This window comes from Pseudomonas sp. Root329, from assembly GCF_001424925.1.
GTDB classification, from domain to species: Bacteria; Pseudomonadota; Gammaproteobacteria; order Pseudomonadales; family Pseudomonadaceae; genus Aquipseudomonas; species Aquipseudomonas arabinosi.
Genome location: NZ_LMCV01000013.1, coordinates 56080 through 111683 on the forward strand (window position 1 = coordinate 56080; position 55604 = coordinate 111683).

The following is a 55604-nucleotide window of genomic DNA, read 5'->3' on the forward strand; positions in this document are numbered from 1 at the left end:
TCATGCGGTTGATCAGTTCGGTCAGGTCGCTTTCCAGCGCTTGGGCGCCTTCAGGAGGCAGCGCTGCGAAGGCCTTGTGGACCGGGCCATACCAGGTGCGGAACGTATCGATGAAATGCGCGGCCGAGCGGTAACGGAAGTTGAAGGTCTTGCGCGTCACCTGGAGCAGAAAGTCACGTTCGTCGAACTGCGTGTGCAGCCAGGCTTCGGTGCCCCACTGCGAAGGCGGTTGAGCGCCCGGCGGTGGCGGCAGGTGGTGGCCGAGGGTCTTGAACATTTGGCCGACAAACCCTTCGGGCGTCCAGTTGGCCAGGCCGATCCGCCCTCCGGGGCGACAGACCCGCGCCAGTTCCGCGGCGGCCTTGGGTTGGTCCGGCGTAAACATCACACCGAAGGTCGAAAGCACGGCATCGAAGCTGGCATCCTCGAAGGGCAAGGCTTCAGCGTCGGCCACTTGAAACGTCACTTCCAGGCGTTCTGCCCTGGCCCGGTCTTCGCCGCGTTCCAGCAGCGCGGCCACGTAGTCGGTAGACGTGACGAGGCAACCACGGCGCGCGGCAGCGAGCGTCGCGTTACCGTTGCCGGCGGCCACGTCGAGCACGCGTTCATCGCAAAGCAGGTCGCAGGCTTCGGCGAGTTGCTCGCCGACAATCTGCAAAGTGGTGCCGATCACGGCATAGTCGCCACTGGCCCAAGAGGCCATCTGACGGTTTTTCAAGGCAGTAAGATCAATGGGTGTACTCATGAATTCCGCTCCGTTGCGGGTTGGAATGCAGGCCCGGCTTACTCGGCCGTGGTCGGATCGATGATGGCCGTGACCTGGGAAATGCGGTTGGCCGGAAAACCGCTCTGCCTGGCGTGTTCCTTGATCAACTCTTCGTTGGGCGCGATGTACACGCAGTAGAGCTTGTCACCGGTGACATAACTCTGCTGCCACTGCACCTCAGGCAAGTCGCGCAACGTCCTGCAGGACTTTTGCGAAGCGGCTTTCAAATCCCTTTCTGACAGTGTTCCAGCACCCGGAATCTCGCGTTCTATAACGAACTTAGGCATGGCAACCTCTCATTTTTGTTATTGATGACAGGGTCGGCAGACCCTGTGTGCCAACTATCGCGCCGGGCAACGCTGGCGTCCTGCCCGATCGTCGGCCAACCCTGTCCGATCGTCCGGAGATTTCACGGTTTGCGGCGACAGGCTCACAATCAAGCTCACCCCCCAAAGCAGCCGCCCACACGGAAAAACCCCATGGACGCCCTGTCCCAGACGCTGCGCGTCGTCCGCTTGGTCGGCGCGATTTTCATCAATGCCAGGTTCACTGCACCCTGGTGCTATCAATCGCCGAGCGCCGACACGGCAGCACCGTTTCTGGAGCCCGGCGCCGAACGCGTGGTGATCTTCCACTTGATCACCGAAGGCGAGTGTTATGTCGAACTGGGTGATGATCCCCCGCTCCTGCTGACGGCCGGCGATGTGGTGGTTTTCCCTCAGGGAGACGCCCACCGCATGAGCTCACAACCTGGGCTCGCGCCCGCCACCGGTGCGCGGCTGGACGTGGTGCTGGCACGCCGCCCACGGCAACTGAGCTATGGCGGTGGTGGCGCGGTAACACGGTTGGTGTGCGGCTATCTGGCGTGTGATACCCGTCTGGCCGGTATGTTGCTGGCCGGGTTGCCAGCGGTGGTCCGGGTCAATGTGCGCGGTTCGAATGCCGGTATCTGGCTGGAATCGTCGGTCCGTTATGCACTGGCTGAAGCGCGTTCACCCCGCCCCGGCGGCGAGGGTGTACTGGCGAAACTGGCCGAGGTGTTGTTCATCGAGGTGCTGCGTCTGTACATGCACGAACAGGGCGAAGGTCGCACCGGTTGGCTGGCGGGTGTGAGCGACCGGATTGTCGGCGCCGCCCTCAACGCGTTGCACAAAAAACCGTGTCACGCCTGGACGCTGGATGAACTGGCGCGCACGGCCGGCACTTCAAGATCGGTGTTGGCGGAGCGCTTTCAGCAACTGGTGGGGAGTTCGCCGATGCAGTACCTGACGCAATGGCGGATGTTGCTGGCGGCCAACCTGTTACGCAGCAGTAACAGTTCATTGATGCGGATTGCCGAAGAGGTGGGCTACCAGACTGACACGGCGTTCAGTCGGGCGTTTCGTCGAGAGTATGGAGCGCCACCGGCGGCGTGGCGGCGCAGTCAGGAGAAAAAACCAATGGCCCACGGCGCGCAGCCTGTGAGCCATTGATTTGAAGCCTTACGCAGCGGGTGCTTTAGCCTCTTCCAGCAACTGCTGAATCACTTTCTCCTGAGTCTCGTAACTGCCTTCACCAAAGTGGGTGTAACGCACCTGGCCCTTGGCGTCGATCAGGTAGTGAGCCGGCCAGTACTGGTTGTCGAAATTGCGCCAGATCGCGTAGTTGTTGTCGATGGCCACCGGGTAGATGATGCCGAGCTTTTTCACCTGATCCTTGACGTTGTCGATGATGCGTTCGAAACCGTATTCAGGGGTGTGAACGCCGATCACCACCAGACCATCCTTCTCGTATTTCTTCGCCCAGTCCTTCACGTAGGGCAAGGTGTGCTGGCAGTTGATGCAGTCGAAGGTCCAGAAGTCCACCAGCACCACTTTGCCTTTCAGCGAATCGTTGCTCAGCGCCGGCGAGTTGAGCCATTCAACCGCACCGGACAGCGACGGCATGGCGCCTTTGGCGTTGTCCATGGACGAGTCTGCCTTGACCTTGCTGACGAAGTAATCGACGACTTTCGGTACGGTTTCCAGCACGCGTTGCTCAACCGTCGTCACGCCTTCGGACGAGGTGCCGGCCAGCAGTGTTTTGTCAGCACCGGTGGAAATCACCGCCGCCGCCCCCAACACCGCAACACCCGCGCCACGACGCAGCCAACCGGTGACCGGGATCGACGCTTTCAAACGATTGACCAGGCCGCGACCGGCGAAGATCAAGGTGCCCAGGGACAATGCGCTGCCCAGGCCGTACGCCACCAGCAACAGGCTGGTTTGAGCGTTTGCACCTTGCAGCATGGCGCCGGTGAGGATGACCCCGAGGATCGGTCCGGCGCACGGAGCCCAGAGCAGACCGGTGGCAACGCCGATCATGACCGAGCCCAGCGGACCGGACATTTTGCGGGTGTCCGGATCGACGCGGTTGCCCAGCGCCACGAAGGGACGGGCTAGCCAGTCACCGACACGGGCGGAAATCAGCGACAGGGCGAACAGCACCATCACGATCAGCGCTACGTGGCGACCGGTATTGTTGGCTTGTACCACCCACTCGCTGCTGACCACGGCCAGGCTGGAGATCAGAGCGAAGGTCAGGACCATGCCGCCGAGGGTGAGCAGGATCGAGGAACGTGTACGTTTAACACCGGCGAACAGGAACGGCACGACCGGGAGGATGCAAGGGCTGAGGACGGTCAATATGCCGCCCAGGAAAGCGATGAGAAACATGGGATCACCTTGAAAATGTAGAGGGCGACATACCACTCCCCTGTGGGAGCGGGCTTGCTCGCGAAGAGGTCAGTACATTCAACATTCATGTCGACTGACACTCCGCTTTCGCGAGCAAGCCCGCTCCCACACTGGATCGGTGGTGTTCACAGAAACAGTGCCTGGCTTCAGGCCGTCTGGTTTTCCAGTTGCTGCCCCTGCGGCGTACGGCCCGAACCATCCTCTGCCAGAAAAGCGCTCCCGCCCTTCTCCCCCACCGGCGTCAGCTGGAAGCAAGTCGCGCTGCCGCAGCTTTTCTGTTCAACAGCAGCGTTGGCATGGACAGCGGCGCCAGCCGTGGAGAAGGCAATGGCAGTCAAAAAGCGGGTGACGTTGTTCATGATGTTCTTCCTGTTTCAATTGGGATGGGCAATGGGTCAGCGCCGGACTCAGTTGTCTGAGTTGCAGCCATCAGCCAATTTGCGATAGTCCAGAACCTGGGTTTTGTTATGGGAATCCAGGTAAGTCAGCTGGGCATCCACAACCCCACAGGAAGTCGAGGCGTCCTGTGTCAGCGACACCACTTTCTTGATGTCCAGGTGCGAGCCGTAGGTGTAGGTTTTAGCGGAGACATCGGCTTCGGCGCGGGCCGACAAGGTGCAGATGTTCAGGGCGGCAAACAGGCAAGCGGCGTAGACGGCTTTGGTGTTCATGGCGGTTTCCTCAAGGCTTCAATAGGGCAATCGTTGATTGGGCCGAGGCGGTTTGGTTTGCCTCGATGGAACCTATTAGAAGCTCGCGAGGTATCCCATATGTGTCGGGAACAGGCGCGTGTAAATCGGTACGTATCAAAACCGGGCCGGGATACAGAGCGATACAAAAGCCCTGAAAATGAGGGTTTTTGCGTCCACGTGTATCCGCCGACAGGCCAGATACACTGCAATACAAAGGACTGCGGGCGAGCGGGCCAAGGCTCGATAGACTGCGCGACATCCCCCATCTACAGAGGCCTGGCCAAATGGAACACGTCGATCACATTCTCATCGTGGACGATGACCGCGAGATCCGGGAACTGGTAGGCAACTACCTGAAGAAAAACGGTCTGCGCACCACCGTCGTGGCGGATGGACGGCAAATGCGCACGTTCCTGGAATCCACGCCGGTGGACCTGATCGTGCTCGACATCATGATGCCAGGCGACGATGGCCTGATGCTGTGCCGTGAGTTGCGCGCCGGCAAACACAAGGCCACACCGGTGCTGATGCTCACCGCGCGCAACGATGAAACCGACCGCATCATCGGCCTGGAAATGGGCGCCGACGATTACCTGGTCAAACCGTTCGCTGCCCGTGAACTGCTCGCCCGAATCAACGCCGTATTGCGCCGCACGCGGATGCTGCCGCCCAACCTGGTGGTCACCGAAAGCGGTCGCTTGCTGGCCTTCGGGCGCTGGCGCCTGGACACCTCGGCCCGGCACTTGCTCGATGAAGACGGCACGATGGTCGCGCTCAGTGGTGCGGAATATCGGTTGCTGCGGGTATTCCTCGATCACCCGCAGCGGGTGCTCAATCGCGATCAATTGCTCAACCTGACCCAAGGCCGCGATGCCGATTTGTTCGACCGCTCCATCGACTTGCTGGTCAGCCGCTTGCGCCAGCGCTTGCTGGACGATGCCCGCGAACCGGCCTACATCAAAACCGTGCGCAGCGAAGGCTATGTGTTTTCGCTGCCGGTGGAAGTCCTCGGGGCGCCCTCATGAATCTCTCGATGCGCTGGCCCCGCACCCTCGCCTCGCGGCTGTCGCTGATCTTCCTGATCGGCTTGATTCTCGCGCAGGCGCTGTCTTTCGGCGCGCAGTACTACGAGCGCTACGAAAGCACCAAGAACACCATGCTGGGCAATCTGGAAACCGACGTCTCGACCTCCATCGCCATCCTCGACCGCTTACCGGCCGAAGAACGCATGAGTTGGCTGCAACAACTGGATCGACGTAACTACCGCTATTTGTTGAACGAAGGCTCGCCGGGCCTGCCCATGAGCGATTCGCCCATAGCGATGACGTCGATCAAAGAGGCCATCGGCAAGGATTACCCGATGACGATGACCGACATCCCCGGGCCGGAAAAACATTTTCAGGTCCACCTGAAACTGGCGGACGGCAGCCCGGTGACCATCGACGTGCGCCCCTCGATGGTGCCGTTGTCGCCGTGGTTACCCATCGTGTTGCTCGGGCAACTGGCACTGATGCTCATCTGCACCTGGCTGGCCGTGAGAATCGCCATCCGCCCCCTCACCCGCCTCGCCCAAGCAGTAGAGACCCTGGACCCCAACACCCATGCGGTGCACCTGGACGAAAAAGGCCCGACCGAAGTCGCGCATGCCGCCATGGCCTTCAATTCGATGCAGGCGCGCATCGCCGCTTACCTCAAGGAGCGCATGCAACTGCTGGCGGCGATTTCCCACGACCTGCAAACCCCGATTACCCGCATGAAACTGCGTGCCGAATTCATGGACGACTCCACCGAGAAAGACAAACTCTGGAATGACCTTGGCGAGATAGAACACCTGGTGCGCGAAGGCGTGGCCTATGCCCGCAGCGTGCATGGCGCCACCGAGGAAAGTCGCCGCACCCATCTGGATTCGTTCCTCGACAGCCTGGTGTTCGACTATCAGGACATGGGCAAAGACGTTCAGCTGGGCGGTAAAAGTGACGCGGTGATCGACACCCGGCCGCACGCCTTGCGACGGGTGCTGGTGAACCTGACGGACAACGCGCTGAAGTTCGCTGGCGCCGCCGAATTGTGGGTGGAAGCGAAGGCTGACGGCAGTTTGTCGGTAAAGGTGATGGACCGTGGTCCGGGGATTGCCGAGGAAGAATTGGCTCAGGTGATGGAACCGTTTTATCGCGTGGAAAATTCGCGTAACCGCAGTACCGGCGGGACCGGGTTGGGGTTGGCAATTGCGCAGCAGTTGGCGTTGGCGATCGGGGGATCGTTGACGTTGAGTAATCGCGAGGGAGGTGGGTTGTGCGCGGAGCTCAGATTGCCGGCTCAGTAACATGATCGTTCCCACGCTCCGCGTGGGAATGCAGCCCGGGACGCTCCGCGTCCCTTTCGAGAGCTGGAACGCGGAGCGTCCCTTGAGGCATTCCCACTGGGAGCGTGGGAACGATCAGTTCAGGGTCAGGCCGGGTAGTTGGCGCGCAAGGCCTCCAGGCCACCCTGATAGATACCGGTAAACAGCGCCACCACTTCCTCGTCACTCACACCGACAGGTGCAAATCGCCCAGACCAGGTCACTCGCGCGCCCTGCCCCTGCGCTTCAACACTGATGGTCGCCAGATAGTCAGTAGCCGGAAACGGCGCCTGCAATATCGAATAACTGTAAGTCTTCCCAGCGTTATCAAACGCCTCCAACCGCTCAACCACCACCGCCCCGTCCGCCGTTTGCAGGCTGCGAACCCGGCCGCCTTCACTCAGCTCGCTTTTGGGAATAAACGGCAGCCAGTCCGGCAGCGAGTTAAAGCCGCCAATCAATTGCCAAACCTGGTCGGCGGTCGCCGGGATATCAATAAACGCTGATGCAGTTGCCATGAAATGTTCTCTCTCAATCAATAAGGTTCAAATCGCCATGCTGTCGACGACGCCACCGTCGACCCGCAAAGCCGCGCCGGTGGTGGCCGACGACAGTGACGAGGCGATGTAGGCCACCAGATTCGCGACTTCCTCGACATTTGCCACGCGCTGGATAATGGAGGTCGGCCGGGCCTTGCGCACGAAGGCATCGGCTTCTTCCCGAACGCTCCGCCCCGATTTGGCGGTGGCGTCTTTGAGCATCAGCTCCAGGCCATCGGTCAACGTTGGGCCAGGCAGGATCGCATTAACCGTCACCCCGGTGCCCGCCAGCCGCTTGGCCAAACCATGGGATACCGCCAGGTTGGCGCTTTTGGTCACGCCGTAGTTGAGCATGTCGGCCGGAATGGCGATCCCGGATTCCGAGGACAGGAAGATCACCCGACCCCAGCCCTGCTTGACCATGTCCGGCACGTAATGCCGTGACAGGCGCACGCCGGAGATCACGTTGACCTCATAAAACCGCGTCCACTCGCTGTCTGGCGTGTCGAAAAAGTCCACGTCGTTGAAGATCCCGAGGTTGTTCACCAGGATGTCCGCCCGCGGTTCGGCGGCAAACAACAACTCGGCGCCTTCGGCCGTGCCGAGGTCTGCGGTCAGGCCACGCAACTGCGCGTCCGGCACGCTCTGGCGAATGCTCGCCAGCGCCTGTTCGACCTTGGCCGTCTCACGGCCGATCACCACCACCGTGGCGCCGGATTCGGCCAGCGCCTTGCTGATGCCCAGGCCAATGCCGGCGGTGCTGCCGCTGACAATGGCGAGTTTTCCAGTCAGATCGATTTTCATGCTCAACCTCCAATAATTGGCAATGGCGCACGTTCGGACACCAGTTTCGCGTCGCGCATCGCCTGCCAGAAAGCGGCGGGAATGACGGCCGACATCGCCGCAACGTCTTCAGCAATCCGGTCCGGACGGCTGGAACCTGGAATCACCGCCGCCACGGCCGGGTTAGCCAGGGAGAACTGCAACGCAGCCGCTTTTATGTCGACGCCATGCGCGGCAGCGATGCGTTTGATCTGCTCGACTTTATTGATGATCGCCGGGCTGGCCTTCTGGTATTCGAAGTGCGCGCCACCGGCCAGAATGCCCGAGCTGTAAGGACCACCGACCACAATCTCGACGTTCTGCGCCAACGCGGCGTCCATCAGACGTTGCAAGGCACGGTCGTGGTCGAGCAGCGTGTAGCGACCCGCCAGCAGAAAACCGTCCGGCTGGGCTTCGGTCAGATCAAGGGTCAGTTCGCACGGTTCGACCTTGTTCACGCCCAGGCCCCAGCCCTTGATCACGCCTTCTTCGCGCAAGCGGGTCAGCACTTTGAAGGCGCCGGTGCGGGCCTGGTTGAAGTATTCCAGCCATTGATCGCCGTAGAAGTCCTGGGCGATGTCATGCACCCAGACGATGTCCAGACGATCGGTTTGCAGGCGCTTGAGGCTGTCTTCAATGGAGCGCATCGTGGCGTCGGCGCTGTAGTCGTTGACGATCTTGTTCGGGCGACCGTGTTCGAACACCCCGCTCTTCTCGCCCAAATCGCGGGCCGCAGTGTCTTCGACTTCATCGAGAATGACCCGGCCGACTTTGCTGCTCAGCACATAGTCATCGCGGTTGTACTGGGCCAGCGCGGCGCCCAGACGAATTTCCGACAGGCCCGAACCGTAAAACGGCGCGGTGTCGAAGTAACGCACGCCGGCATCCCAGGCAGCGTGGACGGTGGCCAGCGCCTCTTCTTCAGGAATGGCGCGGAACATGTTGCCCAATGGGGCGGTGCCGAAACCGAGGGCGCCAGGTAGTTTGTCTTTCAAGCTCATGGGTTTTTCCTCTTGAGTGTCAGGGGTCATCAGAGGTGACCGTTGAGCAGATCCTAGATTGCGATGATCGGACCGTCCAAGACATAATACGCAGCACTTGAGTCCCTATAGGTCTGACATGATCGACATCCGCCAATTGCGCTACTTCGTCGCCGTCGCCGAAGAAGAACACGTCGGTCGCGCCGCCGAACGCCTGCACATTTCCCAATCGCCCCTGAGCCGGCAGATCGCCCAACTCGAAGAGCGCCTGGGGCTGACCCTGTTCGAACGCAGCCAGCAACGCATTCGCCTGACCCGCGATGGCCAGACTTTCCTGGCCGAAACCCGTGCCCTGCTGACCCACGCCAATCGCCTGGAATCCCTGGGCAAGCGCCTCGGCCGTGGCGAAGAAGGCGGCTTGTGCATCGGCTACATCGAGAACGCCATGCACGCCGGCGTCCTGCCCAATGCCTTGCGGGTGCTGCGGGTCGACCGGCCGAACGTGCACGTCGCGCTGTACAACCTGAATTCCGCCGAACAACTCGAAGGCCTGCGTCAGCGTAGTCTGGATATCGCACTGGTCAGCGAACCGCCCGTCGCCGACGACCCGGACCTGTTGGGTTTCCAGGTGCTGGACGATCCGATGCTGCTGGCCCTGCCCGAACATCATCCTTTGGCGAACAACCCAACATTGACCCCGGCAGACCTCGCCGATCAGGAATGGATCGGCGTGCAACCCCGCCAGGACGCCGCCAGCCGAGACGACTTCGTCAGCGCCTGCATCCGCGCCGGTTTCACCCCAGACATTCGCATGGAAGCCACTGAACCGTTTACCGCGTTGGGATTGGTGGCATCGGGGCTGGGCATCGCAATGATCCAGAAAGGCCTGAGCCGCAACGCACCGCCGGGCGTGGTGCTGCGGGAAGTGCCGTGGATTTCCTTCACCACACCGCTGTGGGCCGCTTGGCACCGGATCAATTTGCGACCGCTGGTGGAGACGTTCAGGAAAGTGCTGACGGAACCGGGCCCCCATTGATCGTTCCCACGCTCCGCGTGGGAACGATCGGTTAACGATCGAACATCGTCGTTTATTTGCTCACTAGGGTTTGGTGCTTTACTGAAAAGATTCCGAAACCCAGCGAGAAGCCCGCATGAACCGCAACGACCTGCGCCGTGTCGACATGAACCTGCTGGTGATTTTCGAAACCCTGATGTTCGAAAAGAACCTGACCCGGGCCGGGGAGAAGCTGTTTCTCGGCCAGCCCGCCGTCAGTGCCTCATTGGCCAAGTTGCGCGACCTGTTCGATGACCCGCTGCTGGTGCGTAACGGTCGCGTGCTGGAGCCGACTCAGCGCGCGTTGGCGATCCTCAAGGAATTGCAGCCGGCGATGGACACCATCTCCGGCGCGGTCAGCCGGGCCAAGGATTTCGACCCGTCCACCAGCCGCGACGTGTTTCGCATCGGCCTGTCCGACGACGCCGAGTTCGGCCTGTTTCCGCCGCTGCTCAAGCAAATACGCGAAGAGGCGCAGAACGTTGTGGTGGTGGTGCGTCGGGTGAATTTCCTGCTGATGTCGTCGATGCTGGCCAGCGGGGAGATTTCCGTCGGGATCAGCTACACCACGGAGCTGCCGGCCAACGCCAAGCGCAAGAAGTTGCGTGACCTGAGCGTGAAGATCCTGCGCGGCGATGACCGGCCCGGCACCCTGACCCTGGATGAATACTGCGAACGCCCTCACGCGCTGGTGTCGTTTTCCGGGGATCTGACTGGGGCTATCGACAACGACCTCGCGCGTATCGGCCGCTCACGCCGGGTGGTGCTGGCGGTGCCGCAATTCGCCGGCCTGCGCGCCTTGCTGGCCGGCACCGATATGCTCGCCACGGTGCCGGACTACGCGGCGTGCGCGCTGATCGAAGGCAGCAGCCAGCTGCGGGCCGACGACCCGCCGTTTGACATCGTGCTGTCCGAACTGTCCATGGTCTGGAACGGGGTCAACGATAACGATCCGGCAGAACGTTGGTTGCGCTCGCGAATTTCCCAACACATGTCGGCGCCGCTGCCGGGGCATTAATCGATTGGAAAGATGCGGGATCGGTCTCACGCAGGTACACCGGCAGGTCAGTGACCGGTGGCATGACCGGAATCTCGAAATACATCTGGATCACCCAGCCGCGGTGATAACTGGCGTGATTGACCACATGCATCAGTATCGCGCCGGCGCTCATGATGCCGCTTTCCCCCGAGACAAAACTGAACTCGACGGGTTTATCCAGCGAGGCATCGGTCTGCCGTTCGCTCCAGTCGCAGTACCAGTGATCGATGTCCTTTTGCGCCAGGCGCAACTCGGCGAGGTCGGGATGCAGCAGATCGTGTGAAGTTTTAAAGCCGTGCCCTCGGCCTTCGAGGTGGGCCCGCCAGATGCAGTCCACCACGTAGATGTGGTTCAGGGTGCCGATCATGTTCTTGAACACCGACACGCGCTCTTTATTGACCTCACCCGGCGGCAGTGCGGCCAGGCTGTCAAAGAGGCGTTGATTGGCCCAGCGTTTGTAATCGGCAAGCATGCGGGCAGTGCGTACGTTAATCATCGCAGGTCTCCCATTGTGATGGGCGCACTGCCAAGCATAGCCCTCAGGGCGAGCGGCATTGCAAACGCTGATTACCGGTCACTTCGCGACCTGTGTAGCAGCTGCCGAGCAACGCGAGGCTGCGTTCGGCGGCGAAGCCGTCGTGAATCCTGTGCACGCGGTTTACCTGATTAACCGCAGAGTCTGAATTGGCGACGGCTTCGCCGCCGAACGCAGCCTCGCAGGCTCGGCAGCTGCTACACCGGTCGTGGTGTGGCTAATATCGTCGTCACCCGATCGGCCAGCGCCAGGCAACTGGTCAAGCCCGGTGATTCGATTCCGAACAGGTTCACCAGCCCAGGCACACCATGCTCGGCCGGACCACTGATGACAAAGTCGGCCGCCGGCTCGGTCGGCCCGGTGATTTTCGGGCGGATGCCACTGTAGGCGGGTTGCAGGCTGTTATCAGGCAATGCCGGCCAGTAGCGCCGGATCGCCTCGTAGAAGCCATCGGCTCGGCGTGGATCCACACGATAATCGACGTGATCGATCCATTCGACGTCCGGCCCGAAGCGCGCCTGACCGCCCAGATCGAGCGTCATGTGCACGCCCAGCCCCGCGCTTTCCGGGGCCGGATACACCAGATGCCGGAACGGTGCCCGGCCGTTGAAACTGAAATAGCTGCCCTTGCACAATCGTGCCTCGGGAACGTGTTGCGACGGCAGACCTTCAATCCGGCTCGCCACCTCAGGCGCGGACAGTCCGGCGCAATTGATCAACTCGCGGCAGCTCAAGGTCATCGGTTGGGCGCCGCCCATCTGCAGTTCGAAACCTTGCTCGGTGCAACGGGCCGACGCCAGCGGCGTATGAAAAACCAGCGACGTACCGCTGGCCTCGGCATCCGCCTGAAGCGCCAGCATCAAGGCATGGGAATCGACAATCCCGGTAGACGGCGACCAGAGCGCAGCGACGCAGGACACTGCCGGTTCAAGTTCCCGCGCCTGTTCGGCGTCCAGCCATTGCAGGTCATCGACGCCGTTGCTGCGACCCTGCGCCAACAACTTCTGCAAGGCCGCACACTGACCGTCATCCGTGGCCACGATCAGCTTACCCAGGCGCTGGTAATCGACGCCGCGCTCATCGCAAAAGGCGTAAAGGCGTTGCTTGCCCTCCACGCACACTTGCGCCTTGAGGCTGCCGCTCGGGTAGTAAATGCCGGCGTGGATCACTTCCGAATTGCGCGAACTGATGCCCACGCCAATGCCCTCGCCCGCCTCGACCAGGATCACTTCCCGCCCGCTGCGGGCCAGGGCTCTGGCGACCGCCAGCCCGACCACTCCGGCCCCGACCACCACGCATTCGATATCGACGCTCACCTGCCCTCCGCTCCTTTCACGCCAGCCCTCGTTCCCGATAATCGATCAGGCTGGAGAATATCGCCAGCAGCATGGCCATGACCACGAAGAAGATCAGGACCAGAAAGTACGACCCGATGACGAGGCAAGCGTGCAGCGATGCTGCCAAGGGAAGGCACAACCATATCCGTGTGTTCTCGATTCAAGGGCGTTGTTTTTCGTAGGAGCATGGCTTGCCCGCGATGGCGACCGGGTTGATGTGGGAAACAGACAGGAATGGGCAATACATTTGTTCTGGATTGTCACGAGTGATGCGAGTGCTGTAGGAGCAAGGCTTGCCCGCGATGAACGATGACGCGGCGTGTCAGGCCTGATGCCATCGCGAGCAAGCTTCGCTCCTACAGTGCCTGGCTGCTAGCCAGGCTTGTGGTTATCCAAAACCCGATTGACCGCTAACTCACCCAACATGATCACCCGTTGCAGCACCAGCACCGTTTGCCGTCGCGGGCCGTCCGTTACGTCGGCGAGATCGTTGACCATGGCGCTGGCTGATGCCAACGATTCACAGGCCTCGACGAGCAACGTTTCGTCATCCACCGCTGCATCGATGGTGAAAATGGTGCTGGGCTTGCGGGGCGGTATCTGCGTTTTCGACGCCCCGGGGTTGAGGTAGAAGCTGAGTGCGCGGTCGGCCGCCTCTTTCATTTTCTTGGGGTCAAGATCAATAAAGGCGTCGTAGGGTATCGGACCGGTATTCGGGGGGTTGGGCGTAACTTTGAACATAGATGAAGCTCCAACTTGCAATATTGAGGAGCCATCACCCTCGCTACCAAACGAAGGGTGGCGGCCATACGTGGGTTGGTAGACCGGTCGAAGTTGGGAAAACCCGGCGCTCACAATGGAGCCCCACGCATGACCACCATAAAAGCAGAGTCCCGAAAAGAGACTGCATCAGGTGTTGCCATGCGACTTCGTAGCGGGCTACCAAACCCGATCACTGTTTTTCAGTGACCGAGAAACGATATAGCCCGCCCCATTGCCGCACAAGCCGGCGGATTCTGGCGTACGCGTAGGCAACGACGCAAGGCGTTGTAGCCGCTTATGACGTAACACCGAGTGTCTTTAAACAGTCGTCGTTAAACATGTTTATGCACTGCGCCAGATCCGGCGCCATCGCGAGTAGGCTCACTCCCACAGGGGACCTGCGCCGGCCACAAATCCTGCGAACGGCACCAAACAAATGTGGGAGCGGGCTTGCTCGCGAAGGCGGTGTGTCAGGCGACAGTGTTTTTGACTGTGCCACCGCCTTCGCGAGCAAGCCCGCTCCCACAGGGGTCTGCGCCAACCACAAATCTTGCGGGGTTAGCCGTCGCGCCTTTATCTAGGGCTTGGCCATTGCGATGCGCCAGACCTTGTTCCCGACATCATCGGCCACCAACAAGGCTCCGCGCTGGTCAAGCGTGACGCCCACCGGGCGGCCTTGCGCTTCACCATCGGCATTGAGGAAATCAGTCAGGAAGTCCACCGGCAGCCCCGAGGGTTTGCCGTCGCTGAAGGGAATGAACACCACTTTGTAACCGGCCTGGGGGTTACGGTTCCAAGAGCCGTGCTCACCGACAAAAACGCCATTGGCGAAATTAGCGGGCATGCCTCGGGCATCAGAGAACGTCAGGCCTAACGGTGCAACGTGGGTACCGAGCGCGTAGTCCGGCGCGATGGCCTTGGCCACCTTGTCCGGACGCGGCGGCTCGACACGGGTGTCGACATGATCGCCGTAGTAGCTCCACGGCCAGCCGTAGAACGCACCGTCCTGCACCGACGTCAGGTAATCCGGCACAAGGTCGCTGCCGATTTCGTCGCGCTCGTTGACCACGGTCCACAACTGCGTCGAGCCCGGCTTCCAGGCCAAGCCGTTGGGGTTACGCAGGCCGCTGGCGAACAAGCGCTTGTCGCCGCTTGTGACGTCAACTTCCCAAATCGCCGCGCGCCCTTCTTCCGCATCGAGGCCGTTCTCGCCGACATTGCTGTTGGAACCTACCGTGACGTAAAGCTTGGTCCCCTCGGCGTTGGCGAGGACATTCTTGGTCCAGTGGTGATTAATGCCTGCGGGCAGATCGGTCACTTTCACCGGCGTCGCATTCACCTCGGTCTGACCCGCGTTGTACGGCACCTTGACCAGTGCATCGGCATTGGCAATAAACAAGTCATTGCCCACCAACGCCATGCCAAACGGCGAGGCGAGGCCCGTCATGAATACCTTCCGGACTTCCGCGTGGCCATCACCGTCGGCATCGCGCAACAAGGTAATGCGATTGGCGCTGGGTGCATCAGCGCCGATACGGCCCATCACAAAACCCATGACGGTGCGTTTTGCCCAGGCGATCGGGCCGGTGCCACCGTCAGTCGCGCCTTCCGGCATCGGCGGGTGGTTGCTCTCGGCAACCAGGACATCGCCATTGGGCAGCGTATACACCCAGCGCGGGTGATCGAGGTTTTCGGCCAGCGCGGTCACTTTGAAACCGGCGGGTGCCTTGGGCATGTCACTACCCGCCCAGCCGATCGCTTTGGACACTTTTAACGTAGGGATCAACGAGGTGGTGGGTTCAGGCAATTGCGGGGACGGACCGACGCTGGCCTGAGACGGCAATTTGGAAGACTCACCACACGCGGTGAGCAGCGCGGCAGTGGTCATCAAGAGCGCAAGTCGGTTGGACACATTCATTGTTCTAACCTCGCAACGGCCATCCATGGGCCAATTATTGGGCAGGCAAAATCCCGGCGAAGTATCGCGGCGCGGGTCCGTTTCAAACACCGCGTCTTTCGCAAATCAAATTTGCCTAAAACGCACGAATGCGCGCCTCCAAAGCCGGGCACTATCGCAAGCGCCTGTTTCAACCGGTCCTGAGCTCAAACGGGGTTCAACAACGCCTCTCGTAACAGCCTGGCTGCCGGCGAGTCCGGCACGCCTTTGCGCGACACCAGCTCATAAGGTTCGCTGCGCGAGGTGATGGGCAGCGGCAGCGTGGTGGTGAAACCGTAGCCGGAGCAGAACTTCGCCACGTCGGTCGACACCAACGCGACGAGGGTCGGGTTTTCCTGAAGTAACGACAGGGTGGCAAACGCCGACGTGGTTTCCAGCAGGTGCACCGGGAAACGCAGGTCAGCCTCGTGAAACTCGCGCTCCAGCAGCAAACGCATCGGCATGTTGGCCCGATAGACCACCCAGCGGTAATCCACGAGGTCCTTCAGCGACAGCTGCCGGGCATAGGCGAACGGATGCTGAGTGCTGGCGATCACCGCCAGGGTTTCTTCGACGAAGGTCGAGCTCTCATACAAGTAGGGCGTGGTGCTGATGGTCGTACGGCAGATCGCAAGGTCGAGGCGCCCGGCGTCAAGCTGGCTGAGCAGTGCGGCGCTGGTGTCTTCGACGATCTCGATGGACAGCTTCGGGTGATCGGCAATCACCCGGCTGATCGCGGTGGTCAGCAGCGGGACGGCGCCCATGATGGTGCCGACGGACACCCGTCCGCCCTCTCCGCTCATGATGCCGATGATCTCTTCGCGCAGATGGGCAAGGTCGGTCTGGATCAAGCGTGCGTACCGGATGACCGAGCGTCCGGCATCGTTCGGCTCAAGCCCGCGGTTAGTACGGGTGAACAGCGAGGTGCCGAAGGTGGTTTCAATTTCTTGCAGGGCTTTACTGGCGCCCGGCTGGGTCAGCGCGACCTGTTTGGCCGCGCCCAGCAAGGAGCCGTGTTCATCAAGGGCTATCAACAAGCGCAGTTGCTTGATGTGCAGGCGGGACATGATCGAATTGAGTGAGGGCGTCATCAGGGTTAACTAAAAGTTATAGAGGTATCGAAAGTTGTCAGTATCGAGGCTCGCCACGACGGCCCTATAGTCCACCCCACAACCAGGCAATGCAATGGGTTTGACCAGAGAGCGAAAGCCTTCCTGCCGCAGACCGATTGCAACAATAACAATCCTGTATAACTTGTGGTGAATCATGTCCCTCATCAATTACGTCACCAAGATCCAGTTCGGCTACGACAGCCTGCAGCATCTCGCAGCCGAAGCCGAGCGTGCGGGCATTACCCGGCCGCTGATTGTCACCGACATCGGCGTGCGCAATGCCGGCATCGTCGACAAGGTCATCACGGCCCTCGGCGCCAGCCTTCCCCCTTCGATTTTCGACGCCACCCCGTCCAACCCCAACGAACACGCCGTACGTGAAGCCGTCGCGCAATACCACCTCGACGAGTGCAACGGCATCATCGCGGTCGGCGGTGGTTCTTCCATCGACCTGGCCAAAGGCGTGGCTGTCTGCGCCACGCACGACGGTCCTCTGCACAGCTTTGCGGTGATCGAAGGCGGACTGGATCGCATCACCTCTGCCACCGCGCCGTTGATCGCCATTCCCACCACGGCGGGCACCGGCAGCGAAGTCGGCCGTGGCGCCATCCTGATCCTCGACGACGGTCGAAAGGTGGGCGTAATCTCACCTTATGTGGTGCCTCGCGTGGCCATCTGCGACCCGGAACTGACCCTGGGCCTGCCACCGATGCTGACCGCCGCCACCGGCATGGACGCGATCGCTCATTGCATCGAGACGTTCATGGCGCCGGCCTTCAACCCGGCGGCGGATGGCATCGCCCTCGACGGCCTGTGGCGTGCCTGGGAACACATCGAGCGCGCCACCGCCGAACCCGGTGATCGCGAAGCGCGGATGAACATGATGAGCGCGTCGATGCAGGGCGCACTCGCCTTTCAGAAGGGATTGGGCTGCGTGCACAGCCTGTCTCACGCCTTGGGCGGCATCAATCCGAAGCTGCACCACGGCACTTTGAACGCGATCTTTCTGCCAGCGGTCGTGGACTTCAACGCCAATGCTCCTACCGTTCGCGACGAACGCAAGCTCGAACGTCTGCGACATGCCATGGGCCTTGAGGCCGACGCCAATATCGGTACCGCCATCGAAGACATGACCCGACGCCTGGGCCTGCCGACCCGCCTGAGCGAAATAGGCGTCGACGAAAGCCTGTTCGCCGGCATCGTCGAAGGCGCGTTGCACGATCACAGCCACAAGACCAACCCCCGCGAAGCATCGTCCGCGGACTACCTGTCGATGCTCGCGCAGTCGTTGTAACTGTCGCAATCCAACAATAAAAAATGAGGAGGCAGCCGCGTCGTCGGTTGAACCGACGCCAGCGCAACAATCATGAAGCCCACCGTCCTTATCGACCGGCAAGACAGCCTTGCCACCGTCACCCTCAGCCACCCGGGGAAAATGAACGCCCTGACCTTGTCCATGTGGCAGGACCTGGGTGATGTCATGACCGAGTTGTCCGCCGACGCCAGCGTGCGCTGCGTCGTGTTGCGCGGTGCTGGCGAACAAGCCTTCGCCGCCGGCGCCGATGTCAGCGAGTTTCCGACCGTACGCGCCAACCTGGCACAAGCCCGTGAGTATGCCGAAGTCACCTCGGCGGCCATGCGCGCTGTCGCCGACTGCCCACACCCGGTGATCGCGATGATCCATGGCGTGTGTGTCGGCGGCGGCCTGGAAATCGCTGCGCTGTGCGACCTGCGTATCTGCGGCACCTCCAGTCGTTTCGGCGCACCGGTCGGCAAATTGGGGCTGGTCATGTCGTATGACGAAATGGCCGGTCTGGTGGCGCTGGCCGGACGCTCGACGACCCTGGAGATTCTCCTCGAGGGTCGCATTCTCGACGCCCATGACGCCTACGTAAAAAACCTTGTGACCCGCGTCGTACCTGATGCCGAGGTCGAGTCCGAAACCCTCGCTACCGCCAAGCGCATCGCCAATGGAGCGCCCCTCGTCGCCCGCTGGCATCGCCAGGCCGCACGCCAGCTTGAGGCCGGCGTTGCACCCACCGTCGAGCAGATTGACACGAGTTACTTCTGCTACGACACCGAAGATTTTCAGATCGGTCTGAACGCTTTCATCGAGAAAGCCAAGCCACAATTCAAGGGGAAATAACATGGGACCGCTGACAGGAATGCGCGTGGTAGAACTGGCTCACATCATGTCCGGCCCGGTGTGCGGAATGATGCTGGCCGACATGGGCGCTGACGTGGTGAAAGTCGAGAAAGTCCCGGGCGGTGATGATTCGCGCCGCTTCTCGCCGATCATGGCCAGCGGTGAATCGGCTTCGTTCATGGTGGTGAACCGCAACAAGCGCGGTATTGGCCTGAACCTGAAAACCGAGGGCGGGCGCGACGTGTTGCGCCGCCTGTTGATGGACGCCGATGTGGTCACGGAAAACTTCCGTGCCGGCACCATGGAGAAATTCGGCCTGGGCTATGAAACGCTGAAAACCCTCAATCCAGGGCTGATCTACTGCGCGATCTCCGGCTACGGCCGCAGTGGCCCGTTTGGCGAAAAAGGCGGCTTCGACCTGATCGCCCAGGGCATGAGCGGCATGATGAGCATGACCGGTGAAGCCGGGCGTGAACCGGTCAAGGCCGGCTCGCCAGTGGCCGACATCAACTCCGGCATTCTCGCCGCCCTCGGCATCTGCGCCGCCTACGCTGCCAAGCAGAAAACCGGCCTGGGGCAGATGGTCGATACCTCGTTGTTCGAAGCCGGTCTGCAACAGATGTACTGGCCGGCGGCGGCGTATTTCGCCGACGGCACCATCCTGCCAAAGATGGGTTCGGCCAACTCCACCAGCGCGCCGTATCAGGTGTTCCGCACCGCGGATGGCTGGATCAACATTGGTGCCGCCAACCAGGCCAACTACGAACGGCTGGTCGAGGCGCTCGCCGTGCCACAACTCGAAGCCGACCCACGCTTCGCCAGCAACGCGTTGCGCATGGAGCACCGCCTGGCCCTGGTGGAAATCCTCAACGAAGTCCTGGTCGCGCGCACCACCGATGAATGGATGGTGCTGTTCGACAGCCTCGGCCTGCCTGCCGGGCCGGTTCTCGATATCGCGGCGGCGCTGGCTCATCCGCAAACCGAAGCACGCGGCATGGTCGTCGAGACCCAACACCCGACCGAAGGCCGGGTACGTGGCATGGGCCTGCCGATTCATTTCTCCGACATGGACAACGCTGCGCCGCCGACCAGTCGGCATGCCCCGCTGCTCGGTGAACACACCCGCGAAGTGCTGAAAGAAAGCGGTTATGCGGAGGATGAAATCGACGAACTGATTCGAACCCAAGCCGTGGTGGCACTGGCATAACACAAAAAACTGTGGGAGCGGGCTTGCTCGCGAAGGCGGTGTATCAGCCAACGTAAATGTTGAATGTGAAGCCGCATTCGCGAGCAAGCCCGCTCCCACATGGAGCAGTGTCGATCCGCAGTTTTTTAGAACAACTACAAAAACAATAAGGTGAACATCATGAGCCGTATCTTGACCGAGGCCGTCAGCCGCCGATCATTTCTAGTGTCTGCCGGCGTCACCGTTGGCGGTGCATTCGCCGCCAACCTGCTGCCCTCCAGCGTCTTCGCCGCGACCAAACCCATTGTGTTGCGCTACACCAGCAGCCTGCCCGACACCCATCCGCTGAACATACAAATGAAGGCGGCTTCGCTGGCCATCAAGGCCGAAACCAACGGCGCCGTGGACCTGCAGGTGTACGCCAACGGCGCCATGGGCGGCGACACCGACATGCTGTCCCAGGTGCGTGCCGGGGCAATCGACTTCATTCCATTGCCAGGTGCGATTCTCTCCACGCTGGTGCCGGCCATGTCGATCGAAAGCATGCCGTTCGCATTCAAGGACTACGACAGTGTCTGGGCCGCGCTGGACGGCAAGCTGGGCGAATACGTACGCGCCAAGACCGAGAAGGTCGGCCTGATCCCGATGGAAAAAGTCTGGAACAACGGCTTCCGCCAGATCACCAGCTCGACGCGGCCGATCTACACGCCGCAAGACCTGGCCGGTTTCAAACTGCGTGTGCTGGTCAGCCCGCTGTGGACCTCCATGTTCAGCGCCCTGGGTGCCTCCCCTACCGGCATCAGCATCAACGAGACCTACTCGGCGTTGCAGACCAAAGTCGTCGACGGCCAGGAAAACCCGCTGGTAGTTGTCGAAGCCGCGCGCTTCTATGAAGTACAGAAATACTGCTCCATGACCGACCACATCTGGGGCGGTTTCTGGATCGTTGCCTCGGGCAAGACCTTTCCAAAACTGCCCGCAGATGTGCAGGAAATCGTCTCCCGGCAAATCAACGCCGCCGCGCTGATTCAGCGTCAACAGGTGATCGATCTCAACTCCAGCCTGGAGCCGTCCCTGACCGCCCATGGCATCACTTTCAACAAAGTCGACCGTTCATTGTTCAGGACTGATTTGCAGTCCAAAGGCTTCTACACCCAATGGAAAGAAAAGTACGGCGATGAAGCCTGGAGCTTGCTGGAGCAGTACGCGGGTCAACTGTCCTAAGCCGGAGACACGGTCATGAAAAACGAAATACCAATGACGGATGTTTCTCCCGCTGAAGGACTCAGCACCCGCCCCACCACGTTTCGTCTCGGTCGCGCTTTGGACACAGGGCTGCGCTGGCTGACCGAGGGCAGCGCGGCGTTGCTGGTGGTTATCGAAGTCACGCTGCTGTTTTGCAATGTGTTCTCGCGCTACGTGCTCAATCAACCCATCGTCTGGGGCGACGAATTGGCCTCGCTGCTGTTTCTCTGGCTGGCGATGCTCGGCTCAGTGGTGGCGATGCGTCGAGGCGAGCACATGCGGCTGACCTCGTTCATCGGGCGCCTGCCGCTGGAAAAACGCGCCTTTGTCGACACCTTGGGCGCCGTGATCGTCATCACGTTCATCGGGTTGCTGTTCACCCCGGCCTGGGAGTACGTCAGCGACGAGTGGATCATCACCACCGCCGCCCTTGAAATCCCCAACGCCTTTCGCGTGTCAGCCATCGCGGTCGGCCTGAGCCTGATGCTGATGACCTGTGTCGCGCGCCTGCTGACCAGCGCCCGGCTGATCGACTTCTCCGTGTCGGTGGCGATGCTGGCCTCCCTGGCCGCGTTGTTGTGGGTGGCTGAAGGCAGCCTGCTGCTGATGGGCAACTGGAACCTGGTCGTTTTCTTCATGATCGGCGTGATGGCCATGATCGTCATCGGCGTGCCGATCATGGTCGCATTCGGCCTGGCGACGGTGGCTTACCTGTCGACCATGACCAGCACGCCCTTGACCCTGGTGGTGGGCCGGATGGACGAAGGCATGGCGAGCCTGATCTTGCTGGCCATCCCGTTGTTTGTGTTTTTGGGAGCGTTGATCGAAGCCATGGGCATGGCCCGAGCGATGATCCGCTTCCTCTGCTCGTTGATCGGCCATGTACGTGGCGGCCTGTCTTATGTGCTGATCGGCGCCATCTACCTGATCTCCGGCATTTCCGGTTCCAAGGCTGCCGACATGGCCGCCATCGCGCCGGCGCTGTTTCCGGAAATGAAGAAACGTGGTGAGGATGAAAACGAACTGGTGGCGATGCTCAATGCCTCCGGGGCGATGTCGGAAACCATTCCGCCGAGCCTGGTATTGATCACCATCGGCTCGGTAACCGGCGTGTCGATTTCCGCCCTGTTCACCGGTGGTTTCATGCCGGCGGTGGTGGGTGCCATCGCCATGGCGGCAGTGATCTGGTGGAAAAACCGCAAAGGCGAGGCCTCCACCGGTAAACGCGCCTCAGGCAAGGAAATCGGTCACTCGCTGCTGGTCGCGTTACCGGCACTGGCCCTGCCCTTCGTGATCCGAACCGCGGTGGTTGAAGGGGTCGCGACCGCCACCGAAGTCGCCGCCATCGGCGTGGCCTACACCTTTGTCGTCGGGCTGCTGTGCTACCGCTGCTTTGACTGGCGCCGGCTGTATCCGATCCTGGTCAGCACCGCGTCGCTGTCCGGCGCGATCCTGATCATCATCGGCAGCGCCACCGCCATGGCCTGGGCATTGACCCAGTCGGGCTTCTCGCACCAGTTGGCGCAGGTGATGTCGACGGTGCCGGGTGGCGCGATGGGCTTCCTGATCATCTCCGCTGTGGCGTTCATCCTTCTGGGCAGTTTTCTGGAAGGCATCCCGGCCATCGTGCTGTTCGGGCCGCTGCTGTTTCCGATTGCCAAGGCCATGGGGATCAACGACGTGCATTACGCGATGGTCGCGATCTTCGCCATGGGCCTGGGTTTGTTCGCCCCGCCGTTTGGTGTGGGTTTCTACGCTGCCTGCGCCATCGCCAAGGTCGACCCCAGCGGCGCCATGCGCCGGGTCTGGCCGTATCTCGGCGCACTCGTTGTAGCCCTGGGCGTGCTGATCGCCGTGCCATGGATTTCCATCGGTTTCCTGCCCAACGCCTGAATCACTTTTTGACTGTCAGCACGTAAATACGAGGTTTCTCATGAATTTTTCCACACTCGAAGCCGGCACCGCCACCGAACGCCAACTGATCGTCGACAAGGAGCGCACCATCTCGTTTCTCGGCGAAGACTTGCGCATCTACGCCACGCCACGGTTGGTCGACGATATCGAACGGACTTGCCTTGATTACCTGCTCACCTTCCTCGACGAAGGCGAAAACACCGTCGGTGCGGCAGTCGATATCCGCCACGTCGGCGCCACGTTGCTGGGCATGTCGGTCAGCATCGTCGCCACGGTTACCCGGATCGAAGGTCGCAGCGTCACCTTCAACGTCGAAGTGCGCGATGACGTCGAGCTGGTGGCCACGGCGGCGCATACCCGGGTGGTGGTGAACGTCGCCAAACTGCGCAGCCGCGTTCAGGCCAAGGCCGAGGCCGCCGCCGCAGGGGAAGTCGAAGACAGCGTGCTCAGCCCTTCCCAATTCGCCGCGTCGCGCTGAGCAAGGGACCCCGTCATGATCACGCTGCACGAACGCAATGGTTTGCCCAACCTGGCAGCCGAGGATGCGCTACCGATTGTCGATGCTCACCACCACCTGTGGGACCTGGGCAACGGTCGTTATCCCTGGCTGCAGGACGACTATCACGAGGATTTTTTTCTCGGCGACTATCGCAGCCTTTGCCGTGATTTCTTGCCGGAAAACTATCTTGCCCTGACCGAAAGACAACGGTTGGTGGGAACGGTGCATGTCGAGGCCGAACGTGCTCGCGATGAGCAAGTCGCCGAGACACGCTGGCTGGAACAAGTGAATGCCCGTTACGGCTTCCCGAATGCCATCGTTGCCCACGCCTGGTTCGATCGTGAGGACAGCGCGGACATTCTCGCGACTCAGGCCGCCAGGCCGCTGGTGAAAGGCATACGCTCCAAACCGGTGACCTCGGCGTCACCGGACGTGTCGATTGCCGGGGCTCGCGGCACCATGCAAGACCCGAAATGGCTGGAAGGCTTTTCGCGGCTGGCTGATCACGATCTGTCGTGGGACCTGCGCGTGCCGCCGTGGCACCTGGTCGAGGCCGCCGAAGTGGCGGCGATGTTTCCGCAGATCCGGATCGCCCTCAACCACACCGGTTTCGCCTGGGATCGCAGCCCGCAAGGCATGACCCGCTGGCGCAAGGGCCTGGAAGCATTGGCCTTGCAACCCAACGTGCACATCAAGTTGTCGGAGTTCGGGCTGAAAGACTCGCCCTGGAACTACGACGACAACCGGATCGTGGTGCTGACCGCCTTGGAGATCTTCGGCCCCGAGCGTTGCATGTTCGCCAGCAACTTCCCGGTTGCCGGATTGCGCGCGTCCTACGACACGATTGCCGATGGCGTGGCCGCGATGCTCGCACCACTGGGGCGTGCCGTGCAGGAAGCGGTGTTCGCCGGCAATGCACAACGCTTTTATCGTCTGGAGGAACAGCATGGATAACCCATCCGTGATCGACTGGCGCGCGCGCTTTCTGGCCAGCGGCGAGGACGCGGACTTACCCATCGTCGACGCTCATCAACATTATTTCGATATCGAAAAGCATTACTACCCGTGGCTGAACGACCGCCCGTTGCGACCGTTTCGTTATGGCGATTACTCGTCGATCTGCCGCAACTTCCTGCCTGAAGACTATCGCCGGCTGACGGGCAACCATCGCATCGTGCAGACCGTCGTCATCGAGGGTGAATGGGACCCTGCGACGCCCGCCGATGAGGTGAGGTTTGTCGAATCACTGGCACAAAACGAACCGACCCTGGCAGCGATGGTGGCGCAGGCCTGGCTTGACCGTGAAGACGCATCGGACCTCTTGCGCCGCTACGGCGATCATCCGTTGGTGCGCGGCGTGCGCCACAAACCTGCGGTCACCACCCTTGAGGCATGGCGCGAAGATTTCGTCGCGCCAGGCTCCATGCGCGATCCCCGCTGGCGCGACGGCTACGCACAACTGGCTGAAAACGGCCTGCATTTCGAGTTGCAGGCGCCATGGTGGCATCTGGCGGAAGCGGCCGAGCTGGCCAGAGACTTTCCTGACGTGACCATCGTGGTCAATCACACGGCGCTGCCATCTGATCGTTCGGAAGAAGGGTTGGCCGGCTGGCGTGAAAACCTCGCGTTGCTGGCTCGGGAGCCGAACGTTGCCCTGAAGATTTCCGGCATTTGCATCCCCGGCCAGGCCTGGCCCGTCGAGTCGAACCGCGTGGTGGTGAACGACGCGATTTCGATTGTCGATGTCAGTCGCTGCGCGTTTGCCAGCAATTACCCGGTCGACGGCGTCGTGAACGGCATGAGCGAGATCTTCGACGGCTTCAAAACGATTGTCAGCGACCGCTCCCTGACGGATCGGCTCGCCCTGTTTCATGACAACGCCCGACGCATTTACCGGCTCACTTGACCCTCATTGAACAGCCCTTCAGGAGTTCCCATGTTTGAAGTTTCAGGCCACAACTACATCGCTGGCGCTCGTTCGGCAAAAGGTTCGAGCACCTTGCAAAGCCACGACGCCAGTACCGGCGAAGCACTGCCGTATCGCTTCCATCAGGCGACTGTAGATGAAGTGAATGCGGCCGCAGAAGCGGCGGCCACGGCCTACCCGATCTTTCGTAACCTTTCATCTGCCCGACGCGCTCAATTTTTGGAGGCTATTGCCACGGAACTTGAGGCGCTGGACGACTCGTTCATTGCCCTCGTGTGCCGGGAAACCGCCTTGCCCGCCGGCCGTATTCAAGGGGAGCGGGCACGTACCAGCGGCCAGATGCGTCTGTTCGCCACGATGCTGCGTCGCGGCGATTTCTACGGCGCCCGCATCGATCGTGCTTTGCCCGACCGTCAACCGCTGCCTCGCCCCGACCTGCGCCAGTACCGCACCGGTCTCGGTCCGGTTGCCGTGTTCGGTGCCAGCAACTTCCCGCTGGCCTTCTCGACTGCCGGCGGCGATACCGCCTCCGCCCTCGCAGCGGGCTGCCCGGTGGTGTTCAAGGCCCATAGCGGTCACATGGCAACCGCCGATTACGTCGCCGATGCGATCACTCGCGCGGCCAGAAAAACCGGAATGCCTGATGGCGTGTTCAACATGCTCTACGGCAGCGTCGGTGAAGCATTGGTCAAGCATCCGTCTATCCAGGCGGTGGGTTTCACTGGGTCATTGCGTGGCGGTCGAGCCTTGTGTGACATGGCAGCGGCACGGCCTCAACCGATCCCGGTGTTCGCCGAGATGAGCAGCATCAACCCGGTGTTGTTGATGCCCGAAGCACTGAAGGCGCGTGGTGACAAGATCGCTGCCGAGCTGAGCGCTTCCGTGGTGCTGGGCGCGGGTCAGTTCTGCACCAATCCCGGCTTGGTTTTGGGCATTCGTTCGCCAGAGTTCACGGCCTTCCTCGAACGCTTCACCGGTTTGATGGGCGAGCAATCCGCGCAAACGATGCTCAACGTCGGCGCGCTGAAAAGCTATTGCCACGGCCTGGAAAATCTTCACGCACACCCCGGCATGACGCACCTGGCCGGCGCCGCACAACAGGGCAATCAGGCGCAGCCGCAAGTGTTCAAGGCCGACGTCAGCCTGTTGATCAACGGTGATGAGTTGCTACAGGAAGAGGTCTTCGGCCCGACCACCCTCGTGGTGGAAGTCGCTGACCAGGCCGAGTTGCTCCAGGCACTGCACGGTTTGCGCGGTCAGTTGACCGCCACGCTGATCGTCGAAGATTCGGACCTCAATACCCTGAACGAAGTGCTGACCCTGCTGGAACAGAAAGTCGGGCGCGTGCTGTTTAATGGTTATCCGACCGGGGTGGAAGTCTGCGATGCCATGGTTCACGGCGGACCGTACCCGGCCACTTCGGATGCTCGCGGTACCTCGGTCGGAACGTTGGCGATTGATCGATTCCTGCGTCCCGTTTGTTATCAGAACTGCCCCGACAGCTTGTTGCCGGACGCGCTGAAGAACGCCAACCCGTTGAGCATTGCCCGACTGGTTGACGGTGTCAGTAGCCGTGATGCGCTGTAAGTCACCGAACTAAAACCCACCGTTAGTAACAACTCCGTCGCCTATCGAAAAATAGGCGCCGGACACGCTCGCCTCAAAAAACGCTGTAGCCCACAACAACAAAAACAGAGGAAGTCTCATGCACGTTCAACTTCACCCGAAACACCGCTTTTGCAAATTGATGCTGGCCGTGACCGCCGCCGTGATGATCAACACCGCAGGCGCTCAACTGGCCGTTGCCGAAACCGCTCCAGCCGCGACGACAGCCCCTATGCAATGTGTCACCGAAGCCACACCACGCTACACCAAAACCCCCACCGGTTATCTCATGGTGCTGCGCATGGGCGATAACGCCTTCAAGGAGCTGACCAAACTGGCCATCGCCGAGAAAATCCCCAGCGCGTCCATCAGCGGTATCGGCTTCGGTAACGTGAAGTTCGGTTTCTGGAACAAGGACAAAAAGGACTTCGACGCCAAGACCTTGAACAGTGTCGAGATGGCCAGCATCACCGGCTCCGTGGCGTGGAAGAACGACCAGCCTTCGATCCACATGCACGGTGTTGCCGGTGACGCCACCTTTCAAGCGTACGGCGGCCACATCCTCGACTTCGAAGTGACCACCGGCTCGATGGAAATCACCGTGATCGTCCACCAGCGTCGTCTGGAACGCGGGATTGATCCGTGCATCGGCGCCAACGTGTTGGGTATTTAAGCCAGGCGAATAACGCTCCCGCAGGCATCGAACGTTGCCGGCACCCGCTACTGCGGGAGCCACCCTCCCAAATTCAAACTACAAAAATAAAGGGGCGATTCAGATGAGTAACAAGAAAACGGTGGTGACGTTTGCATTGGGTGCCATTGCACTCAGCACCCAGGCGCACGCCGACTTCCTGAGTGACAGCAAAGCCACCCTGGGGATGAGAAATTTCTACTTCAACAACGACAACCGTGACGGCACGGCCGCGCCTTCGAAAACCGAAGAGTGGGCGCAGGGGTTCATGCTGGATTACAAGTCGGGTTACACCGATGGCACGGTTGGTTTTGGCGTCGACGCACTGGGTCTGATGGGGATTACGCTGGACAGCGGCAAGGGACGGCACGTCGGCAGCAGCATGATTCCTTCAGACAGCGACAACAGCGCCGTCGACGAATGGAGCCGGTTGGGGTTGACCGGCAAGGTCAAAGTCTCGAAAACCGAACTTCGCCTGGGCACGCTGATGCCGAAGCTGCCGATCCTGGTGTCCAACGACGGCCGCCTGCTGCCACAGACCTTCGAAGGTGGCCAGATCACGTCAGGCGAGTTCAAGGACTTGACCCTCACGGGAGGCCGAATCGAACACGCAACAGGCCGGGGCTCAAGCGATCAGACGGGGTTGGCCGCCACGGGTGGCACCCGCGAAAGCAACGCGTTCGACTTCGCCGGGGGCGACTGGAAAGTCACCAAGGACCTGACCGCCCAGTATTACTACGCCAACCTGGACGACTACTACACCCAGCAGTTTTTCGGCCTGATCCACACACTGGCGATCGCGGAAGGTCAATCGCTGAAAACCGACCTGCGCTACTTCAAGACCGATTCATCCGGTAAAAACAGCTCGGGCACTTCAGGCTACAAAATCAGCGGCTACACCCAAGGCAATGATGGCGAGATCGATAACCGAACCTGGAGCGCCGCGCTGATTTACACCTTGGGCGGCCATGCAGTCACGGCGGGCTACCAAAGCGTTTCGAGCGGCAGCAACTTCACGCAACTCAATCAGGGCGGGCTGGCCAACAAGGGTGCCGGCGGCTCCAGTCTTTACCTGTACACCGACCGTCTGATTCAAACCTTCACCCGTGCGGGCGAGCGCACAGCCTTCGGTCAATACGCCTATGACTTTGCCGCCATGGGGGTGCCCGGCCTGAAAGCGTCCGTCATGTACCTCAGCGGGGACGACATCAAGACGACTTCTGGCGATACCCAGAAGGAATGGGAGCGGGACATTGCGCTGGACTACGTGATTCAGTCCGGCACGCTGAAAGGTATCGGATTCGGATGGCGTAATGGCAAGTCCAACAGCGAGGCGGCGCGTGACCAGGATCAGAACCGCTTGATCGTGAGCTACAGCATTCCGTTGCTTTAGCAGAGCGGCCTAAAGGGATTGCGCGGCGGGGCTGAGCTTTTTCAGGTGCAGGCTTTGGACTGATAACGCTTCGGCAGGGAACTCCTGACGACCGCCACGCATCCTACAGATGAGGTACTTCCTTTTTTGCTTCACGCTTTCAGAGGACACCGTCATGCGCCGTCTGATTATCATCTCTTCCCTTTTGCTGTGTTTACCCTTCGGCTCCGCTATGGCCAAAGTGGATGCGGGCGATGTCGCCACGTCAGCCGGGGTTTCCGCATCGCTGTACTCGACCTTCAAGGACCACAAACTCATGATTCCTGCCCGGGATGACGCCTCCAGCTTCGTTGCCAGTGGCGGCGCGATTCGTGGTGTTTATCTGGAGTCGTACTTGAAGCAGATTCGTCAGGACAATCCCGGCCTCAACGCCAGCGACGAAGACCTGGCCAGAGCGATCCTCGTCCAGGAAGGCGTTGCTGCGGGCAAATAAAGGCTGAAAAAGTAGCGGTGGGGCTTGCAGCGCCCGAATAGCGTTTGCAGCCCTACCTTGCTTCAGCACCGGTGGATAATCGCGCCCAACCCGCCACCAGTTGCGCGCTGATGCTCACGCCACCGCACACCACAATCACCACATCATGGGCTTCGGCAATCGCCGGATGGTCCAGGTATCCAATCGCCAACGAAACGCCGCACGCCGGCTCGACCAACTGACGCAGGTCGTTGGCGTAACGCACCACGCCCATGATCGCCTCGTCATCGCTGAGCGCGACACATTCGTGTGGGAAATCGAGGATGTGCTGCACCGGCCAGGCGGCCACCAATGTAGCGCCGAGCGACTTGGCGACCGTATCGATCCGGGGGAATTTGACCGGATGTCCGGCACTGACAGCGGCAGTAAAAGACGCAGAACCCTGGGTTTCACACGCGATGATCCGGCAGTCCATGCGCCTGTGGCGGATCAATCCGGTGAGAATCCCCGCCAGCAAACCTCCACCCCCTACCGACATCACGATTGCATCGACCTGAGGGCAATCCTCGAGGATTTCATCGACCATCGTGCTGTGCCCTTCCCACAACACCGGGTGATCGAAGGCCGGCACGTATTCGGTGTCCGCGCCCTGTGCGAGTTCCTTGGCCCGTAGATTGGCTTCGTCCCAGACCTTGCCATGGACGATCACCTCGGCACCGGTTTTCCGGATTTTTGCGCGGGTGGTTTCCGGCGTGGTGTTCGGCACCACAATGCAGGCTTGCAATCCCAGTCTGGCGGCCGCCACGGCGGTGGCGAACCCGGCATTGCCGCCGGAAGGACAGATCACTTTGCGTTTACCTTGCGCCGCCGCCTGGCTGCACAAGAGCCCAATACCGCGAAGTTTGAATGAGCCGCTCGGTTGCAGGTTTTCCAGCTTGAGCCAGATTCGCCGGGACGGGGTCGACAGGTCTGGATGCAGAATCAAGGGCGTCCTGATGTGAAGCATGGCGAAGCTCCTTAAGGGTGAACAGTCCTACTCCAAGCTTAGTTCACCCTGCCCGGCGGCTACCGCTTCAGCGATAACGCGGTGCTGCCGTGGAATTGCCGAACAAGCCTGAAAGCGTCTGGCGCTGGGCTTCGTAGGTGTCCCACTGGTCGCCTTGGTGCAGGCCCGGAATGGTCACCACTTCGCCTTGCGCCAGGCCCGTCAACGCGGCGTCGACCATGTCCTGGGCAGACATCACGATCTCCTGCGGCAGGTTTTCCACCGGGTTGCCGGCCTCGCTCCAGAAGTCGGTGGCAGTAGCGCCGGGCAGCACGGCCTGGATCCGAATGCCTTTGTCGGCCAGCTCTCGGTGCATGGATTGGCTCAGGCCGAGGACAAACGCCTTGGTCCCGCCGTACACGCCGTTGAGAATTTCCGGGGCGATAGCAACGATCGAGGAAATGTTAATCACCGTCCCGGTGCCGCGAGCGACGAAGCCTGGCACTACCGCGTAAGCCAGGCGCATCAACGCGGTCACGTTGAGGGTGATCATGTCTTCCATGTCATCCACCGGGCTGCCGAGCAGCGGCATGACAGCGCCGACCCCGGCGTTGTTGATCAACAGGGTGATACTGGCGTCGGAGCGTAGAATTTCTTCGACCCGCCGCACGTCGGCCTTGTCTTTCAGATCAGCGGCGACCACCTCCACGGCGCGGCCGGTTTCGTTACTCAGGTGGCAGGCCAGGGCGTTCAGTTTCGCCTGGCTGCGGGCGACCAGAATCAGGTCGTAACCCTGCCGCGCGAGACGGTCGGCATACACCGCGCCGATTCCCGAAGAAGCGCCAGTGATAAGAGCGGTACCTTTGGATGAGAGGGCCATGTCGATTTCCTTCACAGTGAGGCGATAACGTCGCCGGGTGTGAATCGTTATAAAGGGTCTAACGCTCGTCTCAAATGACGTTTAAAGTACGTTTTTCGGACATGACCTTTTGAGGACATCTCGATGACTTCCGTGGCATTTGTAGTGTTTGAAGGGTTCCAGTCCATGGCGCTGGCGGCCATGCCGGTGTTCGAGTACGCCAACTTCAGCGCCGGCGAGGCGCTTTATGAGGTCAGCGTATTGTCTGAAGACGGCCGCACATTGCGCGCTTCCGGTGGGCTGAGCGTTGGCACCGAGGCCTTTGGTGAGCGGGTGTTCGACACGGTGATCGTGGTCGGCGGCGATGGCATTCTCGAGCAGGCACCCGAAGGCGTGCTGAACTACCTGCGCGCAAACGTTAAAACCGCACGGCGCACGGCGTCGATCTGCTCCGGGGCGTTCGTCCTGGCCCAGGCCGGTTTGCTCGACGGACGGCGCGCCACTACTCATTGGGCATATGCACGGGAGCTGCAAGTGCGGTTTCCATCGATCAAGGTCGAAGAAGACCGCATCTACGTCGTCGACGGATCGATCTGGACCTCCGCCGGGATGACCGCCGGCATCGACCTGGCGCTGGCCATGGTGGAAAAGGATCACGGCGCCGCACTGGCCCGTTCCGTGGCGCAGAAACTGGTGATGTACCACCGCCGCGCGGGCGGCCAGTCGCAGCATTCGGCGCTGCTGGAACTGGAAGCGAAATCCGACCGCATTCAAACCGTGCTCGGCTATGCGCGAGAACACCTCACCGAGACGTTGTCGGTGGAGCAACTGGCGGACGTCGCGCGCCTCAGCCCTCGGCAGTTCAGCCGGGCCTTCCGCGCGGAAACCGGTCAATCACCGGCCAAGGCCATCGAGAACCTGCGCCTGGAAACGGCACGGCAGATGCTGGAACGCGGGCGACTGACCCTCGATCAGATCGCTGAAGAGTCCGGCTTCAGCGACTGCCGCCGCATGCGCGAAGCCTTCCTTCGGGCGTTCGGGCAGCCGCCGCAGGTGATTCGGCGTAATGCCCGATCGGCGTAGGAGCTGCCGCAGGTTCGGGCCGCGTTCGGACGATCTTTTGATCTTGAGCGGTATTGAGGACGGCCAAAGATCAAAAGATCGCAGCCTTCGGCAGCTCCTACAATGAACGGTGTCAGGTCCGTTTTTGGAGGTGTAGATGAAAATCTCGGCCAAACTGGCGTTTTTCGCCGTTGTTTCCACCCTCGCCTACCTTGGGCTCGCGGTATGGGGGCTTGGCGGATTCTCGGCGTTTTTCTCTCATGCACCGCTGGTGGTCATTGTGTTTGCCACTTTGGTGATGGCCATCGCGTCCTTGTTCACTGAGGTCAACCTGAGTTCCGGCGAACGTGAAGACCGGGCCAATCGTTGGGTGCTGCCGGCGTTCGGGGTGATAGGTTTATTGAGCGGGTACTTGCCGGCCTATACCGACCGGATCGACTTCTGGACTTTTGGTGGCGAAGGTGTGCGCTGGCTCGGGGCGTTGCTGTTCATCATCGGCGGCACACTGCGGCTGTGGCCGGTGTTTGTGCTGGGCAAGCGTTTCAGTGGACTGGTGGCGATTCAGCCGGGCCACACGCTGGTCACCGACGGGATTTATCGCACCTTGCGCAACCCCAGTTATCTGGGGCTGATGATCACTGCAGTGGGCTGGGCACTGGTCTTTCGTTCCGGCGTTGGCCTGTTGCTGGCCGCGGTGACGCTGATCCCGCTGATCGCCCGCATTCACTCCGAAGAAGGGCTGTTACGGGCGCAATTCGGCGGCGAATACGAGGCTTATTGCGCCCGCAGTTGGCGGTTGATTCCCGGGGTTTACTGAAACAACACAACCCCAATGTGGGAGCGGGCTTGCTCGCGAAAGCGGTGTGTCATTCGCCATCGATGTGCCTGACACACCGCATTCGCGAGCAAGCCCGCTCCCACATTAGATTGCGTGTAGGCGGATTGGGCCGTCGGGATCCACTACAGCGGTCACCGACGTATATCTTGCCAGTGTCGCATGCGGAGTCTGGAGCGGATGATCGTGAGTCGCGGTCACCACGATCAGGCCCGCGCCCGCCGCCTCGGCCGCGAGAATACCCACGGTGGCGTCTTCGAAAATCAGGCAATCGGCCGGTTCAACACCCAAGCGCTTGGCCGCCAGTCGATAGCCTGCGGGATCGGGTTTTCCGGCGCTGACGTCTTCGGCAGTGACCATCACCAAAGGCTGCGGAATACCCGCCGCCGCCATCCGCCGCAGCGCCAATGCCTTCGGCGCCGAGGTGACGATCGCCCACTGGTTGACGGGCAGCGACTTCAGGAAATTCGCCGCGCCAGGCACCTCTATGATCCCCTCGACATCCTCGATTTCCGCCTCGGTGATGAACGCCGCTTCAGCCTCGGCATCCACCCCGGGCAACGCCAGACGATTGATGGTGTCGATGGCGCGAACGCCATGGATGGTGGGCAGGAAGGTGTCGACATCGACGCCGTGGCGCAAGGCCCAGGTAGCCCAGATCCGCTCGGCAGCGGCGATGGAATTGAGGACGGTGCCGTCCATATCGAACAGAAAAGCGCGGTACGGGGTGTTGAAGACAGATTCTTGAGCAGACAAGGGGGAGCTACCTCTCGCAAGTGCCAGGCGGGTTCGCCGAACAATGTAGCATTTGCGAGGAGCTGCCGAACGCGGCCCGAGCCTTCGGCAACTCCTGCAGAGGACTTTTTTGCTAAGCGGGACGCGGTGCTTCAACAGGCGGGGTGCCGTCGTGAAACATCGTCTTCAGTTGAGCACGCAGTTCCGGTGAGTCGGTGTGCTTGTGAACACTGACCGCATGCTGTGCGGCGGCCTCTAGCAGTTCGTTTTCAGAGTCTGCGGACAGTGCGACCGAGCATTTGGCATCGCTTGGAAACTCGCGGCAGTCGATGTATTTACGCGCCATGATCTTATCCTCCCTACGACGAAGGCAGGCCGTGGCCTGCGTGAACGATCACTCGACGCGTCACCCCATACATCAAACACGATTGCAGGTCGCACCGAGTGTGCCGACTCTTGAAGTATAGGCCCGCCACAAGGCGCATCGTGACAGGTTGTAGTGGTCTGATGTGCCGCAGGTTCTAAAGGGTACGTTTCGACTTCAAGGCACCTTCCACACAGTCCAGCAACTGCCCAAGCGCCCATGGTTTCTTGATGAACGACACCGAATGCCTGACCCCGGCGCTTTCCGGCGTTTCGTAACCGGACATGATCATGATTGGTTTGTCGGGCCAGCGGTCGCCAAACAGATTGGCCAGGTCCGCGCCATTGAGTTTGCCCGGCATGGTGATGTCCGTGAGCAATAGACGGACGCCTTCGGAGTGTTGCTCCAGATACTTCGACGCGGCATCCGCGCTGGTCTGCGGTTCAACCACAAAGCCTTCCTCCTGAAGAATTTCGCAGAGAAACTCCAGGATCAGCGGGTCGTCCTCAACCACAAGAATCAACCCGCCAAGGAGATGATCGCCCGCCGTCGATACTGGTCCCATGACTGTGCCACTCCCTGATTGCCTAAATGATTTCGCGCGCTTAAATCCGCTACCTATCAGGTATGAGCAGCGGACTCGGCGGAAATTCATTTTTGATACAACCGGGCGATGAAATCAGGCGTCCTGCAAAATCAGATCGGCGCCCTTCTCCGCCACCATCAGCACGGCGGCGTGAGTGTTGCCAGAGGTCACGTTAGGGAAAATCGATGCATCGACAATGCGCAAACCGTCTAAACCATGGACTTTAAGGCGCTTGTCGACCACCGACTTCTGTTCGTCCGCGCCCATCGCGCAGGAACCGCACAGGTGATAAATCGAACCGCTGTTTTCGCGAAAATACTGCAGCATCTGTTCGTCACTTTCGATGGCCGGCCCCGGCAGCACTTCTTCGACGGTAATGCCTTTGAGTGCCGGCGCCTGCATGATTCTGCGCATCAAGCGGCTGCCCTGGATCACCTCGTCGATGTCCTTTTGCGTGCTCAGGTAATTCGGGTCGATCAACGCCGCGTCCCGCGGATTTTTCGAGGCGATCTCGATGTGCCCGCGACTGGTCGGCCGGCACGGGTTGAAGCATAAGAGGAAGCCTGAATACGGTTCCGGCTTGAGGCTAGCCTTATTGTTTTTTGGAATCTGGTACGACAACGGGTTGAAGTACAACTGCAGGTTCGGGTTGGCCTGTAGCTCGTTGCCCCGGAAGAATCCGCCGGCCTGATTGACGCTCATCGCCAGTGCGCCCTTGCGGGTGAACAGGTACTTCAACCCCAGTTTGAACTGACCGAACAGCGAGCTCAGTTGATCGTTGAGCGTCGGGATGTTGGCCTTGTAGTAGTAACTGGCGCACAGGTGGTCTTGCAGGTTCTGCCCCACCGCCGGCAGGTGTTTGACCAACGGGATGTTGTGTTTGGCCAGCAGCGCCTGATCCGCGACACCGGACAATTGCAGGATCTTCGGCGTGTCCACGGCACCGGCGCAAAGAATGACTTCCTTGTTGGCGGTAAAGGTCCGCACCACGCCGTGCTGGGTGATGGAAATCCCGGTCGCCCGGCCGTTATCAAACAACACCCGATCCACCAGCGCGTAATGCTCGACCGTCAGGTTCGGCCGGCTCAATGCCGGATGCAGATGCGCAAAACTGCTGGAGCAACGCTGACCGTGGCGGGTGTTGACGTCGTAGATGCCCGAACCTTCAAATTTCGGGCCGTTGAAGTCGTCGCTATGGGGATAACCCAGTTCATCGCAGCCCTTGAGGAACACATCGCAAATCGGATGGGTCTGGCCCTTCATCGGCGTGATGCTGATCGGGCCGCTGCCGCCGTGGTACTCGCTGTCGCCCAGCGGATGGTTTTCCAGTTTGCGGAAGTACGGCAGCACGTCCTTGAAGCCCCAGCCTTCATTGCCGTTAGCCGCCCAGTCGTCGAAGTCATGCGCCTGGCCACGGACGTAGATCATCGCGTTGATCGAGCCCGAACCACCCTGTACCTTGCCCCGCGGGGCATAGATTTCGCGGTTGTTCAGCTGTTTTTGCGGCTGGCTGTAGTACATCCAGTTGAAGGTCGGGTTGTAATACATTTTGGCGAAGCCGACCGGGATCCTGAACCACAGGGAACTGTCCTTTCCGCCCGCTTCCAGCAGCAACACCGAGTGTTTCCCGGACGCCGAGAGCCGATTGGCGAGGATGCAGCCTGCGGCGCCTGCGCCAGCGATGATGTAGTCGTAAGTCATGCACGGTTACCGCGTAAGTCGTTTTACAAAAAAAACCGCCCCAACAGTCAGGGACGACGCAAAACCTGTGGGAGCGGGCTTGCTCGCGAAAGCGGTGGGTCAGCCAATATTAATGTCGACTGACACGACGCCTTCGCGAGCAAGCCCGCTCCCACAATGGAACTGCGCCAGTTCCATTGTGGGCGGCAAATCCCGTCAGCCTCGAGCTGGCGATGTGTCTTTGACATCAGCCGGTGTCGGCGCCATTTGCAGGTGCAAACGCTCGCCGGTGTACGGCGAATGCTTGCGCACCACGTCCATGTTCAGCTCCACGCCCAGGCCCGGCTCGGTGGACGGGATGATGTAACCGTCCTCCCATTGCAGCGGTTTGGTCAGGACTTCGGCATGGAACCCGCCCCAGGTCATGATGCTTTCCTGGATCAGGAAGTTCGGCGTGCAGGTGGCCAACTGGAAACTCGCCGCCGCGCCAATCGGCCCGTTGTAGAGGTGCGGCGCGATCTGCGCGTAATACGCTTCGGCCATGCTCGCGATCTTTTTTGCTTCCAGCAGACCGCCGCAGCGGGCCACGTTCATCTGCAAAATCGACGCGCCACCCGCCTGCAACAGCTTGAAGAATTCGTACTTGGTGGTCAGCCGTTCGCCGGTGGCAATCGGGATGCTGGTTTTGGCCGCGACTTGCGCCATGGCCTCTTCCTGGCCCGGCGGCACCGGTTCTTCGAACCACAGCGGATCGTATTTCTCCAGGCGCTTGGCCAGGCGGATCGCCGAGGACGGCACCATTTGCCCGTGAGTGCCAAACAGCAAATCGCACTTGTCGCCGACCGCTTCGCGGATCTTGCGGCAGAAGGTTTCGCAGCGTTCCAGCACTTCCAGCGAAATCTGATGCCCGGAGTACGCGGTGTACGGCCCGGCCGGGTCGAACTTCACGGCGGTGAAGCCCTTGTTCATGTTCTCGATGGCGCATTCGGCGGCCAGGTCCGGGTCGTCGTAGTCGTACTCGCCCTTGCTGTTGACCGGGTACAGGTAGGTGTAGGAACGCAGGCGTTCGTTGACCTTGCCGCCCAGCAGTTCATACACCGGCTTGTTCGCCGCTTTGCCGATGATGTCCCAGCAGGCCATCTCCAGGCCGCTGACCACGCCCATCATGGTCAGGTCCGGACGCTGGGTGAAACCGCTCGAATAGGCCTGACGGAAGAAGCGCTCAATGTGGTGCGGGTCGTGGTTGAGCAAGTAGCGTTCGAACACGTCTTCGATGATCGGCAGCATGGCTTTGGGGCCGAAGGTCGCGGCGTAGATTTCGCCCACGCCTTCAATACCGCAATCGGTCTTGAGCTTGACGAACAGCCAGTACATGCCGCCGATGTGCGGTGGCGGTACGGCAACGATATGGGTTTCAAGGGCGACGATTTTCATCTCAGGCACCTGTCTTGTTCGAAGTTTTACGGTTGATACGTGCGCGCAGGGTCAGGGCCGCCAGGGTCCCGAGCAGACCGACGAAAGCGATGTAGCCGAAATACAGCTTGTAACCAAAGGCACCCGGGAAATGCTCGGTGAGGTAGCCGTTGATCAAGGGAATGAAGGCATCCGGCAGGTAACCGACCACCGAGACGATGCCGATAGCCAGGCCGGTGATGCGCAGCGGGATGTTGCAGGTGTCGAGGATCGCCCAGTACAAGCCGCGAATGGCGTAGGTCATCAGGCCGATGAAGATCACGGTGCCGATCAGCAGGCCCATGCTGTTGAGCGCCGGGAACACGATCAGGCCGACCATCGCCAATGTCGCGAGGAACAGCGCCACGATCAGCACCGAGATGTTGGAGAACTTGTCACCCAGCCAGCCACCGCCGATACCGCCAATCGGCCGCATCCACAATTTGATGGTGGTGATGGTGCCGGCCATGACCGCGGTCATGCCGCCGCCTTGCAGGTAATCGGAGAAGCTGTAGGTGGCCCAGAAGATGTGGTAACCGCAGAACACGATGGCGGTGACCAGCCACAGTTCAGGGATTTTCACCAACGTCGCCAGGTCGCTGAGCAGGTTGAACTTGCCCTTTTCCACCGGCGCCGTGTCTTCCATGGACTTCGGGTCCTTGATCAACACCAGCACACAGCCGATGGCGATACAGGTGAAGGCATAGAGGTAAACCACCTGTTTGAAACCTTCGGCAGCCGATTCGCCACGGGTTTCGGTGGCGAAGGCAAACAGCCCCAAAGCGACAGTCGCCAGCAAGGCTTCGACCAGTCCGCGACCGCCATCGAGGATGCCGAAGAACCGACCTTGTTCAGTGTGATGAGCAATCATCTTCACGCGTTTGAGCACCGAGGCCCAGAACGTCAGGCCGGTGGTCAGGCCCCAGCAACCGAAGATGATCATCAGACCGGTCATCGACGGCGCGGTGGAGTACCACAGGCCTAACGCTCCGGTGGCGACCAGCGAGAAGAAGATCAGAAAGCGTGGGGCAATGCGGTCCGCCAGCCAACCGCTCGGCAAGTAACTGAGGAGGAAAATCGTCCCGAGCATCGAGTACAGATAACCCAGCTCGCTGTGGTTGATCTGGAACACTTCGAGCATGGTGGTCTGGTAGACCTGGCGCAGGTACAGGATCGGATAGATCGCACCGGCGGCCAGCACCAATAGCATCAGTTGGAAATAGCGACTTCCCTTGTCACTGTGGCTTTTTGTACCCGCGTTCGAACCCTGAACAGCGGCAGCAGTGGATGCATGCTTGGACATCTAGGAGACCTCGGGCAGCCCGGTGGTCCGGGTGCCCCTGATAATTGTTTTTATAGGTGTGGCGTGAGGCGTGTTGCGGGTGGATCAATACTTCATGACGACCAGACGGGTCTGGGTGAATTCGAGCATGCCGTGTTTGCCGTCATCGCCGCCCAGGCCCGAGCGTTTCCAGCCGGCGTGGAAGCCCTGGTACGGATCTGCCGGGGTGCGATTGACGTACAACTCGCCGGCCTCGATGGCGTTGGCGACTTTCATCGTGGTGCGGTAGTTCTCGGTGTACAGCACCGAAGACAGGCCGAACTGGTGATCGTTGGCCATGGCCAGCGCTTCGTCGATGTCGCGGTACTTGAGCACCGGCAGCACCGGGCCGAAGATTTCTTCCTGGATGATTTCCATGTCCTGACGGCAGCCGCTGAGCAGCGTTGGCGGGTAGAAATGGCCTTTGCCCTGCGGGATAAAACCACCGGTTTCCAGTACAGCGCCGTCGGCAATGGCGCGCTCGACCATGGCGTGGATGCTCTGTTGCGAACTGGCGTTGACCAACGGCCCCATCAGGTTGGCGTCGGAGGCACGGTCACCGAACTTCACGGCGCTGATTTTGGCTTTCAGCAGCGCAAGGAACTGTTCATAGACGCTTTCCTGCACGTAGACCCGCTCGACCGCCGTGCACAACTGGCCACAGTGGGTGGTCTTGGAGGCTACGATCGCGGTAGCGGCGGCTTCAAGATCGGCGTCGGCTTCGATGATCGCCGGGGTTTTACCGCCCAACTCAAGTGACGGCTTGGCGATGTTGGCCTTGCAGTAATCAAGCACGATGCGCCCGGCGTTGACGCTGCCGGTCAGGGTGATCAAACCAACAGCCTTATGGGTGCAAACGGTGGCGGCCGTCGCGTGATCCATGGTCAGGATATTGACCACGCCGGCGGGCAAACCGGATTGCTGCACAGCCTTGGCGATCTCGAACGCCGAGGTCGGGGTGTTGTTGCTCGGACGCACCACCACCGTGTTGCCGGCAATCAACGCCGGGGCGATTTTGCGCAGCAACGTATAGACCGGGTAGTTGAACGGAATAAGGCAGGCAACGACGCCAATCGGCTCGCGGTGCAGAAAGAGGTTTTCGTTCGGGGTGTCGCTGGGAATGATCTCGCCTTCGATACGGCGCGCCCACTCGGCGTGGTAACGGGTGATCTGCGCGGCATAACGGGCTTCGTTGCTGGCATCGGCAACGCTTTTGCCGGATTCGGCTGCCAGGGCTGCGCCGATGCTTTCAGCGCAGGTATCGAGGGCGTCGGCGAAGGAACGCAGGTGTTCGGCGCGTTCGATGCTGGTGAGTTTGCCCCAGACTTTCTGGGCGCCCACGGCGGCTTCGACGGCTGCAGTGGCTTCATCGGCGGTCGCCGCTGAAACATGACCCACCAGCGCTTCGGTCGCCGGGTTGTAGACTGCGATCAGCGCTTCGCTGGCAGGTTCAATGAAGTGACCGTTGACAAAATTTCGCTCGGTTCGCATGTGCATTGCCCATCGTTGTTTTTATCCAGTGAATGCAGTCTTGTCATTGGACCGGTGTTGAACAAACGATTTATTGAGCGATGTAACATTCGAAAAATGCAGGTTACCCCTAAACGACGCGGTCAACTGTGGGAGCGGGCTTGCTCGCGAAGGCGTCGCGTCAGCCAATATTAATGTCGACTGACACGACGCCTTCGCGAGCAAGCCCGCTCCCACAGTGGATTTGGGTTTACACATAATCTGTGTTCANCTTGCTCGCGAAGGCGTCGCGTCAGCCAATATTAATGTCGACTGACACGACGCCTTCGCGAGCAAGCCCGCTCCCACATTTGGGTAGTGTGTGGATTAGAGAGCAGCGGTTGAGGGTTCGAGCTGCCGTTGCGCCAACCAGATCTCTTCCTGCAACCACTGACTAAACACCTGCAATTGCGGCATCAGCGTCTGCTCGGGCCGGGTCACCAGCCAGTAGGATTGATGCCCTTCCACATGCACGTTCAGCACTTGGGTCAGTTGCCCGGTGGCCAGTTCCGAAGCGACCATGTGCCAGTCGGCAATGGTGATGCCCAGGCCGTCGATAGCCGCGCGGATTGCCAGGTCCAGCAGGTCGAATTCATAACCGCCCTGGGTGTCGACGCCGGTGATTCGCGCGGCGTCCAGCCAGTGTTTCCAGGTCAGGTAGCGCTGGTCCTCCCGGGCCAGTACATGCAACAGCGTCAAGCGATTGAGGTCGATGCCCCGCTCGCTCCATTCCCGCGCATACAAGGACGGCGCACACACCGCGATGTGCCGTTCCTGGATCAGCAGCGAGCTGTCCAGGCCGTCCCATTCACCGTCGCCAAAACGGATCGCGCAATCCAGCGTACTGGTTTCCGCCAGGCTGTCCTGCAAGCGCGTGGTAATGCTCAGTTCCAGTTCCGGATGCTTCTCGCGCAGCCGCCCCAGACGCGGCATCAACCAGCGGTTGGTGAAAGTTGGCGGCGCGTTGATGTGCAGGCGATTGGAATGGGTTTTCTGCTGAATGCTGCGCACCGTCAGTTCGATTTTGTCGAAGGACTGATGCAAGGCCCGCAATAGAATCCGACCGGCGCTGGTCAGTTCGAGGTGGTGGTGACGGCGCTCCAGCAGCGTCTCTTCGAGCTGTTCTTCCAGCTGACGCACCTGCCGGCTGACGGCGCTTTGCGTCACGTTCAGCAACTCGGCGGCACGGGTGAAGCTGCCCGTGCTACCAGCGACTTCAAAGGCTTTCAGCGCGTTGAGGCCGGGCATTTTTCGTTTCATGGAGGGCTCTCGGGACGAGTGACAAGACGCAAAGCATCCCACGCTCGCCGTGCATTGTCCTACAGGATTTTCTCAGTAACATGCATCTGACGAAGGTTTACTCGCATTTTTTATCGTTTGTTCAACGCATCGCTGATCGCAAGACTGGCCGGCATCTCTAATAAAAATAACCGAGAGCTGCCCCATGCCCTTCCCTGCTTCTTTGCGCCTCCGTCCTCTGCACATCGCTCTACTCTGCACCTTCGCCGCACCGGCCATGGCCGTACAGGTCACTGACAACCTCGATCTCGGCGGCGCGGTCCGTGCGCGCTGGGATTACGATCCGGATCGAGACATCCAGAAGTTCGGCCTCGACACGGTGTTCCTCAGCGCCAAGTACAACTCCGACAGCTGGATCGGTGAGGCTCAGTATCGTTTCTACGGCCGTTCCTATCCCTACCAGTACACCAAGAACTACGGCGATATCCAGTTCGCCAAGTTCGCGTGGGCCGGCTACAAGTTCAACCCCGACCAGCAGATGCACGTGGGCCTGAACACGGTGCCGTTTGGTTTGCAGCCGTACTTCGGCAGCACGTTCTACGAAACCCTGGGCAACGTCATCGGCCTGGAAGATGTGCAACAGGTGGGCGCCAAGTACATCCAGCAATCGGGCGACTGGAACCTCCAGGCCGGTTACTACCTGCGCCCGGCATGGCAAGGCAAAGGCACCAGCAACGGGGTCACCTACTCCAGCGTGGTGTCCGAAGCCGACAGTTATGTCGCCGACGGCAGCAACAACCAGGAGCGCAACACCGTGGTGCTGCGCGTGGCCAAGGCGCTGGATCTGGGGCCATGGAAGTCTGAAATCGGCCTCTCCGGCCTGACGTCGTCGCTTCAGAATAGGGACACCCATGACGATGGCCGGCGTAACGCCGTGGCCGTTCACTATTTGGGCAAGAACGGTCCGTGGGGCGTGCAGTTGCAGGCGGCGCGGCAACAGATGTCGCCGCGCAACGCCGGCACTGATGAACTGGTGACGCTGGGCGGTTACGACGGCACGTACAACGTCGCCAGTCGCGGCAATCTGTATGTGGCGGATGTGAGTTATGACGTGGCCGGCAAATACCTGTTCGATCAGGTCAGCGGGGTCAAGGTATACGCCAACTACAGTGCCTTCGATAAATCGGCCAGAGAGTTCAAGACCTCGGAGCGGGTGATTTTGGGCAGCTCGTTTTCAGTGAGCAAACTGTGGGTCGCTGCTGAGTGGTTGTTTGGCAAGAACGATCCGTACATTGGAGGCAGCAGCTATACCCAGAGCCTGGGGGCCGGCGGGAGTGATCAGTGGGAGAATCAGTTGTACGTGAACGTTGGGTATTACTTCTGATCCGCGATTTTAGGCGTCCTTGAAGACGCTTTCGCGAGCAAGCCCGCTCCCACATTAGACCGAGTCGTTGCTGGGAACGCGGTCAAATGTGGGAGCGGGCTTGCTCGCGAAGGCGTCAGCCGAAACAACACTTGCATCAGCCCATTGCTAATAGTCAGATAGGCACCACAAAACCATCCAAAAACAAAACCGACCCGATGCAACACCCGAGGCCGGTGTGGAGTCATCCTTCGATGCGTCAACTGCCCTCGCTCAATATGCTGCGCGTCTTCGAAGAGGTTGCGCGGCATCGCAGCTTCAGTCAGGCGGCCTTGGGATTAAACGTCACCCAGGGCGCCGTCAGCCGGCAGATCAAACAGCTTGAAGACTACCTCGGCGTAGCGCTCTTCATCCGCACACCTCAAGGCTTGTCCCTGACCGAAACCGGCACCGCCCTCTCCCCGCATCTGGCGGAGGCCTTCGACCATATCGAACGCGCGCTGCAAGCGGTGCGCGTACCCAATCTGCGCCAACGCCTGCGGATTCTCGCACCGCCAACCTGGGCGACTCGTTGGTTGTCGGCGCACCTGCGAGTGTTTTGCCAACGCTACCCGGATATCAGCCTGAGCGTGACTAACCAGGCCAACCACGACAGCCTCGCCGAAGTCGACTGCCATATCCGCTTCGGCCTCGAAGCCGCCAGTCATTGCAGCAGTCAGTTGCTGGTGATGGAGCGTCACATCGCCGTGGCCAGTCCAGAGCTGTTCAACGACGGCCAGCCGCCTGACCTGCGGCAGTTTCCGTTGCTGCATATCCTGCACGACGGCAAACGCTTGAAGGTCTGGGAGAACTGGTTGGCCGCGATGGGCCGGGACGATGTTGATGCGGGGCAAGGACTGGAATTCAGCACGCTGGATCAGGTGATCCATACCGCGTTGGCAGGGGGTGGTTTGGCGGTGATCGACCGACAGATGATTGAGAAGGAACTGGCGAATGGCAGCCTGTTGCCGATCACTCCGGTGGAAGTGATCGGGCCGTATGGCTATTGGCTGGATGTGGCGAATGACAAAAAAGGGTTGTCGAAGGTGCGGCTGTTTACGGATTGGTTAGGGTTAGTCAGTAATCCCTGACAGAAACTCATTCTAATGTGGGAGCGGGCTTGCTCGCGAAGGCGGCGGATCAGTCAATATTGATGGTGACTGACACTCCGTCTTCGCGAGCAAGCCCGCTCCCACATTTGGATTTGTGATAGTTCCTTAAACCGGGGCAGCCACTTTCACCGCCACCGCTGCACCACCGTCCACCGGGCTCTGCGCCTTGCACGCCTGGCTCAGTGTCAGCGATTTGGTTTCCGGCGCCCAGGCCCAGGACAGCCAGGCACCGATGGCCAAAATCGCCGCCAGAATCCCCATCGTCGGGCTCAAGCCAATCCCCGCCACACTCACCGGCAACAGGAACGTACTGATCGCCGAACCCAACCGGCTTACCGCCGTGGCCAGGCCAATCCCGCTAGCCCGCACCTCGGTCGGAAAGCTCTCGGCCGGGAATACGCCCACAAGGTTACTCACGGCCGAAAGCACCAGTGTGAACAGTCCGAACACCAACACCATCAAAAACGCCGCACTGCCCGGCAACACCGCTAACAGGAACAACGCCACCGCGAGAATGATGAACGAGTTGATCAAAAAGCCCCGGCGAGAGAATTTGATCGTGCACCAGATCCCGATCAGTGCGCCCAGAATCAACAACATGTTCAGCATCAACTCGGTACCAAAACCTTCGGCCAGACCCATCTTCTGCAGGATCGATGGCAGGAAGGTGTAGATGGCGAAGTACGGCATCACGATGCAGACGAAGAACAGGCAATTGAACGCGGTGCGCTTACGGTATTCACGGCTAAACAACACCGCGTAGCCGGAGCGGGTTTCGGTGGATTGTGTTTCGTCGAGTTCGACGTTGTCGCCCAAGTGTTTCTTTACGATGGCCCGAGCTTCGGCAATTCGACCCTGATTCACCAGCCAGCGCGGCGACTCTGGCGTACCGATACGGGCGATCAGAATCAATGCCGCCGGGATCGCCGAAGAAGCCAGCATCCAGCGCCAGGCATCGTCCCCGAGGCTGAGCATGGCCGTGCCGACGAAGGTTGCGGCCACATAGCCGAAAGTCCAGATCACGCTGAACGAACCGAGCAACACGCCGCGGTGTTTCTTCGGCGCAAACTCGGCCAGCATGGCGTGGCCGACGCTGAAGTCACCACCCAGCCCGATACCGATCAGCACCCGACAGAGAAACAGGCCCATGGCCGTTTCGGCGTAGAACTGCATCACGGAGGCAATGGTGATCAACACGAAGCTGACGAGGAAGATTTTCTGCCGGCCGACTTTGTCGGAAATCCAGCCAAAAAACAGGCTACCCAGAAACAAGCCGATCAGCGCCGAAGCCCCGATCAATCCCTGCCAGAACGCATCCAGCTGCATCTGCGGGCTCAGCAGCGTAAACGCGATACCGATCAGGCCGAGGATGTAGCCGTCAGTGAAGTGCGCACCGAAGGTCAGGCCGGCGATCTTGAGGTGGAATCGCCCGATGGGCAGGTCGTCGATTTTTACCGGTTGTACGGACATGTAAGTCTCCAATTGTTGTTATTGACGGAGAAATGAAACCGATATCGCTTATTTCTTATTGTGGGAGCGAGCCTGCTCGCGAAAGCGGTGTGCCAGTCAACATCGATGTTGAATGTAAAATCGCCTTCGCGAGCAGGCTCGCTCCCACAGTTGAGGGTGTGCGGGAGTTACAGGCCGCCCATTAACAGGTATTTGATTTCCAGGTAGTCATCCAGACCGTACTTCGATCCTTCGCGACCGAGGCCCGATTCCTTGATGCCACCGAATGGCGCCACTTCCGTGGAAATGATCCCTTCGTTGATCCCGACCATGCCGGCTTCCAGGCCTTCGGCCATGCGCCAGACCCGGCCGATGTCGCGGCTATAGAAGTAGGCCGACAAACCGTATGGCGTGTCGTTGGCCCGTTGCAGCACCTCGGCCTCGTCCTTGAAACGGAAGCACGCAGCCACCGGGCCGAAGGTTTCGTCCTGGGCGATCAGCATGTCGCTGTTGGCTTCGGTGAGGATGGTCGGCTCATAAAAGGTGCCGCCCAGTGCGTGACGGCGACCGCCGCACAGCAACTGGGCGCCCTTCTCCAGCGCATCGCCCACATGCAGTTCGACCTTGGCCAGCGCCGCTGCGTTGATCAGCGGACCTTGCTCGGTTTCACCCTCCAGCGCGCTACCCACCCGCATCGCCGCAACGGCTTCAGCGAGTTTGCCGGTGAAGGCTTCGTAGACGCCGTCCTGAATGAAGAAGCGGTTAACGCAGACGCAGGTCTGCCCGGTGTTGCGGAATTTAGAGGCCATCGCGCCTTTCACAGCTGCGTCCAGATCGGCGTCGTCGAACACAATGAACGGCGCGTTGCCGCCCAGTTCCAGCGAGACTTTTTTCAGGGTGTCGGCGGCCTGACGCATCAGCAATTTGCCAGTGCGGGTGGAGCCGGTGAACGACAATTTGCGCACGATGCCGGAGGCTTGCAGCGCGCCGCCAATGGCAACCGCGTCGCCGGAAACGATGTTGAACACGCCGGCCGGAATGCCTGCCTGCTCCGCCAACACCGCCAGGGCGAAGGCTGATAAAGGCGTCTCTTCCGACGGCTTGAGAATCATCGTGCAACCCGCCGCCAGCGCCGGGCCAACCTTGCGGGTGACCATGGCCAGCGGGAAGTTCCATGGGGTGATCGCAGCGACCACACCGATGGCTTCCTTGACCACAATGATTCGCGCATCGGCCTTGTGGCTTGGAATCACGTCGCCGTAAGCACGTTTGGCTTCTTCAGCGAACCACTCCAGAAAGCTCGCGGCGTAGACTACTTCGCCCATGGCTTCGGCCAGTGGCTTGCCTTGTTCGCGGCTGAGCAAAGTCGCCAGATCCTTCTGGTTGCTCAGCATCAGCTCGCTCCAGCGCTTGAGCTTCTGGCTGCGCTCCTTGGCGGTCAACTTGCGCCAGGCCGGCAAAGCACGGTTGGCGGCGTCGATGGCTCGGTTGGTTTCTTCAGCGCCAGCCTTTTGCACATCGGTAATCAACTCGCCATTGGCCGGGTTGAACACCGAGTAGGTCGAACCACCGCTGGACCATTGGCCATCGATGAAATTGCCGTTACGGATCAGCGCGCTCATGCCACAGCCTCAGTCAGATTGAAGCGCTCCAGACCCGGACGGGCCGAACGCAAGATACGTTTACCGGCGGTGTAATCGTTGATCACGTCGCACGGGGTGTAATTGCGTTCCAGCTCGTACAGCTCATCTGCATCGAGTTTGGTCTCCAGCGCTGCCAAGGCACTGTCGAACTGTTCTGTGGTGTCGGCGCCCACCAGCATGCAATCCACGCCAGGATGATTGGCGACCCAGGCCTGGGCGATTTGCGCGTTGGAAACACCGCGAGCACGGGCCACGCGCTGGACCGAATGTGCGATCTCGAACGAAGCTTCGTCGCTGTACATCTGCTGGGTGAAGAAGTCGGTCTGATTGCGAGTCGATTGCACGTCACCGGTCAACAAACCACGGGCCAGCGGACTGAACACCGACACCCCAAGGCCTTGATCGCGGCAGAACGGGATCATCTCGCGCTCTTCTTCGCGGTAGGCGCAGTTCAGTTGCAGCTGCATGTTGATCGGTTTGACCCAGCCATTGCGCTCGCAGGCCATGAGGATTTTCGCCAGTTGCCCGGTGAGCATGGTCGAGACACCGATGTAACGCGCCTTGCCGGAACGCACGATGTCGTTCATGGCGCTCATGGTTTCTTCGACCGGCGTGTTTACGTCGAAGTAATGCAGCATGAACACATCGACGTAATCCATGTTCAGACGCTTCAGAGACGCGTCGATGCTGTCCATGATGTGCTTGCGCGAATGACCGCTGGCGTTGATCCCGGTGCGGGTGCCGTAGCCGACTTTAGTGGTGATCACCAGGTCTTCGCGCCGGGCCAGGCGCTTGACGATGCGCCCCACCACTTCCTCGCCGACACCGGCGGAATAGAAATCCGCGAGGTCGATGAAATTCACGCCGTTGTCCAATGCATGCGCGACGATCGGCTCGCTTTTCTTCTCATCGAAGATCCACGGTTTCCAATCGGGGGTGCCCATGTTCATGGTGCCCAGGCACAGGCGGGAGACTTGCAGGCCGGAGTTGCCCAAACGAATGTATTGCATGGCGCGGACCTCAGGCTTTTGGCGTGTAGAAAGGGTTGCTGATGTGATTGACCACATCCGCCAGTTGCGCCGTTTCCGGCTTGCCGGTCAGCGCCGCACGAATCGCCGTGCGGCAGGCGTTGTAGTTGTTCAGGTAGACCGCATCCAGGTCGTTGCAGGCTGGGTTGACCCAGTTCGCGGTCACGATGGCCCACTCGTCTTCAGCTTCCGGCGGCAAGGTGCCGTCCAGCAGCGCTTCAAGCACAGCCTTGGCGATCCCGGCCTGCGACGCGCCCCACGTGGCGTTGCCGTGCAGGTCACTGCTGATCGCGGCTTTGTTGACATAAAGGGTCATTGGCTTGACCGGAATGTTCGGCTGGGCGATCACCATGAACGGGCAATGCCCTTGGCTTGGCGACGCCAGACTATTGGCAAACGCCTGCCCTGCCGGGCCGTTGCGCGGACCGATCAGAATGTTGATGTGCGCGGCATTCACGCCCGGGCCTTCGAAGCCTTCACCGATGTACAGGTCGAGTTCTTTCATGAGTTATTACTCTTCAGGGATTTGGGTTGATCAGAAGTGCACGCGAACCGTGGAGGTCGCGTGGCAAATGTCAGGGTTCGAAGAGCGCGGGGTGTGGCAGCGAGGATGAGTCATGGGTGCAAACGCTCTTTTTTGTTGTTGATGAGCTGTGTTTGCAATTTTTTAACATCGGGGGTTTGCGGGGCTGTAACCATTAAAAGTCATGAGGGCATGACTTCAAGTCATACCCCCATTTGACGGTGTTCGGATCAGTACGACGGCGCGTCTTTTTTCATGGTGTCCTTGGACATCGCGTCCTTCTTCATTCCGTCCTTGCTCATGGCGTCCTTGGACATGGTGTCTTTCTTCATCGCGTCCTTGCTCATGGAATCCTTGGACATGGCGTCCTTTTTCATCGTGTCTTTGTGCATGGCGTCTTTGGACATTGAATCCTTGCTCATGCTGTCATTGCTCATGCCGTTAGTGGTGGTTGCATCGGCGGCAAACACGCTCGCGGCGCCAAACGCCAGGCACATGGACAGTACGGTGGTCGCTAACTTTTTCATGATGAAACTCCTTGAAGCACAGGTTGCGAATGAGCGCAGCGGGCGCTGCGCAGTAAAGTGGCCAGGCGCTATCAGCTGCCACCGAACCAGTTGTAGCCCTGGTCTTCCCAGTAGCCACCCGGATAGGTGTTGGTGACGAAAATCGCCTGAATATGTTTGGGATTCTTGTAGCCCAGCTTGGTGGGCATGCGCAGTTTCATCGGGAAGCCGTACTGGCGAGGCAGCACCGCGCCGTCATAGGTCAGCGTCAACAAGGTTTGCGAATGCAGTGCGGTGGCCATGTCGATGCTGGTGTAGTAGTCGTCCGCGCATTTGAAGCCGACATATTTGGCATCCGTGTCGGCACCGACCCGCTTCAGGAAGTCGCTGAACCGTACGCCGCCCCAGCGGCCGATCGCGCTCCAGCCTTCGACGCAGATGTGCCGGGTGATCTGATCGGTCTGGGCCATGGCGCGCAGTTCTTCGAGGCGCCAGCTGCGCTTGTCGGCGACCATGCCGGTCACTTCCAGTCGATAACTCTCTTCCTCCACCGTCGGCGCCTCGTCGATGCCGTAAAAGGCATTGAACGGAAACGGCCGAGTGATCATCGACTCGGGATAAGTCGGTGCCAGGGCGTTGGGATTGAACAGCCAGCCCTGCACCCTGTCGTTGAAGCGGGACATGGAGGACAACGCGGTCTCGACGCTTTCGTTGTCGGTGATGTTGCAGCCGGACAACATGGCCACGCCGCCGAGGGTCAGGCTGCGCATCAGGAACGAGCGCCGTGAGCGGTCTTCGATCTGTGGGGCAAGGATCTTTCTGGCGTCTGTCAGGATGGACGACTCGTCCAGCCCTGAGCCTTGAATGCGCTTTTTCATACGACCTCCTTGCGACCGACAATCATGGCCCACAACGTTTTGGGAACCAGCGCGACCATCACCAGATGAACCGCGACAAAGGCCACCAGCAACGACATCGCAATGAAGTGCACATGCCGCGCGCCTTCGTAGCCGCCCAGCAACTCACGCAACAGCGGAAACTGGACGGACTTCCACAACACCAGCCCGGAAATCACCATCAGCGTGATGTCGACCATCACGAACAGGTACGCCACCCGTTGCACCTGGTTGTAATGACTCAGGTCGGCATGCCCCAATCGCCCTCTCAACGCCGCCCACAGGTCATGCAGGACACCTTTAGGCGAAACCGGGAAAAAGCGCCGTTTCAGACGACCACTGACGAGGTTGATGATCAGGTAGACAAGACCGTTGACGGCCAGAAACCACATCGCCGCGAAATGCCATTGCAATGCGCCGCCGAGCCAGCCACCCAACGTGATTGCCTTGGGAAAACTGAAGTCATACAGCGGAGACGCGTTATAGATTCGCCAACCGCTGGTGACCATGACCAACACCGCCAGGGCGTTCAGCCAATGGGTCAGCCGTAGCCAGCGAGGATGAGTGCTGACTGTGGGTGAAGCAGGTAACTGCGACATGTTCGGCTCCCGGCGGTTGATCGTTGGAGCCGATTATGCGAGCCGACAGATCGCCAAATCCTCACGTAAAGTTAAATAAAACGTGATAACTACCCCGCTCCCACAGTTTTTTTGCGTGGTCCGCCCTTGGCTCAATTGTGGTTAAAATGCCGCCCCAACAAATTGCTGGCCCTGCCCGATGAACGCTGACGCTCTCTCCACCCTCCACGACCATTTACTGACGGCTCTGGCAGCTGCCCCCGCCGAAACCCGCCGGCTGTTCCACGGCCGTGGCCGGTGCTGGCCGGGACTGGAGCAATTGACCGTCGATTGGTTGCAGGGCGTGGTGCTGGTGTCGCTGTTCAAGGAACCCGAAGCGTCGCAGCTGGAAGCGTTGAAACAGAAGCTGATGGACGTCACGCAAACGCCTGCGTGGACGCAATCCGGCGCGCACACGCTCTTGCTGCAACATCGCTACCTGCTGCAAAGCACCACCGAGTGGCTGTTGGGGGACGCGATCGACGAGATGACGATCACCGAGGGCGGCCTGCATTATCGGGTGGACTTGGGCCGCAAACAGAACACGGGCCTGTTCCTCGACATGCGTTACGGCCGCGACTGGGTGCGGGCCAATGCCCAGGGCAAGCGCGTGCTGAATCTGTTCGCCTACACCTGCGGATTCTCGGTAGCGGCCATCGAAGGGGGGGCGACGCACGTGGTCAATCTGGACATGTCCAGCCCGGCCCTGAGCCGTGGCCGCGACAATCACCGGCTCAACGGCCACGACCTGAGCAAGGTGACGTTCCTCGGTCATGACCTGTTCAAATCCTGGGGCAAGGTAATCGGCAAGGGCCCTTACGACCTGGTGATCATCGACCCACCGTCGTTTCAGAAAGGCAGTTTTCTGTTGACCAAGGACTACCAGCGCGTGCTGCGCCGACTGCCGGAATTGCTCAGCCCTCAGGGCACGGTGCTGGCGTGCATGAACGATCCGGCGTTCGGTGCGGACTTCCTCATCGACGGCGTCACCCGCGAAGCACCGAGCCTGCGTTTCGAGCAACGGCTGGACAATCCACCGGAGTTTCCCGATGCCGATGTTGAATGCGGGTTGAAGGCGTTGGTGTTTCGGCAGTAAGTCCGAGTCGCCCCCTTCGCGAGCAAGTCGGATCGCCGCACCGCCGCTCCCACATTTGATCTCGGGCGTTCATAGAACCAGTGTGGGAGCGGCGGTGCGGCGATCCGACTTGCTCGCGAAGGGGCCCTGAAAGCCGATCAATCTCTCTCAGATGTACCCAGTCAACGCGGCTGCAACACCAGCGCAAACAACTCACCATGCCCATTCACATTGAGCTTGTGATAGAGATTTCGCCGGTGCACCTTCACCGTTTCCGGGGAAATGCCCATCTGCTGGGCGATGGCCTTGCTTGAGAAGCCCTGAAGAATCAGCCGTGCCGTTTCGATTTCCCGCACCGACAGGCGCGCGTCGAAACGATCCAGCAGGGTCGCCAGATCCCCGGCCACCGCCTCGGTTGCCGGCCCTTCCGGCGGCAGCAATTGCAGGTGACGGCGCATCGCCGCCAGCACCCAATCGCGCACGCAAAGCAGGCGCCCCTGTTCCTCAAGCGTGAATCGTGTCGAGCGTCCCAACGACAAACCGAGCACCGCACCCTCGACGTTGACCATGAACTGCAACTCGTCGCCGCCCACCACGGTGCGGAAGTAGCTCAGGTAGTACTCACTCTGCTGGAACTGGTCGGGGGCCACCGAATCGAGGCTGTGCAAACCGTCGGCGATACCGGCACAGGCGGCCTGATAAAAAGGATCGAGCAGGTACATGCCGGCGCTGTAATCCGCCAGTTCTTCTTGCTCGGCAGCACTGCCCTTTGAGTCGAAGTCGATCAGCAGACGCGGCACCCGCCCGGCCCGCATCACCGCGACCAACGCGTTGTCCATCGGCACCAGCAGCCGCAACGTGTCCACCAGCGCGCGCCAGAAGCCGTCCTGCCCCACGGCACCAAAAACCCGCGCCAGCCCCTGGTGCACCGGTAACTCTTTCAACAACGCGTCCACGCCCTACCCCTTTCGAGTAACCCATGATGGGAATGGGTGAGTCCACTCCCGGCCGATACGCTGCAAGCACCTGATCATCACCGGCCTGCAGCAGGCCAGGAGTGCCGCATCATGAGTCGTCATCGCTCGTATATCAATCTTGGACTGGGCGCCTGTTTGTCGGTCTCTTTATCGGCGGTTGCCGCCGAGGGCCCGACGGTTCACATCTACAACTGGTATGACTACATTGGCCCCACGACCCTGCAGGATTTCAATCGTGACACCGGGATCGCGCCGGTCTACGACACCTTCGACAGCGCCGAAGTGCTGGAAGGCAAATTGCTCACCAGCCGCAGCGGATACGACGTGGTGGTGGCCAGCAACTTCAGCTTGCCGACGCTGATCAAGGCCGGTGCCCTTGCACCTCTGCCCCACGCTCAGATGCCTGACTTCAAAAACATGGATGCTGATCTGTTGGCGAAACTGGCCAACAACGACCCGGGCAACCAGTACGCCGTGCCGTATCTATGGGGTACCAACGGCATCGGCTACAACATCGACAAAGTTCGCGCGGCGCTGGGCGACAAGGCGCCGGTGGATTCCTGGGACCTGGTGTTCAACGAAGAAAACCTGGCCAAACTCGGCCAGTGCGGCGTAGCCATGCTCGACTCACCGGCCGAAATGCTGCCGGTCGCCCTGCACTACCTCGGCCTGCCACCCAACAGCACCAACCCCGAGGACTACAAGAAGGCTGAAGCGCTGCTGCTCAAGCTGCGTCCGCACATCGCCTACTTCAATTCATCCAAGTTCATCAGCGACCTGGCCAACGGCAACATCTGCGTGGCGGTGGGTTGGTCCGGCGCGATGCTGGAAGCCAAGACCAATGCCGAGCAGGCGAACAACGGCGTGAAGATCGCCTACAGCCTGCCGAAAGAAGGCGCGCCGGTGTGGTTCGACACATTGGTGTTGCTCAAGGACGCGCCACATCCGGAACAGGGTTTGGCCTTCATCGACTACCTGATGCGCCCCGACGTCATCGCGCCGGTCAGCGATCACCTCTCCTACCCCAACGGCAACCGCAGCGCGACGCCACTGGTCGCCGAAGCGACCCGCAACAATCCTGCCGTGTATCCGTCCGCCGAAGCGATGGCCACGTTATTCACCCTTCAGCCTCTGCCGCCCGCCACCGAGCGCGTACGGACGCGGATCTGGAGCAAAGTCAAAAACGGTCAGTGACTCCAAATAACAGTCAGCCAAGCGCAATCCAATGTGGGAGCGGGCTTGCTCGCGAAGGCGATATCTCAGGCGACATCAATGCAGGATGTGACGGCCTCTTCGCGAGCAAGCCCGCTCCCACAGGGTCCGCGCCCAACCTGGCCCACTTTTTCTGCCACGAGATGAGAGAAACGATGAAACCACGTGCCCGCGACCTGAACATCCAGTTCGGCCAACTGCAACCCGGCCCGCTCAACGCCATCACCGACGTACCCGGCGTCCGGGTCGGCCACAGCAATGTGCGAGGACACACGGCGAACGGCCGCGACATCCTGACCGGCGTCACCGTGATCGAGCCGCGTGCCGGTTCCACCAGCCTGCAACCGTGCTTTGCCGGCGTCCATGTGCTCAATGGCAACGGTGATGCCACGGGTCTGGAGTGGATTCGCGAGGCCGGTCTGTTGACCAGCCCGATCGCCTTCACCAACACCCACAGCCTGGGCGTTGTGCGTGATGCGCTGGTGACGCTGGATCGTCAGGAGCAACCCGATGACGGGCGACTCTACTGGAACATGCCGGTGGTGCTGGAGACCTTCGACGGTCTACTCAACGACATCAACGGTTTCCATGTGAAGGTCGAACATGTGGCCGAAGCCCTGCGCACGGCAGTGGGCGGTCCAGTGACCGAAGGCGCCGTCGGCGGTGGCAGCGGCATGATCTGCCACGAATTCAAAGGCGGAATCGGCACCGCTTCGCGACGTCTGAACAATGCTCAGGGCGGCTGGACCGTCGGCGCCATCGTCCAGGCCAACCATGGCATCCGCAACGAACTGCGCGTTGACGGTTACCCGGTCGGGCGCTACATGGAACAGGCCGATTCGCCGTTCCTC

The 55604-nt window shown here is 60.5% G+C and carries 56 protein-coding genes (2 of these 56 only partly in view); 24 read left to right on the forward strand and 32 right to left on the reverse strand.

Annotated elements, in window-relative coordinates; all coding sequences use genetic code 11:
- Nucleotides 1-745 carry the 5' portion of a class I SAM-dependent methyltransferase gene (locus ASC74_RS13740; protein ID WP_056741860.1) on the reverse strand. The gene continues 68 nt to the left of window position 1, outside the view, so 745 of the gene's 813 nt are visible here — the first part of the coding sequence; its start codon is at nucleotides 743-745; the stop codon falls past the left edge of the window.
- A gap of 38 nt (nucleotides 746-783) precedes the next feature.
- A complete protein-coding gene (locus ASC74_RS13745) occupies nucleotides 784-1053 on the reverse strand; it encodes a DUF4242 domain-containing protein (protein WP_033060295.1) in 270 nt (89 codons plus the stop codon).
- 192 nt (nucleotides 1054-1245) lie between these two features.
- On the opposite strand from ASC74_RS13745, the gene ASC74_RS13750 reads away from it, so the two are divergent.
- Entirely contained in the window at nucleotides 1246-2238 is a 993-nt protein-coding gene (locus tag ASC74_RS13750; protein WP_056741861.1) for an AraC family transcriptional regulator, read from the forward strand.
- 9 nt (nucleotides 2239-2247) lie between these two features.
- Here the strand turns inward: ASC74_RS13750 and ASC74_RS13755 are convergent, their stop codons facing one another.
- The 3 genes from ASC74_RS13755 to ASC74_RS13765 all read right to left on the reverse strand — a co-directional run bounded on the left by ASC74_RS13755 (nucleotide 2248) and on the right by ASC74_RS13765 (nucleotide 4151).
- Entirely contained in the window at nucleotides 2248-3459 is a 1212-nt protein-coding gene (locus tag ASC74_RS13755; protein ID WP_056741862.1) for a cytochrome c biogenesis protein DipZ, read from the reverse strand.
- A gap of 167 nt (nucleotides 3460-3626) precedes the next feature.
- Entirely contained in the window at nucleotides 3627-3839 is a 213-nt protein-coding gene (locus tag ASC74_RS13760) for a hypothetical protein (protein WP_056741863.1), read from the reverse strand.
- A gap of 48 nt (nucleotides 3840-3887) precedes the next feature.
- The gene (locus ASC74_RS13765; protein WP_056741864.1) at nucleotides 3888-4151 is read right to left on the reverse strand and encodes a DUF2790 domain-containing protein; all 264 of its coding nucleotides are present in this window, start codon (nucleotides 4149-4151) and stop codon (nucleotides 3888-3890) included.
- A 305-nt stretch (nucleotides 4152-4456) separates the two neighbouring features.
- Between ASC74_RS13765 and ASC74_RS13770 the strand changes: the two genes are divergently transcribed.
- Both ASC74_RS13770 and ASC74_RS13775 read left to right on the forward strand, forming a co-directional pair.
- On the forward strand, nucleotides 4457-5197 hold the full coding sequence (locus ASC74_RS13770; protein WP_033060285.1) for a response regulator: 741 nt from the start codon (nucleotides 4457-4459) through the stop codon (nucleotides 5195-5197).
- A complete protein-coding gene (locus ASC74_RS13775) occupies nucleotides 5194-6495 on the forward strand; it encodes a sensor histidine kinase (protein ID WP_056741865.1) in 1302 nt (433 codons plus the stop codon). Before ASC74_RS13770 ends, ASC74_RS13775 begins: the two co-directional genes overlap by 4 nt.
- Nucleotides 6496-6620: 125 nt before the next feature.
- Here ASC74_RS13775 and ASC74_RS13780 read toward each other — a convergent pair whose 3' ends face one another.
- The 3 genes from ASC74_RS13780 to ASC74_RS13790 are packed head-to-tail and all read right to left on the reverse strand — an operon-like array spanning nucleotide 6621 to nucleotide 8875.
- Nucleotides 6621-7031 (reverse strand): SRPBCC family protein, encoded by a 411-nt coding sequence (locus ASC74_RS13780; RefSeq protein WP_056741866.1) that lies wholly within the window; start codon nucleotides 7029-7031, stop codon nucleotides 6621-6623.
- A gap of 27 nt (nucleotides 7032-7058) precedes the next feature.
- Nucleotides 7059-7856: an SDR family NAD(P)-dependent oxidoreductase gene (locus ASC74_RS13785; protein ID WP_056741867.1), complete on the reverse strand. Its 798-nt coding sequence runs from the start codon at nucleotides 7854-7856 to the stop codon at nucleotides 7059-7061.
- A 2-nt stretch (nucleotides 7857-7858) separates the two neighbouring features.
- Nucleotides 7859-8875 carry an aldo/keto reductase gene (locus ASC74_RS13790; RefSeq protein ID WP_056741868.1) on the reverse strand — a complete coding sequence of 339 codons (1017 nt, stop codon included), beginning with the start codon at nucleotides 8873-8875 and terminating at the stop codon, nucleotides 7859-7861.
- 118 nt (nucleotides 8876-8993) lie between these two features.
- On the opposite strand from ASC74_RS13790, the gene ASC74_RS13795 reads away from it, so the two are divergent.
- Both ASC74_RS13795 and ASC74_RS13800 read left to right on the forward strand, forming a co-directional pair.
- Nucleotides 8994-9890 (forward strand): LysR substrate-binding domain-containing protein, encoded by an 897-nt coding sequence (locus ASC74_RS13795; RefSeq protein ID WP_056741869.1) that lies wholly within the window; start codon nucleotides 8994-8996, stop codon nucleotides 9888-9890.
- A 115-nt stretch (nucleotides 9891-10005) separates the two neighbouring features.
- A complete protein-coding gene (locus ASC74_RS13800) occupies nucleotides 10006-10926 on the forward strand; it encodes a LysR substrate-binding domain-containing protein (protein WP_056741870.1) in 921 nt (306 codons plus the stop codon).
- Here ASC74_RS13800 and ASC74_RS13805 read toward each other — a convergent pair.
- The 6 genes from ASC74_RS13805 to ASC74_RS13825 form a co-directional block, all read right to left on the reverse strand.
- Nucleotides 10847-11443, reverse strand: a complete 597-nt coding sequence (locus tag ASC74_RS13805; protein WP_056741871.1) for a DinB family protein — start codon at nucleotides 11441-11443, stop codon at nucleotides 10847-10849. The genes ASC74_RS13800 and ASC74_RS13805 overlap by 80 nt on opposite strands.
- Nucleotides 11444-11679: 236 nt before the next feature.
- Nucleotides 11680-12798: an NAD(P)/FAD-dependent oxidoreductase gene (locus ASC74_RS13810; protein ID WP_056741872.1), complete on the reverse strand. Its 1119-nt coding sequence runs from the start codon at nucleotides 12796-12798 to the stop codon at nucleotides 11680-11682.
- 16 nt (nucleotides 12799-12814) lie between these two features.
- Nucleotides 12815-12946, reverse strand: coding sequence for a hypothetical protein (locus tag ASC74_RS32385; RefSeq protein ID WP_269084619.1), 132 nt, complete (start codon nucleotides 12944-12946; stop codon nucleotides 12815-12817).
- 245 nt (nucleotides 12947-13191) lie between these two features.
- Nucleotides 13192-13560 (reverse strand): DUF6124 family protein, encoded by a 369-nt coding sequence (locus tag ASC74_RS13815; protein ID WP_056741873.1) that lies wholly within the window; start codon nucleotides 13558-13560, stop codon nucleotides 13192-13194.
- Nucleotides 13561-14158: 598 nt separating this feature from the next.
- Complete coding sequence (locus ASC74_RS13820; RefSeq protein ID WP_056741874.1) at nucleotides 14159-15499, reverse strand: PQQ-dependent sugar dehydrogenase; 1341 nt, start codon at nucleotides 15497-15499, stop codon at nucleotides 14159-14161.
- A 185-nt stretch (nucleotides 15500-15684) separates the two neighbouring features.
- Nucleotides 15685-16608: a LysR family transcriptional regulator gene (locus ASC74_RS13825; protein WP_056741875.1), complete on the reverse strand. Its 924-nt coding sequence runs from the start codon at nucleotides 16606-16608 to the stop codon at nucleotides 15685-15687.
- Nucleotides 16609-16783: 175 nt separating this feature from the next.
- Here ASC74_RS13825 and ASC74_RS13830 point away from each other — a divergent pair, with 175 nt between their 5' ends.
- From ASC74_RS13830 to ASC74_RS13885, 12 genes are all read left to right on the forward strand, one after another.
- Nucleotides 16784-17923 (forward strand): iron-containing alcohol dehydrogenase, encoded by a 1140-nt coding sequence (locus tag ASC74_RS13830; RefSeq protein WP_056741876.1) that lies wholly within the window; start codon nucleotides 16784-16786, stop codon nucleotides 17921-17923.
- 72 nt (nucleotides 17924-17995) lie between these two features.
- Entirely contained in the window at nucleotides 17996-18775 is a 780-nt protein-coding gene (locus tag ASC74_RS13835) for an enoyl-CoA hydratase-related protein (RefSeq protein ID WP_056741877.1), read from the forward strand.
- A gap of 1 nt (nucleotide 18776) precedes the next feature.
- Nucleotides 18777-19982: a CaiB/BaiF CoA transferase family protein gene (locus ASC74_RS13840; RefSeq protein WP_056741878.1), complete on the forward strand. Its 1206-nt coding sequence runs from the start codon at nucleotides 18777-18779 to the stop codon at nucleotides 19980-19982.
- Between the two features lie 159 nt (nucleotides 19983-20141).
- The gene (locus ASC74_RS13845) at nucleotides 20142-21185 is read left to right on the forward strand and encodes a TRAP transporter substrate-binding protein (RefSeq protein WP_056741879.1); all 1044 of its coding nucleotides are present in this window, start codon (nucleotides 20142-20144) and stop codon (nucleotides 21183-21185) included.
- A gap of 15 nt (nucleotides 21186-21200) precedes the next feature.
- Nucleotides 21201-23099: a TRAP transporter large permease gene (locus ASC74_RS13850; RefSeq protein WP_056741880.1), complete on the forward strand. Its 1899-nt coding sequence runs from the start codon at nucleotides 21201-21203 to the stop codon at nucleotides 23097-23099.
- A gap of 40 nt (nucleotides 23100-23139) precedes the next feature.
- Nucleotides 23140-23598, forward strand: a complete 459-nt coding sequence (locus tag ASC74_RS13855; protein ID WP_056741881.1) for a thioesterase family protein — start codon at nucleotides 23140-23142, stop codon at nucleotides 23596-23598.
- Nucleotides 23599-23613: 15 nt separating this feature from the next.
- Nucleotides 23614-24573: an amidohydrolase family protein gene (locus tag ASC74_RS13860; protein ID WP_056741882.1), complete on the forward strand. Its 960-nt coding sequence runs from the start codon at nucleotides 23614-23616 to the stop codon at nucleotides 24571-24573.
- Complete coding sequence (locus tag ASC74_RS13865) at nucleotides 24566-25525, forward strand: amidohydrolase family protein (RefSeq protein WP_056741883.1); 960 nt, start codon at nucleotides 24566-24568, stop codon at nucleotides 25523-25525. Before ASC74_RS13860 ends, ASC74_RS13865 begins: the two co-directional genes overlap by 8 nt.
- 30 nt (nucleotides 25526-25555) lie before the next feature.
- Nucleotides 25556-27133, forward strand: coding sequence for an aldehyde dehydrogenase (NADP(+)) (locus ASC74_RS13870; protein ID WP_056741884.1), 1578 nt, complete (start codon nucleotides 25556-25558; stop codon nucleotides 27131-27133).
- 118 nt (nucleotides 27134-27251) lie between these two features.
- Nucleotides 27252-27824 (forward strand): PPC domain-containing DNA-binding protein, encoded by a 573-nt coding sequence (locus ASC74_RS13875; protein WP_056741885.1) that lies wholly within the window; start codon nucleotides 27252-27254, stop codon nucleotides 27822-27824.
- 103 nt (nucleotides 27825-27927) lie between these two features.
- Entirely contained in the window at nucleotides 27928-29235 is a 1308-nt protein-coding gene (locus tag ASC74_RS13880; protein WP_056741886.1) for an OprD family porin, read from the forward strand.
- A 154-nt stretch (nucleotides 29236-29389) separates the two neighbouring features.
- On the forward strand, nucleotides 29390-29707 hold the full coding sequence (locus ASC74_RS13885; RefSeq protein WP_056741887.1) for a DUF2388 domain-containing protein: 318 nt from the start codon (nucleotides 29390-29392) through the stop codon (nucleotides 29705-29707).
- A gap of 52 nt (nucleotides 29708-29759) precedes the next feature.
- Here the strand turns inward: ASC74_RS13885 and ASC74_RS13890 are convergent, their stop codons facing one another.
- Both ASC74_RS13890 and ASC74_RS13895 read right to left on the reverse strand, forming a co-directional pair.
- Complete coding sequence (locus tag ASC74_RS13890) at nucleotides 29760-30692, reverse strand: pyridoxal-phosphate dependent enzyme (protein WP_056741888.1); 933 nt, start codon at nucleotides 30690-30692, stop codon at nucleotides 29760-29762.
- 67 nt (nucleotides 30693-30759) lie between these two features.
- Nucleotides 30760-31551 (reverse strand): SDR family NAD(P)-dependent oxidoreductase, encoded by a 792-nt coding sequence (locus ASC74_RS13895; RefSeq protein WP_056741889.1) that lies wholly within the window; start codon nucleotides 31549-31551, stop codon nucleotides 30760-30762.
- Nucleotides 31552-31674: 123 nt separating this feature from the next.
- Here ASC74_RS13895 and ASC74_RS13900 point away from each other — a divergent pair, with 123 nt between their 5' ends.
- Complete coding sequence (locus tag ASC74_RS13900) at nucleotides 31675-32613, forward strand: GlxA family transcriptional regulator (protein WP_056741890.1); 939 nt, start codon at nucleotides 31675-31677, stop codon at nucleotides 32611-32613.
- A 136-nt stretch (nucleotides 32614-32749) separates the two neighbouring features.
- Entirely contained in the window at nucleotides 32750-33409 is a 660-nt protein-coding gene (locus tag ASC74_RS13905; protein WP_056741891.1) for a methyltransferase family protein, read from the forward strand.
- Between the two features lie 105 nt (nucleotides 33410-33514).
- Here the strand turns inward: ASC74_RS13905 and ASC74_RS13910 are convergent, their stop codons facing one another.
- The 8 genes from ASC74_RS13910 to ASC74_RS13945 form a co-directional block, all read right to left on the reverse strand.
- Nucleotides 33515-34183, reverse strand: a complete 669-nt coding sequence (locus ASC74_RS13910; protein ID WP_056741892.1) for an HAD-IA family hydrolase — start codon at nucleotides 34181-34183, stop codon at nucleotides 33515-33517.
- 112 nt (nucleotides 34184-34295) lie between these two features.
- Nucleotides 34296-34508, reverse strand: coding sequence for a DUF1059 domain-containing protein (locus tag ASC74_RS13915; RefSeq protein WP_008156959.1), 213 nt, complete (start codon nucleotides 34506-34508; stop codon nucleotides 34296-34298).
- Between the two features lie 175 nt (nucleotides 34509-34683).
- A complete protein-coding gene (locus ASC74_RS13920; protein WP_056741893.1) occupies nucleotides 34684-35091 on the reverse strand; it encodes a response regulator in 408 nt (135 codons plus the stop codon).
- Nucleotides 35092-35205: 114 nt separating this feature from the next.
- Nucleotides 35206-36813, reverse strand: a complete 1608-nt coding sequence (locus ASC74_RS13925; protein WP_056741894.1) for a GMC family oxidoreductase — start codon at nucleotides 36811-36813, stop codon at nucleotides 35206-35208.
- 195 nt (nucleotides 36814-37008) lie between these two features.
- Entirely contained in the window at nucleotides 37009-38226 is a 1218-nt protein-coding gene (locus tag ASC74_RS13930; protein ID WP_046046632.1) for a mandelate racemase/muconate lactonizing enzyme family protein, read from the reverse strand.
- 1 nt (nucleotide 38227) lies between these two features.
- A complete protein-coding gene (locus ASC74_RS13935) occupies nucleotides 38228-39547 on the reverse strand; it encodes an MFS transporter (protein ID WP_056741895.1) in 1320 nt (439 codons plus the stop codon).
- A gap of 84 nt (nucleotides 39548-39631) precedes the next feature.
- Nucleotides 39632-41056, reverse strand: coding sequence for an aldehyde dehydrogenase (gene aldA / locus ASC74_RS13940; RefSeq protein ID WP_056741938.1), 1425 nt, complete (start codon nucleotides 41054-41056; stop codon nucleotides 39632-39634).
- 345 nt (nucleotides 41057-41401) lie between these two features.
- On the reverse strand, nucleotides 41402-42334 hold the full coding sequence (locus tag ASC74_RS13945; protein ID WP_056741896.1) for a LysR substrate-binding domain-containing protein: 933 nt from the start codon (nucleotides 42332-42334) through the stop codon (nucleotides 41402-41404).
- A gap of 184 nt (nucleotides 42335-42518) precedes the next feature.
- Between ASC74_RS13945 and ASC74_RS13950 the strand changes: the two genes are divergently transcribed.
- Both ASC74_RS13950 and ASC74_RS13955 read left to right on the forward strand, forming a co-directional pair.
- Nucleotides 42519-43697, forward strand: coding sequence for a hypothetical protein (locus ASC74_RS13950; protein WP_056741897.1), 1179 nt, complete (start codon nucleotides 42519-42521; stop codon nucleotides 43695-43697).
- 233 nt (nucleotides 43698-43930) lie between these two features.
- Complete coding sequence (locus ASC74_RS13955; RefSeq protein ID WP_056741898.1) at nucleotides 43931-44806, forward strand: LysR substrate-binding domain-containing protein; 876 nt, start codon at nucleotides 43931-43933, stop codon at nucleotides 44804-44806.
- 126 nt (nucleotides 44807-44932) lie between these two features.
- On the opposite strand, the gene ASC74_RS13960 is transcribed toward ASC74_RS13955, so the two are convergent.
- The 7 genes from ASC74_RS13960 to ASC74_RS13990 all read right to left on the reverse strand — a co-directional run bounded on the left by ASC74_RS13960 (nucleotide 44933) and on the right by ASC74_RS13990 (nucleotide 51471).
- Nucleotides 44933-46297, reverse strand: coding sequence for an MFS transporter (locus ASC74_RS13960; protein ID WP_056741899.1), 1365 nt, complete (start codon nucleotides 46295-46297; stop codon nucleotides 44933-44935).
- 167 nt (nucleotides 46298-46464) lie between these two features.
- Nucleotides 46465-47898, reverse strand: a complete 1434-nt coding sequence (locus ASC74_RS13965; protein WP_056741900.1) for an NAD-dependent succinate-semialdehyde dehydrogenase — start codon at nucleotides 47896-47898, stop codon at nucleotides 46465-46467.
- Complete coding sequence (locus ASC74_RS13970) at nucleotides 47895-48929, reverse strand: aldo/keto reductase (RefSeq protein ID WP_056741901.1); 1035 nt, start codon at nucleotides 48927-48929, stop codon at nucleotides 47895-47897. The genes ASC74_RS13965 and ASC74_RS13970 overlap by 4 nt, the downstream gene beginning before the upstream one ends.
- Before the next feature lie 10 nt (nucleotides 48930-48939).
- A complete protein-coding gene (gene fae, locus ASC74_RS13975; protein WP_046046648.1) occupies nucleotides 48940-49452 on the reverse strand; it encodes a formaldehyde-activating enzyme in 513 nt (170 codons plus the stop codon).
- A 248-nt stretch (nucleotides 49453-49700) separates the two neighbouring features.
- Nucleotides 49701-49997 carry a pentapeptide MXKDX repeat protein gene (locus ASC74_RS13980; RefSeq protein WP_056741902.1) on the reverse strand — a complete coding sequence of 99 codons (297 nt, stop codon included), beginning with the start codon at nucleotides 49995-49997 and terminating at the stop codon, nucleotides 49701-49703.
- Nucleotides 49998-50068: 71 nt separating this feature from the next.
- Complete coding sequence (locus tag ASC74_RS13985; RefSeq protein WP_056741903.1) at nucleotides 50069-50854, reverse strand: molybdopterin-dependent oxidoreductase; 786 nt, start codon at nucleotides 50852-50854, stop codon at nucleotides 50069-50071.
- On the reverse strand, nucleotides 50851-51471 hold the full coding sequence (locus ASC74_RS13990; RefSeq protein WP_056741904.1) for a cytochrome b/b6 domain-containing protein: 621 nt from the start codon (nucleotides 51469-51471) through the stop codon (nucleotides 50851-50853). The genes ASC74_RS13985 and ASC74_RS13990 overlap by 4 nt, the downstream gene beginning before the upstream one ends.
- 178 nt (nucleotides 51472-51649) lie before the next feature.
- Between ASC74_RS13990 and ASC74_RS13995 the strand changes: the two genes are divergently transcribed.
- Complete coding sequence (locus ASC74_RS13995; protein WP_056741905.1) at nucleotides 51650-52585, forward strand: class I SAM-dependent methyltransferase; 936 nt, start codon at nucleotides 51650-51652, stop codon at nucleotides 52583-52585.
- 161 nt (nucleotides 52586-52746) lie between these two features.
- Here the strand turns inward: ASC74_RS13995 and ASC74_RS14000 are convergent, their stop codons facing one another.
- Entirely contained in the window at nucleotides 52747-53520 is a 774-nt protein-coding gene (locus ASC74_RS14000) for a helix-turn-helix transcriptional regulator (protein ID WP_056741906.1), read from the reverse strand.
- Nucleotides 53521-53631: 111 nt separating this feature from the next.
- On the opposite strand from ASC74_RS14000, the gene ASC74_RS14005 reads away from it, so the two are divergent.
- Both ASC74_RS14005 and ASC74_RS14010 read left to right on the forward strand, forming a co-directional pair.
- A complete protein-coding gene (locus ASC74_RS14005; protein WP_056741907.1) occupies nucleotides 53632-54735 on the forward strand; it encodes an extracellular solute-binding protein in 1104 nt (367 codons plus the stop codon).
- Nucleotides 54736-54908: 173 nt separating this feature from the next.
- Nucleotides 54909-55604 carry the 5' portion of a DmpA family aminopeptidase gene (locus ASC74_RS14010; protein WP_056741908.1) on the forward strand. 426 nt of this gene lie beyond the right edge of the window, so only the first 696 of its 1122 coding nucleotides appear in the window; the start codon lies at nucleotides 54909-54911; its stop codon lies off the right edge, out of view.

What these genes read in the sequence shown, in the direction of transcription:
- ASC74_RS13745 (WP_033060295.1), bottom strand. Translation starts at nt 1,053, where the DNA reads ATGCCTAAGTTCGTTATAGAACGCGAGATTCCGGGTGCTGGAACACTG.
- ASC74_RS13750 (WP_056741861.1), top strand. Translation starts at nt 1,246, where the DNA reads ATGGACGCCCTGTCCCAGACGCTGCGCGTCGTCCGCTTGGTCGGCGCG.
- ASC74_RS13755 (WP_056741862.1), bottom strand. Translation starts at nt 3,459, where the DNA reads ATGTTTCTCATCGCTTTCCTGGGCGGCATATTGACCGTCCTCAGCCCT.
- ASC74_RS13760 (WP_056741863.1), bottom strand. Translation starts at nt 3,839, where the DNA reads ATGAACAACGTCACCCGCTTTTTGACTGCCATTGCCTTCTCCACGGCT.
- ASC74_RS13765 (WP_056741864.1), bottom strand. Translation starts at nt 4,151, where the DNA reads ATGAACACCAAAGCCGTCTACGCCGCTTGCCTGTTTGCCGCCCTGAAC.
- ASC74_RS13770 (WP_033060285.1), top strand. Translation starts at nt 4,457, where the DNA reads ATGGAACACGTCGATCACATTCTCATCGTGGACGATGACCGCGAGATC.
- ASC74_RS13775 (WP_056741865.1), top strand. Translation starts at nt 5,194, where the DNA reads ATGAATCTCTCGATGCGCTGGCCCCGCACCCTCGCCTCGCGGCTGTCG.
- ASC74_RS13780 (WP_056741866.1), bottom strand. Translation starts at nt 7,031, where the DNA reads ATGGCAACTGCATCAGCGTTTATTGATATCCCGGCGACCGCCGACCAG.
- ASC74_RS13785 (WP_056741867.1), bottom strand. Translation starts at nt 7,856, where the DNA reads ATGAAAATCGATCTGACTGGAAAACTCGCCATTGTCAGCGGCAGCACC.
- ASC74_RS13790 (WP_056741868.1), bottom strand. Translation starts at nt 8,875, where the DNA reads ATGAGCTTGAAAGACAAACTACCTGGCGCCCTCGGTTTCGGCACCGCC.
- ASC74_RS13795 (WP_056741869.1), top strand. Translation starts at nt 8,994, where the DNA reads ATGATCGACATCCGCCAATTGCGCTACTTCGTCGCCGTCGCCGAAGAA.
- ASC74_RS13800 (WP_056741870.1), top strand. Translation starts at nt 10,006, where the DNA reads ATGAACCGCAACGACCTGCGCCGTGTCGACATGAACCTGCTGGTGATT.
- ASC74_RS13805 (WP_056741871.1), bottom strand. Translation starts at nt 11,443, where the DNA reads ATGATTAACGTACGCACTGCCCGCATGCTTGCCGATTACAAACGCTGG.
- ASC74_RS13815 (WP_056741873.1), bottom strand. Translation starts at nt 13,560, where the DNA reads ATGTTCAAAGTTACGCCCAACCCCCCGAATACCGGTCCGATACCCTAC.
- ASC74_RS13820 (WP_056741874.1), bottom strand. Translation starts at nt 15,499, where the DNA reads ATGAATGTGTCCAACCGACTTGCGCTCTTGATGACCACTGCCGCGCTG.
- ASC74_RS13825 (WP_056741875.1), bottom strand. Translation starts at nt 16,608, where the DNA reads ATGACGCCCTCACTCAATTCGATCATGTCCCGCCTGCACATCAAGCAA.
- ASC74_RS13830 (WP_056741876.1), top strand. Translation starts at nt 16,784, where the DNA reads ATGTCCCTCATCAATTACGTCACCAAGATCCAGTTCGGCTACGACAGC.
- ASC74_RS13835 (WP_056741877.1), top strand. Translation starts at nt 17,996, where the DNA reads ATGAAGCCCACCGTCCTTATCGACCGGCAAGACAGCCTTGCCACCGTC.
- ASC74_RS13840 (WP_056741878.1), top strand. Translation starts at nt 18,777, where the DNA reads ATGGGACCGCTGACAGGAATGCGCGTGGTAGAACTGGCTCACATCATG.
- ASC74_RS13845 (WP_056741879.1), top strand. Translation starts at nt 20,142, where the DNA reads ATGAGCCGTATCTTGACCGAGGCCGTCAGCCGCCGATCATTTCTAGTG.
- ASC74_RS13850 (WP_056741880.1), top strand. Translation starts at nt 21,201, where the DNA reads ATGAAAAACGAAATACCAATGACGGATGTTTCTCCCGCTGAAGGACTC.
- ASC74_RS13855 (WP_056741881.1), top strand. Translation starts at nt 23,140, where the DNA reads ATGAATTTTTCCACACTCGAAGCCGGCACCGCCACCGAACGCCAACTG.
- ASC74_RS13860 (WP_056741882.1), top strand. Translation starts at nt 23,614, where the DNA reads ATGATCACGCTGCACGAACGCAATGGTTTGCCCAACCTGGCAGCCGAG.
- ASC74_RS13865 (WP_056741883.1), top strand. Translation starts at nt 24,566, where the DNA reads ATGGATAACCCATCCGTGATCGACTGGCGCGCGCGCTTTCTGGCCAGC.
- ASC74_RS13870 (WP_056741884.1), top strand. Translation starts at nt 25,556, where the DNA reads ATGTTTGAAGTTTCAGGCCACAACTACATCGCTGGCGCTCGTTCGGCA.
- ASC74_RS13875 (WP_056741885.1), top strand. Translation starts at nt 27,252, where the DNA reads ATGCACGTTCAACTTCACCCGAAACACCGCTTTTGCAAATTGATGCTG.
- ASC74_RS13880 (WP_056741886.1), top strand. Translation starts at nt 27,928, where the DNA reads ATGAGTAACAAGAAAACGGTGGTGACGTTTGCATTGGGTGCCATTGCA.
- ASC74_RS13885 (WP_056741887.1), top strand. Translation starts at nt 29,390, where the DNA reads ATGCGCCGTCTGATTATCATCTCTTCCCTTTTGCTGTGTTTACCCTTC.
- ASC74_RS13890 (WP_056741888.1), bottom strand. Translation starts at nt 30,692, where the DNA reads ATGCTTCACATCAGGACGCCCTTGATTCTGCATCCAGACCTGTCGACC.
- ASC74_RS13895 (WP_056741889.1), bottom strand. Translation starts at nt 31,551, where the DNA reads ATGGCCCTCTCATCCAAAGGTACCGCTCTTATCACTGGCGCTTCTTCG.
- ASC74_RS13900 (WP_056741890.1), top strand. Translation starts at nt 31,675, where the DNA reads ATGACTTCCGTGGCATTTGTAGTGTTTGAAGGGTTCCAGTCCATGGCG.
- ASC74_RS13905 (WP_056741891.1), top strand. Translation starts at nt 32,750, where the DNA reads ATGAAAATCTCGGCCAAACTGGCGTTTTTCGCCGTTGTTTCCACCCTC.
- ASC74_RS13915 (WP_008156959.1), bottom strand. Translation starts at nt 34,508, where the DNA reads ATGGCGCGTAAATACATCGACTGCCGCGAGTTTCCAAGCGATGCCAAA.
- ASC74_RS13920 (WP_056741893.1), bottom strand. Translation starts at nt 35,091, where the DNA reads ATGGGACCAGTATCGACGGCGGGCGATCATCTCCTTGGCGGGTTGATT.
- ASC74_RS13925 (WP_056741894.1), bottom strand. Translation starts at nt 36,813, where the DNA reads ATGACTTACGACTACATCATCGCTGGCGCAGGCGCCGCAGGCTGCATC.
- ASC74_RS13930 (WP_046046632.1), bottom strand. Translation starts at nt 38,226, where the DNA reads ATGAAAATCGTCGCCCTTGAAACCCATATCGTTGCCGTACCGCCACCG.
- ASC74_RS13935 (WP_056741895.1), bottom strand. Translation starts at nt 39,547, where the DNA reads ATGTCCAAGCATGCATCCACTGCTGCCGCTGTTCAGGGTTCGAACGCG.
- aldA (WP_056741938.1), bottom strand. Translation starts at nt 41,056, where the DNA reads ATGCGAACCGAGCGAAATTTTGTCAACGGTCACTTCATTGAACCTGCC.
- ASC74_RS13945 (WP_056741896.1), bottom strand. Translation starts at nt 42,334, where the DNA reads ATGAAACGAAAAATGCCCGGCCTCAACGCGCTGAAAGCCTTTGAAGTC.
- ASC74_RS13950 (WP_056741897.1), top strand. Translation starts at nt 42,519, where the DNA reads ATGCCCTTCCCTGCTTCTTTGCGCCTCCGTCCTCTGCACATCGCTCTA.
- ASC74_RS13955 (WP_056741898.1), top strand. Translation starts at nt 43,931, where the DNA reads ATGCGTCAACTGCCCTCGCTCAATATGCTGCGCGTCTTCGAAGAGGTT.
- ASC74_RS13960 (WP_056741899.1), bottom strand. Translation starts at nt 46,297, where the DNA reads ATGTCCGTACAACCGGTAAAAATCGACGACCTGCCCATCGGGCGATTC.
- ASC74_RS13965 (WP_056741900.1), bottom strand. Translation starts at nt 47,898, where the DNA reads ATGAGCGCGCTGATCCGTAACGGCAATTTCATCGATGGCCAATGGTCC.
- ASC74_RS13970 (WP_056741901.1), bottom strand. Translation starts at nt 48,929, where the DNA reads ATGCAATACATTCGTTTGGGCAACTCCGGCCTGCAAGTCTCCCGCCTG.
- fae (WP_046046648.1), bottom strand. Translation starts at nt 49,452, where the DNA reads ATGAAAGAACTCGACCTGTACATCGGTGAAGGCTTCGAAGGCCCGGGC.
- ASC74_RS13980 (WP_056741902.1), bottom strand. Translation starts at nt 49,997, where the DNA reads ATGAAAAAGTTAGCGACCACCGTACTGTCCATGTGCCTGGCGTTTGGC.
- ASC74_RS13985 (WP_056741903.1), bottom strand. Translation starts at nt 50,854, where the DNA reads ATGAAAAAGCGCATTCAAGGCTCAGGGCTGGACGAGTCGTCCATCCTG.
- ASC74_RS13990 (WP_056741904.1), bottom strand. Translation starts at nt 51,471, where the DNA reads ATGTCGCAGTTACCTGCTTCACCCACAGTCAGCACTCATCCTCGCTGG.
- ASC74_RS13995 (WP_056741905.1), top strand. Translation starts at nt 51,650, where the DNA reads ATGAACGCTGACGCTCTCTCCACCCTCCACGACCATTTACTGACGGCT.
- ASC74_RS14005 (WP_056741907.1), top strand. Translation starts at nt 53,632, where the DNA reads ATGAGTCGTCATCGCTCGTATATCAATCTTGGACTGGGCGCCTGTTTG.